This is a genomic window from Ruegeria sp. ABV3_008 (genome assembly GCF_056161185.1).
Genome location: NZ_JBSWYP010000006.1, coordinates 111,505 through 168,433, shown reverse-complemented (window position 1 = coordinate 168,433; position 56,929 = coordinate 111,505). Strand labels below are relative to the sequence as shown.

55 protein-coding genes (2 of these 55 running past the window's edge) are annotated in these 56,929 nt (G+C 60.0%); 29 read left to right on the top strand and 26 right to left on the bottom strand.

Translation table 11 applies throughout. The features are described 5' to 3' along the window. The 3 genes from ACXAH8_RS12410 to ACXAH8_RS12400 form a co-directional block, all read left to right on the top strand. Positions 1-561 carry the 3' portion of a hypothetical protein gene (locus ACXAH8_RS12410; RefSeq protein WP_170380416.1) on the top strand. It extends 30 nt beyond the left edge of the window, so only the last 561 of its 591 coding nucleotides appear in the window; its start codon lies beyond the left edge, outside the window; the stop codon is at positions 559-561. 115 nt (positions 562-676) lie between these two features. Beyond that, positions 677-1,852 carry an elongation factor Tu gene (gene tuf / locus ACXAH8_RS12405; protein ID WP_170381019.1) on the top strand — a complete coding sequence of 392 codons (1,176 nt, stop codon included), beginning with the start codon at positions 677-679 and terminating at the stop codon, positions 1,850-1,852. A 229-nt stretch (positions 1,853-2,081) separates the two neighbouring features. Beyond that, positions 2,082-3,023: a lipid A-modifier LpxR family protein gene (locus tag ACXAH8_RS12400; protein ID WP_170719620.1), complete on the top strand. Its 942-nt coding sequence runs from the start codon at positions 2,082-2,084 to the stop codon at positions 3,021-3,023. A gap of 36 nt (positions 3,024-3,059) precedes the next feature. Here ACXAH8_RS12400 and rpe read toward each other — a convergent pair whose 3' ends face one another. After that, positions 3,060-3,749, bottom strand: coding sequence for a ribulose-phosphate 3-epimerase (gene rpe / locus ACXAH8_RS12395; RefSeq protein ID WP_170665982.1), 690 nt, complete (start codon positions 3,747-3,749; stop codon positions 3,060-3,062). 168 nt (positions 3,750-3,917) lie between these two features. Between rpe and phnC the strand changes: the two genes are divergently transcribed. From phnC to ACXAH8_RS12370, 5 genes are all read left to right on the top strand, one after another. Continuing rightward, positions 3,918-4,739, top strand: coding sequence for a phosphonate ABC transporter ATP-binding protein (gene phnC, locus ACXAH8_RS12390; RefSeq protein ID WP_475218830.1), 822 nt, complete (start codon positions 3,918-3,920; stop codon positions 4,737-4,739). Positions 4,740-4,806: 67 nt separating this feature from the next. Continuing rightward, complete coding sequence (gene phnD, locus ACXAH8_RS12385; RefSeq protein ID WP_170527473.1) at positions 4,807-5,709, top strand: phosphonate ABC transporter substrate-binding protein; 903 nt, start codon at positions 4,807-4,809, stop codon at positions 5,707-5,709. A gap of 66 nt (positions 5,710-5,775) precedes the next feature. Further along, entirely contained in the window at positions 5,776-6,657 is an 882-nt protein-coding gene (gene phnE, locus ACXAH8_RS12380; protein ID WP_475218827.1) for a phosphonate ABC transporter, permease protein PhnE, read from the top strand. Then, a complete protein-coding gene (gene phnE / locus ACXAH8_RS12375) occupies positions 6,654-8,012 on the top strand; it encodes a phosphonate ABC transporter, permease protein PhnE (RefSeq protein WP_475218825.1) in 1,359 nt (452 codons plus the stop codon). Before phnE (ACXAH8_RS12380) ends, phnE (ACXAH8_RS12375) begins: the two co-directional genes overlap by 4 nt. 16 nt (positions 8,013-8,028) lie before the next feature. Further along, on the top strand, positions 8,029-8,643 hold the full coding sequence (locus ACXAH8_RS12370; RefSeq protein ID WP_475218824.1) for an LbetaH domain-containing protein: 615 nt from the start codon (positions 8,029-8,031) through the stop codon (positions 8,641-8,643). A gap of 307 nt (positions 8,644-8,950) precedes the next feature. Here ACXAH8_RS12370 and phnF read toward each other — a convergent pair whose 3' ends face one another. Continuing rightward, on the bottom strand, positions 8,951-9,661 hold the full coding sequence (gene phnF, locus ACXAH8_RS12365; protein WP_475218822.1) for a phosphonate metabolism transcriptional regulator PhnF: 711 nt from the start codon (positions 9,659-9,661) through the stop codon (positions 8,951-8,953). A gap of 103 nt (positions 9,662-9,764) precedes the next feature. Here phnF and phnG point away from each other — a divergent pair, with 103 nt between their 5' ends. From phnG to phnN, 8 genes are read left to right on the top strand one after another with little or no spacing between them, the layout of a single operon-like run. Then, the gene (phnG, locus tag ACXAH8_RS12360; RefSeq protein ID WP_475218820.1) at positions 9,765-10,223 is read left to right on the top strand and encodes a phosphonate C-P lyase system protein PhnG; all 459 of its coding nucleotides are present in this window, start codon (positions 9,765-9,767) and stop codon (positions 10,221-10,223) included. Beyond that, on the top strand, positions 10,223-10,798 hold the full coding sequence (gene phnH / locus ACXAH8_RS12355; RefSeq protein ID WP_475218818.1) for a phosphonate C-P lyase system protein PhnH: 576 nt from the start codon (positions 10,223-10,225) through the stop codon (positions 10,796-10,798). The genes phnG and phnH overlap by 1 nt, the downstream gene beginning before the upstream one ends. 3 nt (positions 10,799-10,801) lie before the next feature. Further along, complete coding sequence (locus ACXAH8_RS12350; protein ID WP_475218816.1) at positions 10,802-11,893, top strand: carbon-phosphorus lyase complex subunit; 1,092 nt, start codon at positions 10,802-10,804, stop codon at positions 11,891-11,893. Next, positions 11,890-12,486 carry an HAD family hydrolase gene (locus ACXAH8_RS12345; protein WP_475218814.1) on the top strand — a complete coding sequence of 199 codons (597 nt, stop codon included), beginning with the start codon at positions 11,890-11,892 and terminating at the stop codon, positions 12,484-12,486. The genes ACXAH8_RS12350 and ACXAH8_RS12345 overlap by 4 nt, the downstream gene beginning before the upstream one ends. Then, positions 12,483-13,343: an alpha-D-ribose 1-methylphosphonate 5-phosphate C-P-lyase PhnJ gene (locus tag ACXAH8_RS12340; RefSeq protein WP_475218811.1), complete on the top strand. Its 861-nt coding sequence runs from the start codon at positions 12,483-12,485 to the stop codon at positions 13,341-13,343. Before ACXAH8_RS12345 ends, ACXAH8_RS12340 begins: the two co-directional genes overlap by 4 nt. Further along, positions 13,340-14,110, top strand: a complete 771-nt coding sequence (gene phnK / locus ACXAH8_RS12335; protein ID WP_475218809.1) for a phosphonate C-P lyase system protein PhnK — start codon at positions 13,340-13,342, stop codon at positions 14,108-14,110. Before ACXAH8_RS12340 ends, phnK begins: the two co-directional genes overlap by 4 nt. Positions 14,111-14,132: 22 nt before the next feature. Further along, positions 14,133-14,816, top strand: coding sequence for a phosphonate C-P lyase system protein PhnL (gene phnL, locus ACXAH8_RS12330; protein WP_475218807.1), 684 nt, complete (start codon positions 14,133-14,135; stop codon positions 14,814-14,816). Continuing rightward, complete coding sequence (gene phnN / locus ACXAH8_RS12325; RefSeq protein ID WP_475218805.1) at positions 14,813-15,361, top strand: phosphonate metabolism protein/1,5-bisphosphokinase (PRPP-forming) PhnN; 549 nt, start codon at positions 14,813-14,815, stop codon at positions 15,359-15,361. Before phnL ends, phnN begins: the two co-directional genes overlap by 4 nt. Here the strand turns inward: phnN and ACXAH8_RS12320 are convergent. Next, positions 15,343-16,026: a DUF1045 domain-containing protein gene (locus ACXAH8_RS12320; RefSeq protein ID WP_475218803.1), complete on the bottom strand. Its 684-nt coding sequence runs from the start codon at positions 16,024-16,026 to the stop codon at positions 15,343-15,345. The two genes, phnN and ACXAH8_RS12320, sit on opposite strands and share 19 nt — an antisense overlap. A gap of 53 nt (positions 16,027-16,079) precedes the next feature. Between ACXAH8_RS12320 and ACXAH8_RS12315 the strand changes: the two genes are divergently transcribed. Further along, the gene (locus ACXAH8_RS12315) at positions 16,080-17,222 is read left to right on the top strand and encodes an alpha-D-ribose 1-methylphosphonate 5-triphosphate diphosphatase (protein WP_475218801.1); all 1,143 of its coding nucleotides are present in this window, start codon (positions 16,080-16,082) and stop codon (positions 17,220-17,222) included. Here ACXAH8_RS12315 and ACXAH8_RS12310 read toward each other — a convergent pair whose 3' ends face one another. The 7 genes from ACXAH8_RS12310 to ACXAH8_RS12280 are packed head-to-tail and all read right to left on the bottom strand — an operon-like array spanning position 17,223 to position 23,717. After that, positions 17,223-17,699, bottom strand: a complete 477-nt coding sequence (locus ACXAH8_RS12310) for a class I SAM-dependent methyltransferase (protein ID WP_475218799.1) — start codon at positions 17,697-17,699, stop codon at positions 17,223-17,225. Continuing rightward, a complete protein-coding gene (locus ACXAH8_RS12305; protein WP_475218797.1) occupies positions 17,696-18,466 on the bottom strand; it encodes a polysaccharide deacetylase family protein in 771 nt (256 codons plus the stop codon). Before ACXAH8_RS12305 ends, ACXAH8_RS12310 begins: the two co-directional genes overlap by 4 nt. Then, entirely contained in the window at positions 18,466-19,605 is a 1,140-nt protein-coding gene (locus tag ACXAH8_RS12300; protein WP_475218795.1) for a glycosyltransferase family protein, read from the bottom strand. Before ACXAH8_RS12300 ends, ACXAH8_RS12305 begins: the two co-directional genes overlap by 1 nt. Next, a complete protein-coding gene (locus ACXAH8_RS12295) occupies positions 19,602-20,186 on the bottom strand; it encodes a histidine phosphatase family protein (RefSeq protein ID WP_475218793.1) in 585 nt (194 codons plus the stop codon). The genes ACXAH8_RS12300 and ACXAH8_RS12295 overlap by 4 nt, the downstream gene beginning before the upstream one ends. Further along, a complete protein-coding gene (locus ACXAH8_RS12290) occupies positions 20,183-21,259 on the bottom strand; it encodes a glycosyltransferase family 4 protein (protein ID WP_475218791.1) in 1,077 nt (358 codons plus the stop codon). The genes ACXAH8_RS12295 and ACXAH8_RS12290 overlap by 4 nt, the downstream gene beginning before the upstream one ends. Next, positions 21,259-22,506: a glycosyltransferase gene (locus ACXAH8_RS12285; RefSeq protein WP_475218789.1), complete on the bottom strand. Its 1,248-nt coding sequence runs from the start codon at positions 22,504-22,506 to the stop codon at positions 21,259-21,261. The genes ACXAH8_RS12290 and ACXAH8_RS12285 overlap by 1 nt, the downstream gene beginning before the upstream one ends. Beyond that, the gene (locus ACXAH8_RS12280; RefSeq protein ID WP_475218787.1) at positions 22,503-23,717 is read right to left on the bottom strand and encodes a glycosyltransferase family protein; all 1,215 of its coding nucleotides are present in this window, start codon (positions 23,715-23,717) and stop codon (positions 22,503-22,505) included. The genes ACXAH8_RS12285 and ACXAH8_RS12280 overlap by 4 nt, the downstream gene beginning before the upstream one ends. Positions 23,718-23,990: 273 nt before the next feature. On the opposite strand from ACXAH8_RS12280, the gene ACXAH8_RS12275 reads away from it, so the two are divergent. After that, on the top strand, positions 23,991-26,348 hold the full coding sequence (locus ACXAH8_RS12275) for a mechanosensitive ion channel domain-containing protein (protein ID WP_475218785.1): 2,358 nt from the start codon (positions 23,991-23,993) through the stop codon (positions 26,346-26,348). 92 nt (positions 26,349-26,440) lie between these two features. On the opposite strand, the gene ACXAH8_RS12270 is transcribed toward ACXAH8_RS12275, so the two are convergent. Genes ACXAH8_RS12270 through ACXAH8_RS12250 form a run of 5 tightly spaced genes read right to left on the bottom strand, consistent with a single transcriptional unit; the run spans position 26,441 to position 33,650 of the window. Then, on the bottom strand, positions 26,441-27,784 hold the full coding sequence (locus ACXAH8_RS12270) for a CoA transferase (protein ID WP_475218783.1): 1,344 nt from the start codon (positions 27,782-27,784) through the stop codon (positions 26,441-26,443). Beyond that, positions 27,781-28,935, bottom strand: a complete 1,155-nt coding sequence (locus ACXAH8_RS12265) for an ABC transporter permease (RefSeq protein WP_170477874.1) — start codon at positions 28,933-28,935, stop codon at positions 27,781-27,783. Before ACXAH8_RS12265 ends, ACXAH8_RS12270 begins: the two co-directional genes overlap by 4 nt. Beyond that, positions 28,932-29,960 (bottom strand): ABC transporter permease, encoded by a 1,029-nt coding sequence (locus tag ACXAH8_RS12260; protein ID WP_170377562.1) that lies wholly within the window; start codon positions 29,958-29,960, stop codon positions 28,932-28,934. Before ACXAH8_RS12260 ends, ACXAH8_RS12265 begins: the two co-directional genes overlap by 4 nt. Positions 29,961-29,974: 14 nt before the next feature. Further along, a complete protein-coding gene (locus ACXAH8_RS12255) occupies positions 29,975-31,885 on the bottom strand; it encodes an ABC transporter substrate-binding protein (protein ID WP_475218780.1) in 1,911 nt (636 codons plus the stop codon). After that, positions 31,878-33,650: an ABC transporter ATP-binding protein gene (locus ACXAH8_RS12250; RefSeq protein ID WP_475218778.1), complete on the bottom strand. Its 1,773-nt coding sequence runs from the start codon at positions 33,648-33,650 to the stop codon at positions 31,878-31,880. Before ACXAH8_RS12250 ends, ACXAH8_RS12255 begins: the two co-directional genes overlap by 8 nt. 231 nt (positions 33,651-33,881) lie before the next feature. Between ACXAH8_RS12250 and ACXAH8_RS12245 the strand changes: the two genes are divergently transcribed. From ACXAH8_RS12245 to ACXAH8_RS12210, 8 genes are all read left to right on the top strand, one after another. Then, entirely contained in the window at positions 33,882-34,379 is a 498-nt protein-coding gene (locus ACXAH8_RS12245) for a class I SAM-dependent methyltransferase (RefSeq protein WP_475218776.1), read from the top strand. Between the two features lie 53 nt (positions 34,380-34,432). Continuing rightward, on the top strand, positions 34,433-35,581 hold the full coding sequence (locus ACXAH8_RS12240) for an acetate/propionate family kinase (RefSeq protein WP_475218774.1): 1,149 nt from the start codon (positions 34,433-34,435) through the stop codon (positions 35,579-35,581). A 20-nt stretch (positions 35,582-35,601) separates the two neighbouring features. Then, on the top strand, positions 35,602-36,231 hold the full coding sequence (locus ACXAH8_RS12235; protein WP_475218772.1) for a glutathione S-transferase family protein: 630 nt from the start codon (positions 35,602-35,604) through the stop codon (positions 36,229-36,231). Positions 36,232-36,343: 112 nt separating this feature from the next. Further along, positions 36,344-38,746 (top strand): GcvT family protein, encoded by a 2,403-nt coding sequence (locus tag ACXAH8_RS12230; RefSeq protein WP_475218770.1) that lies wholly within the window; start codon positions 36,344-36,346, stop codon positions 38,744-38,746. Next, positions 38,746-40,299 (top strand): trimethylamine methyltransferase family protein, encoded by a 1,554-nt coding sequence (locus ACXAH8_RS12225; protein WP_475218768.1) that lies wholly within the window; start codon positions 38,746-38,748, stop codon positions 40,297-40,299. Before ACXAH8_RS12230 ends, ACXAH8_RS12225 begins: the two co-directional genes overlap by 1 nt. Beyond that, on the top strand, positions 40,300-40,974 hold the full coding sequence (locus ACXAH8_RS12220) for a TetR/AcrR family transcriptional regulator (protein WP_170719571.1): 675 nt from the start codon (positions 40,300-40,302) through the stop codon (positions 40,972-40,974). After that, positions 40,971-42,275 (top strand): NAD(P)/FAD-dependent oxidoreductase, encoded by a 1,305-nt coding sequence (locus ACXAH8_RS12215; RefSeq protein ID WP_475218766.1) that lies wholly within the window; start codon positions 40,971-40,973, stop codon positions 42,273-42,275. The genes ACXAH8_RS12220 and ACXAH8_RS12215 overlap by 4 nt, the downstream gene beginning before the upstream one ends. Positions 42,276-42,330: 55 nt before the next feature. Next, positions 42,331-43,062 (top strand): hypothetical protein, encoded by a 732-nt coding sequence (locus ACXAH8_RS12210; RefSeq protein ID WP_475218764.1) that lies wholly within the window; start codon positions 42,331-42,333, stop codon positions 43,060-43,062. 4 nt (positions 43,063-43,066) lie between these two features. Here ACXAH8_RS12210 and ACXAH8_RS12205 read toward each other — a convergent pair whose 3' ends face one another. Continuing rightward, on the bottom strand, positions 43,067-43,456 hold the full coding sequence (locus ACXAH8_RS12205; protein WP_170472196.1) for a DUF3307 domain-containing protein: 390 nt from the start codon (positions 43,454-43,456) through the stop codon (positions 43,067-43,069). A gap of 216 nt (positions 43,457-43,672) precedes the next feature. Between ACXAH8_RS12205 and ACXAH8_RS12200 the strand changes: the two genes are divergently transcribed. Then, entirely contained in the window at positions 43,673-46,669 is a 2,997-nt protein-coding gene (locus tag ACXAH8_RS12200) for an ABC transporter transmembrane domain-containing protein (protein ID WP_475219035.1), read from the top strand. Between the two features lie 34 nt (positions 46,670-46,703). On the opposite strand, the gene ACXAH8_RS12195 is transcribed toward ACXAH8_RS12200, so the two are convergent. The 10 genes from ACXAH8_RS12195 to ACXAH8_RS12150 all read right to left on the bottom strand — a co-directional run bounded on the left by ACXAH8_RS12195 (position 46,704) and on the right by ACXAH8_RS12150 (position 55,234). Further along, on the bottom strand, positions 46,704-46,991 hold the full coding sequence (locus ACXAH8_RS12195) for an ArsR/SmtB family transcription factor (RefSeq protein WP_475219033.1): 288 nt from the start codon (positions 46,989-46,991) through the stop codon (positions 46,704-46,706). A gap of 112 nt (positions 46,992-47,103) precedes the next feature. After that, entirely contained in the window at positions 47,104-48,336 is a 1,233-nt protein-coding gene (locus ACXAH8_RS12190) for a mandelate racemase/muconate lactonizing enzyme family protein (protein ID WP_475218761.1), read from the bottom strand. A gap of 1 nt (position 48,337) precedes the next feature. Next, positions 48,338-48,706, bottom strand: coding sequence for a hypothetical protein (locus tag ACXAH8_RS12185; RefSeq protein WP_475218759.1), 369 nt, complete (start codon positions 48,704-48,706; stop codon positions 48,338-48,340). Between the two features lie 4 nt (positions 48,707-48,710). Further along, positions 48,711-49,802 carry a Zn-dependent alcohol dehydrogenase gene (locus ACXAH8_RS12180; protein ID WP_475218757.1) on the bottom strand — a complete coding sequence of 364 codons (1,092 nt, stop codon included), beginning with the start codon at positions 49,800-49,802 and terminating at the stop codon, positions 48,711-48,713. An 81-nt stretch (positions 49,803-49,883) separates the two neighbouring features. Continuing rightward, a complete protein-coding gene (locus ACXAH8_RS12175) occupies positions 49,884-51,083 on the bottom strand; it encodes a TCR/Tet family MFS transporter (protein ID WP_475218755.1) in 1,200 nt (399 codons plus the stop codon). Between the two features lie 97 nt (positions 51,084-51,180). Next, positions 51,181-51,894, bottom strand: coding sequence for an alpha/beta fold hydrolase (locus tag ACXAH8_RS12170; RefSeq protein ID WP_475218753.1), 714 nt, complete (start codon positions 51,892-51,894; stop codon positions 51,181-51,183). Positions 51,895-51,905: 11 nt separating this feature from the next. Then, positions 51,906-52,694: a 3-oxoadipate enol-lactonase gene (pcaD, locus tag ACXAH8_RS12165; RefSeq protein ID WP_475218751.1), complete on the bottom strand. Its 789-nt coding sequence runs from the start codon at positions 52,692-52,694 to the stop codon at positions 51,906-51,908. Between the two features lie 55 nt (positions 52,695-52,749). After that, positions 52,750-53,724 carry a threonine ammonia-lyase gene (locus tag ACXAH8_RS12160; protein ID WP_475218749.1) on the bottom strand — a complete coding sequence of 325 codons (975 nt, stop codon included), beginning with the start codon at positions 53,722-53,724 and terminating at the stop codon, positions 52,750-52,752. Continuing rightward, on the bottom strand, positions 53,721-54,548 hold the full coding sequence (locus ACXAH8_RS12155; RefSeq protein WP_475218746.1) for an alpha/beta fold hydrolase: 828 nt from the start codon (positions 54,546-54,548) through the stop codon (positions 53,721-53,723). The genes ACXAH8_RS12160 and ACXAH8_RS12155 overlap by 4 nt, the downstream gene beginning before the upstream one ends. Then, positions 54,548-55,234 carry a haloacid dehalogenase type II gene (locus ACXAH8_RS12150; protein ID WP_475218743.1) on the bottom strand — a complete coding sequence of 229 codons (687 nt, stop codon included), beginning with the start codon at positions 55,232-55,234 and terminating at the stop codon, positions 54,548-54,550. The genes ACXAH8_RS12155 and ACXAH8_RS12150 overlap by 1 nt, the downstream gene beginning before the upstream one ends. Positions 55,235-55,841: 607 nt before the next feature. Between ACXAH8_RS12150 and ACXAH8_RS12145 the strand changes: the two genes are divergently transcribed. Both ACXAH8_RS12145 and ACXAH8_RS12140 read left to right on the top strand, forming a co-directional pair. Continuing rightward, positions 55,842-56,180 carry a hypothetical protein gene (locus tag ACXAH8_RS12145; protein WP_475218741.1) on the top strand — a complete coding sequence of 113 codons (339 nt, stop codon included), beginning with the start codon at positions 55,842-55,844 and terminating at the stop codon, positions 56,178-56,180. Next, positions 56,173-56,929, top strand: the 5' portion of a protein-coding gene (locus ACXAH8_RS12140; protein WP_475218739.1) for an HlyD family secretion protein. The gene runs 470 nt beyond the window's last position; the window shows 757 of its 1,227 coding nt (coding positions 1-757); its start codon is at positions 56,173-56,175; its stop codon lies beyond the right edge, outside the window. Before ACXAH8_RS12145 ends, ACXAH8_RS12140 begins: the two co-directional genes overlap by 8 nt.

The window sequence follows — 56,929 nt, the reverse complement described above, 5'->3', positions numbered from 1 at the left end:
CTTGCACTGATGGGCGCCTGCACGCAGACGCAAGTGTATGAAGAACCCGAGTCGTTGGGGGAGTTCAAGCTGCGGGTAAACTACGCCTTCGCTGAGAAAGCCCGCCAAGGACCGGTCTCGCGCGATGCGACACCAAAAGAATGGGAAAACGCCATTCAGAACGCAGTTGATATCCGTCTCGGTCGTTATGAAGGCGCGCAGGAATACGACATCGGTATCAGCCTCGAAGGCTACATGCTGGCGCCTCCGGGCATTCCCGTCATCTACAATCCCAAAAGCACGGCGATTGTTCTGGTCAACGTCTATGACGTGAAGAAGAAAGAGTTTCTGGCCAAGGGCAAGCAGTTCCAAGTTTTGGAAGACACGACCGGAGAGAGCGCTCTGACAGGTTCGGGCAATACCCGCACCAAAGAAGAGCAGATGAGCGGCCTTGCCCTGAAAGTTGCCGACCGAGTCGAAGAGTGGTTGGCCGAGGAACACAAGGACAATGGTTGGTTTGACCGGCGTCCGGACCTGATCCAGCCGCTGGAAACGAGCGAGCTCACGCAAAATCCGGCGTGATCGGCGCATTTCCCTCAGGATGTGCTTGATTTTCCCCTTTGAACCAAATATCTCGCGCGCGCAGATGTAACCACGGGACCAAGGGTCCCCCAAATCGCAAAAGGGCGCCTGAGGAATGGCAAAGGAAAAGTTTGAGCGTACAAAACCGCACGTCAACATCGGCACGATTGGGCACGTTGACCATGGTAAGACGACGCTGACCGCAGCGATCACCAAGTATTTTGGTGACTTCAAAGCGTATGACCAGATTGACGGTGCGCCGGAAGAGAAAGCGCGCGGCATCACCATCTCGACCGCCCACGTGGAATACGAGACCGAGAACCGCCACTACGCGCACGTTGACTGCCCCGGCCACGCCGACTACGTCAAGAACATGATCACCGGTGCTGCTCAGATGGACGGCGCGATCCTGGTTGTGAACGCCGCTGACGGCCCGATGCCGCAGACCCGCGAGCACATCCTGCTGGGCCGCCAGGTTGGCATCCCGAAGATGGTCGTGTTCCTGAACAAAGTTGACCAGGTTGACGACGAAGAGCTGCTGGAACTGGTTGAGATGGAAGTTCGCGAACTGCTGTCCAGCTACGAATACCCCGGCGACGATATTCCGATCATCGCAGGTTCGGCTCTGGCCGCGATGGAAGGCAATAAGCCTGAGATCGGTGAAGAGAAAATCAAGGAACTGATGGCGGCTGTTGATGAGTACATCGACACCCCTGAGCGTGCTGTTGACCAGCCGTTCCTGATGCCGATCGAAGACGTGTTCTCGATCTCGGGTCGTGGTACCGTTGTGACCGGCCGTGTTGAGCGTGGCGTGATCAACGTTGGTGACGAGATTGAAATCGTCGGCATCCGCGACACTTCGAAAACCACCTGCACCGGCGTTGAAATGTTCCGCAAGCTGCTGGACCGCGGTGAAGCGGGCGACAACATCGGCGCGCTGCTGCGTGGTGTTGACCGTGACGGCGTTGAGCGTGGCCAGGTTCTGTGTAAGCCGGGTTCGGTTACACCGCACACCAAGTTCGAAGCCGAAGCCTACATCCTGACCAAGGAAGAAGGCGGTCGTCACACTCCGTTCTTCGCGAACTACCGTCCTCAGTTCTACTTCCGTACAACTGACGTGACCGGCACCGTGACCCTGGCGGAAGGCACCGAGATGGTCATGCCCGGCGACAACGTGTCGTTCGGCGTTGAGCTGATCGCGCCGATCGCGATGGAGCAGGGCCTGCGTTTCGCGATCCGCGAAGGCGGCCGCACCGTCGGCGCCGGCGTTGTGTCGAAAATCACTGAATAAGTCGCGCAAGCGAATGATCAGACGGAAAGGGCGTCCCTCGGGACGCCCTTTTTCGTTTGTTGCAGCTATGATCCCGATGTTTCTCAGGGCGTTGGAGATGTTGCCTTTTGGCCGCGACTTACTGCACTCGCGCACGAAAATATTGTTGAAATCAAAACCTTTTCTTACGGTCCTTGAAAACGTCTCGCGCCTGATGAACGGCTGAGCGTGAAGAGGGAAGGGGACGGCAATGAAGATATTCTGGGCACTTATCTTCATCTGTGTTCCGCAGTTTCTGCTCGCGCAATCCTTGTCTCCCACGCTCCAACCAACAGAGTCGCCAAAGCGAGATCTGATTGGGTTCGGTTGGATGTTCACGGATGATCTGATTGGTGATGATCACGACCGTTGGCAGACATCGTCTCTGAACCTGTCGTGGATTCTGGCGCGGGGCTGGAGCGGGGAACTGCCAGAAACCTTTGGGGACGTGATCGAGATTCGGGCGTACACGCAGATGATATCTCCCGAGGATCTGGTTACGCCAAACCCGCAGGACAGACAGTATGCTGGGATCCTGTCGCTTGGTGCGTATACGCATTTTCAAAGACGTAGTACGCAGTTCACTGTTGGCGCTGAATTGGTGGCCGTAGGGCCGCAAACGGGCGTGGACAGCCTGCAGACCGAATTTCACAAGCTGATCGGAAGCACGCCACCGTCGCGGGCGGTCCTGGATGAGCAGATTTCCAATGATTTTTATCCCACCGTAGTCGCGGAATTCGGGCGAGAGTGGGATTGGGGCCGAAACACGCGCGTCCGCCCGTTTGCCTCTGTGCGGGCCGGGGACGAAACTCTCGCCCGCGTCGGAATGGACGTGACTTTCGGACAGGTGGGGCGGTCAGAGCTACTGATCCGCGACAAGATCACTGGGCAGCGCTATCGCTCTATGCGGACGGGGCCAAAGGGTGTCAGCGGCGTGTTCGGGTTTGATGCAGCCTATGTAGCCGACAGCGCATATATCCCGAATTCCGGGGAGGTCAGCCTTAAGCACGAACGGTATCGTGCGCGCCTTGGTCTGAACTGGGAGGCCAAATACGGAACTCTGTTCTACGGCGCGACCTATCTAAGTGAAGAATTCAACCAACAACCTGAAGGGCAGGTTGTTGGATCATTGAGTTTCAAGATCTCGTTCTGACCTTTTGCGGCTGAGATACAGCGGTGGCCAGTAGCATTACTTCAATGCAGATTCCGCAGCGGACCGAACCGAAGCGATATTCGCACCATAGACCTCAGGCTTGTCGACAGACCCGCCCTTGAACACGGCCGATCCCGCGACCAGCACATCCGCGCCTGCTGCTGCGACCAGCGGGGCTGTGTTTGGGTCAACACCGCCGTCAATCTCGATATGCACCGGGCGGTCTCCGATCATCTCGCGGAGCTTGCGGACTTTGGTGGTCATGTCGATGAACTTTTGGCCTCCGAAGCCCGGGTTCACTGTCATGACGCAGACCAGATCGGTGAGGTCCAGCAGATGTTCGACCGCCTCGGCAGGGGTGCCAGGGTTCAAGGCAACACCGGCCTTCATGCCCGCGGCGCGGATGGCTTGCAGGGTGCGATGTGTATGCGGGCCTGCCTCGACATGGGCGGTCAGAATGTCGGCACCCGCATCGGCATAGGCTTGGATATAAGGATCGACCGGCGTGATCATCAGATGCACATCCATCACCGTTTTCACATGCGGGCGGAACGCTTTGACCGCCGGAGGGCCGAAGGTCAGGTTTGGCACGAAATGGCCATCCATGACATCGACATGGACCCAATCGGCACCCTGCGCCTCGATGGCCTGAATTTCGGCTCCGAAATTGGCGAAATCGGCGGACAGGATCGACGGAGCGATCTTGATGGAACGGTCAAAGCTCATAGCGGGCCTCATGCAGGAAACTGGGTTGCGGGCGCGTATAGCGGGGAATGAGCCTGAAGGGTAGGCCCTATGGTAACGGCTGCGGTGTTTACAAAACTTTCACTGAACCGACACATATCCGTTGAGTGCAATCCGTAGCTACCCGCCAACATGAATTGGGGGTGGCACGTGCTGCACATCAAAAAACTGACCAAACGCTTCGGTGAGAATGTGGCGGTGGATACCGCAACGCTGGACGTGGACAAGCCCTGCATGATCGGCATCATCGGTCGCTCGGGCGCGGGTAAATCGACGCTGTTGCGCATGATCAACCGGCTGACGGATGCCAGCGATGGCGAGATCCTGTTCCAAGGCCGTGACGTGACTCAGTTGAAGGGTCGTGAAAAGCGCGCCTGGCAGGCCGATTGTGCGATGATCTTCCAGCAGTTCAACCTCGTGCCGCGTCTGGATGTGGTGTCGAATGTGCTCCACGGAACGTTGAACCGCCACTCGACCCTGGCCACGATGTTCAACCTGTTTCCGATGGAAGAGGTCCACCGTGCCATCGACATTCTGGATCGTCTGGGCATCGCGGAACATGCGCCCAAGCGGGCCGAGGCGCTTTCGGGTGGTCAGCAGCAGCGTGTGGCTATTGCCCGCGCCCTGATGCAGGACCCCAAGATCATTCTGGCGGATGAACCGATTGCCTCGCTGGACCCGATGAACGCTCAGGTGGTGATGCAGACCCTGCGCCGCATCCACGAAGAAGACGGCCGCACTGTCATCGCCAACCTGCACACGCTGGATACTGCGCGGCGCTATTGCGACCGCGTGGTGGGCATGCGCGACGGACGTATCGTCTTTGACGGTCTGCCCGAGCAGCTGACCACTGGTGTCGCCCGCGAGATCTACGGCGCCGATGCCAGCTTCTCGGAGGAGGCGACCTCGACCGAGATCGAAACGCTCGACGCCACACAAAAGGCCCTGATGGAAGCTGAAGCGACCGTCTGAGCCACCCCAACCCCTTTCATCGCCCGGCCCGATGAGAGGCCGGGAACATCAAACTGGAGAGAGACAGATGAAAAAACTAGTTGCTGCCCTTGTTGCGACCACTGCCATGGCCGCGCCTGCAATGGCTCAGGAGATTTCCGAGCTGCGTATCGGCATTCTGGGCGGTGAGAACGCTCAGGACCGTCTGAACAACAACGAATGCCTGCGCGTCTACACCGAAGAGGCTCTGGGCGTTCCGGCCAAGCTGTTTGCCCCCGCCGACTATAACGGTGTGATCCAGGGTCTGCTGGGCGGCACCATCGACGTAGCCTGGCTGGGCGCGTCGGGTTACGCGAAAACCTACCTGTCCGATCCGGAAGCGGTTGAGCCGGTTCTGGTCAAGGTCAACACCGATGGTGGCTACGGCTATCACTCGATCGGGTTTGCGCGCAAAGACAGCGGCATCACCTCGCTTGAAGACATGAAGGGCAAGACCTTTGGCTTCGGCGATCCGAACTCGACCTCGGGCTACCTGATCCCGTCGATTGAAATCCCTGCCGCAACGGGCGCGACCATGGATTCGGGCGACTATTTCGGTGAAGTGAAGTTCACCGGCGGTCATGAGCAGACCATCGTTGCCGTGAACAACGGCGACGTTGATGGCGGTGTGACCTGGGCCGACGGTCTGGGTGAGTGGGAAGACGGCTATCAGTCGGGTGCCCTGCGCCGTGCCGTTGATGCCGGTCTGATCGACATGAACGATCTGGTACAGATCTGGAAATCCGAGCCGATCCCGGAAGGTCCGGTTGTTGTCCGCAAGGCCCTGCCTGCCGACGTCAAAGCCAAAGTGACCGAGCTGTGGGACACCCTGTCGGAAAAGGACCGCGATTGCTTCTACGGTGTGGCTGCGGGCGAAGCCAAGAGCTTTGATCCGATCACCCATGACGCCTACGAAATCATCATCGAAGCGCGCAAGCTGAAGTCCAACTAAGCCTGTCTCTTCTATTCGCGGGGTCCGGTTAAATGCCGGACCCCGTTTTCCACTCAGGAGCATTCCATGACAGACCTTTCGGCAGGGTCCTATAGCGTCGATCAGATCCGCGACGACTATACCGCGATGACGCGGCGCAAACGGGTCTATGGTGGTATCCTCCTGATCCTGTTCGTTGCCTTGATGGCAGCAGGCTTCCGCACAGCTGATGAGCGGAATGCGGGCAGTTTCTCAGATGGCTGGCATCGGATTCTGGACTACCCGTCCGAGGTTCTGTCCGAGGCGTGGGAAAAGATCGCTGAGATGCCAGCCAATCTGGTCGAATTCTTCCCGGCCCTGATCGAGACGATCAACATTGCCGCCGCCTCGACCTTGATTGGGACGATCGCGGGTACGTTTCTGGCCCTGATGGCGACGCGGGGCATGGCGCTTTGGCCCTCATTGATCCCGCTGTTCCGCCGGATCTCGGATATCTGCCGCGCGATACCGGAAATCGTGATTGCTCTGGTTTTGATCTTCATTCTGGGTGGCGGACCGGTTCCGGCTATGATCGCCATTGCCATCCACACTGCAGGCGCTTTGGGCAAGCTGTTTTCTGAGGTGAATGAAAACGCCTCTCTCAAACCTGTTGAAGGTTTGCAGTCCGTCGGGGCCAACTGGTCACAGCGCATGTATCTGGGCGTGATTCCTCAGGTTGGCCCGAACTATGTCAGCTACGCTCTGCTGCGGTTCGAAATCAACATCCGCGCCTCGGCCATCCTTGGCTTTGTCGGTGCCGGTGGTCTGGGATATGAATTGCGCAACGCCATGTCCTGGGGGCAGGGCCGCTACGATGAGGCCGCGGCCATCTTCATCCTTCTCTTCGTTACTATTGTGGTCGTTGATCAGATCTCTGGCTATCTGCGCGACCGTCTGACCCACGGGTCGGAAAAAGGAGCCTCGGCATGAGTACCTTCGCCACCGATCTGTCGATTGACGACCTGAAGGCCGAAGCGAACCGCCTGTTCAGCCGCAAACGCATCGTGAATTTCGGGCTGCCGGGGCTGGTTGCCCTCTACCTGATCTATGTGTTCTTCGCATTTGACGTGCCGGGTCTGACCGAGCGGGCCAATTGGGAAAACGGCAAAACGCTGGTGGCGGACAGCTACAGCTACAAGACCCATATCGAACGCGCTAACCGCACTGGCGAGGTCTCCGCCGCGATCGAGGGTGAGCGGAAGGGGAGCTATCCTGACGGCACCGCGCCCGATTGGGTCGCGCTGGGTGAGACCACGGTGATTGATCTGGAAGACGGCCATGTGGTGCGTTTCGGCCCCGAGACCGTCGAATATGACATCCCCGGCTATGGCACCGTGCGCGCAACCCCCAGCCGGTCGGCCGGTGTGCAGGCCGAACTGCCTGCCGGAGAAGTTCCGGACTGGATCAATGTTTCCAAGAACCGTCTGGCCATCAAAACCGATGCAGGCCGCCTGACCGTCACCCGCAACCGGTCCGAGGTGTTTCGCTACTTCACCGGGTGGGAGTTGTTCTGGTTCACTCTCGACAGCCCCTATTACGGCAAGTCCTTACCCGAACTTGTGAGCCTCGCTGCATCTGGTGAGGCAGGCGCGATCCTGAATGACTTCTGGACCAACAAGATGTGGCGGCACCAGGACGTGGCTTGGGCGATCTTCGAGACGATCCTGATGGCGTTCCTCGGCACGCTGGGCGCGGGTATGATTGCACTGCCGCTGGCCTTCCTCGCGACGCGGAACTTCAACCCTCTGCGCTCGGTCCGCTTTGCAACGCGGCGCGTGTTTGATTTTGTTCGTGGTGTGGATGCGTTGATCTGGACCGTGGTTCTGGCGCGTGCTTTTGGCCCGGGACCGCTGACAGGGGCGCTGGCCATTCTGGTGACCGACACCGGAACCTTCGGCAAGATCTTCTCCGAGGCGCTGGAGAATGTCGACAACAAGCAGATCGAAGGGGTTCAGTCGACCGGGGCCAATGCGCCGCAGCGCTACCGCTTTGGGGTGATCCCGCAGATCACTCCGGTTCTGCTCAGCCAGCTTCTTTATTTCCTCGAATCCAACACCCGCAGCGCGACAGTGATTGGCGCGATCACCGGCGGCGGGATTGGTCTGTTGCTGACGCAGGCGATCATCACGCAGAAAGACTGGGAAGAGGTCGCCTATTACATCGTTCTCATTATTCTGATGGTGATGCTGATGGATTGGTTCTCGGGCTGGTTGCGCAAGCGTCTGATTCAAGGCGAGACCAGTAAAAAGCGCAAGCCGCGCGGCGCGGCCAAGCTGCAGTCCTGAGCGTATGGGGAATACGATGACGCGCCTGCGCTCTGACCAGCCTTTCATTCACCCGGACTGCCAGATCTCGGGCAGCAGTTTTGGAGCCTATGTCGAGATCGGTGCCGGGACGCGGGTCGCCAATTCGCGGTTCGGGGACTTCTCCTATTGCGACCGAATCTGTGATATTGCCAATGCTGAGATCGGCAAATTTGCCAATATCGCCAGCTTTACCCGGATCGGCGCGACGGACCACCCGATGGAGAGAGCTTCCTTGCATCATTTTCTATATCGCTCAGCGGACTATTGGGAGGATGCCGAGGACGATGCAGAGTGGTTTGCGCATCGCGCTGGGCGACAGGCGTCAATTGGCCATGACACGTGGATCGGTCACGCGGCGATCATCAAGCCCGAGGTGACGATTGGGCACGGGGCGGTTGTGGCGTCCGGTGCGATCGTCACCAAGGATGTTGCCCCCTACACGATCGTTGCCGGGGTGACCGCGCAACCGATCCGACGGCGCTTTTCCGAGCAGGTGTCAGAGAGGCTACTGGCCCTAGCCTGGTGGGATTGGAGCCACGACAGATTGCGCGACGTGCTGCCGGATTTCCGCGCGTTGCACATTGAGGCGTTTCTGGAGAAATACGCCTAACCCTCCCGCGCCCGCACGTGCATCGGCTACGCCGATACCCATTGGCGGCCTTGGGCCCAGGGGGGGGGGGGGGGGGGGGGGGGGGAGAAAAAAAAAAAAAAAACAAAAAAAAAAAAAAAAAAAAAAGGAGAAAAACCAAAACCAAACCCCCGTCCTCCCCCCCCCCCCCCCCCCCCCCCCCCCCCCCCCCCCCCCCCCCCCCCCCCCCCCCCCCCCCCCCCCCCCCCCCCCCCCCCCCCCCCCCCCCGACCCCCAACAGGATGAGGCCTCCGACAGGAGGCTGAAGACGGGCGGGAGCACCCCCGGATCAGGTCTCGTGCAGCGTCAGGGTTACGCGCTCACCGGCGAAAACGGTTTTTCCATACTCGACCGGTTGCCCATCTGCGGCCGCATTGATCCCAAGCGAATGCAGGATCGGCGCGCCTTCAATAAGGTTCAGGTGCAGCGCCTGTGTCGCCGTTGCCGCGCGGGCCGTCAGCCGTGTGGACGTTCGTACAAAATCCTCAATTCCGCAAAGCTGAAGCGCCTTGGTGACGGATTGGGTTTCGGTCAGGTGGGTGAGAATGTCGGGTAGTCTGAGCGCCGGAAAGACGCTTTGAAACAGCGCAATGGGCTGACCATCCGCCAAAGACAAGCCGTCATAGACGTGAACCGGATCGCCGGGCTGCAAAGCAAGTGCTTCGGCTTCGGTCTCATCCGCGGCGCGCGTGGTCAGAGACAGGATGCGCTTGCCCGGTATCTTGCCGCTGGCGGAAATGCTCTTGTGATATCGGACTCGTTTGCCAATCGGGTAATCCGTTGGTCGTGCGGTGACAAAGACGCCAGCCCCGCGCCGAGGCTGAACCAGCCCTTGCTCTGCCAGCTCGGCCAGTGCGCGCCTGACGGTGTGCCGATTGACGCCGTGGGTGGCCGCGAGTTGCGCCTCGGTCGGCAGCCGGTCGCCGGTGCCAAAGCGCCCCTCGGCGATATCCGAGGTCAGGCTGAGTGCGATGCTTTTCCAGATCGGTGTTTTGCTCATGTCATCAAAACTTCACGGACTCATGGATTGCCTGGCAGGCAGATGCAGGTTAATATTTGTCTAGTTGTATAGTTCGAATAGACAACCGCGACAAGGGCTTTCGATGACAGAACAGATGAAAAGCAACGGGATCACGCGTCAGGAGTGGATGGGCCTGCTGGCCCGCGCGCCCGAGGATGCGATGATGCTGCTTTGGGACAGGGTGGCGGATCGTCCATCGTTCAAATGGCTGCGCAGCCCCGAGATTGGCGGTGTGATGGTGCGCGGTCGTGCAGGCGCCATTGGCGCGCCGTTCAATCTGGGTGAAATGACGGTCACGCGCTGTTCACTGGCTTTGGAGGATGGCATCGTGGGCCATGGTTATGTCCAGGGCCGCTCCAAGCCCAAGGCCGAGGCCGCCGCGCTGATCGATGCGCTGATGCAGACCGAGGCCGCGGATCGTCTGACCGAACTGGTGATCACGCCGCTCAAGACCCAGATGCAGGACAACCGCAAGGCGCGGGCGGCAAAAGCGGCGGCCACCAAGGTCGAGTTCTTTACGCTGGTCCGGGGAGAGGACTGATGAACGCACAAACGCACTTCTCAGGTGGATTTCAGGACGCCCCGCGCGATGCCGCGCACGCGTTTCGCGCCGCGATGACCGTGATGGCGCGCCCGGGTGAGATCAGAACGCTGGTCGGGGCGGAACCTCCGGCACCGCTATCGGTCGCGGCAGGTGCTCTGCTGCTGACACTTTGTGACGCGGATACGGGCGTTTATCTGGCGGGCGCGGCAGATACGCGGGACATGCGTCAATGGCTCAGGTTTCATACAGGTGCGCCAATCGTCGAGGCGCCGAAAGCGGATTTCGCTGTAGGCCGCTGGTCTGACCTGATGCCTCTGAGCGACTACAGGATCGGCACGTCCGAATATCCCGACCGCTCGGCCACTTTGATTGTTGAGAGCGAAGCGCTTGCGCCGAACGGCGCGGTTCTAAGCGGACCAGGGATCAAGACCACGGCACGTCTGTCGCTACCGGATATCGCAGCGCTGCAGGGCAACGCGATGCTCTATCCGTTGGGCTGTGACTTCTTCTTCACCTGCGCGGATCAGGTCGCAGCCTTGCCGCGCAGCACGCAGATCAAGGCCGAGGGATAACCGATGTATGTAGCCGTCAAAGGTGGTGAAAAGGCCATCGAAAACGCCCATGCCTGGCTAGCTGAGGAGCGTCGGGGCGATACCGACATCGCCGATCTGAGCATCGCGCAAATCCGCGAACAGCTAAGTCTTGCCGTCAATCGGGTCATGGCCGAGGGGTCTCTGTACGACCCGGACCTCGCCGCGCTGGCGATCAAGCAGGCACGCGGGGATCTGATTGAGGCGATCTTTCTGATCCGCGCCTATCGCACTACGCTGCCCCGTTATGGCTATTCTAACCCGGTCAAGACGGGGGATATGGCCTGTGACCGTCGCGTCTCAGCCACGTTTAAGGACGCGCCGGGAGGGCAGGTGCTGGGGCCGACCTTCGACTACACCCACCGCCTGCTGGATTTCAAACTGGCCGCGGATGGTGAAATTGCCCCCGCGCCCGAAGGCGACGGCCGGCAAGAACCGACACCGCATATCACCAGCTTTCTCAAAGGTGAGGGTGTTATTCAAGACGAGCCGCTCAGCGAAGATGCACCGGGCGACCTTACACGGGAGCCGATGGAGTTTCCGTCGAACCGGCCTCTGCGTTTGCAGGCGCTGACCCGCGGGGATGAGGGGTTCGTTCTGGGCATGGCATACTCAACCCAGCGCGGCTACGCCCGTAACCACGCTTTTGTGGGTGAATTGCGGATCGGTAAAGTGGCGGTCGAGATGGACATCCCCGAGCTAGGTTTCGCCATTGAGATCGGTGAGGTCGAGCTGACCGAATGTGAAACTGTCAACCAGTTCCAAGGCTCCAAGACCGAACCGCCTCAGTTCACCCGTGGCTATGGTCTGGTCTTTGGGCAGTCCGAGCGCAAAGCGATCTCGATGGCTCTGGTCGACCGGGCATTGCGTTGGAAAGAACTGGGTGAAGACAACCTGGGGGCCCCCGCGCAGGATGAGGAATTCGTCCTCAGCCATGCGGACAACATTCAGGCCACCGGGTTCCTCGAACACATCAAGCTGCCGCATTACGTGGATTTCCAATCGGAACTGGAACTCGTGCGCAAGCTGCGCCGCGAGGCGGAAGAACGCATAGCACCCAAGGAGGCTGCAGAATGAAAGCGGTGGTTTTTGATATCGGTGGCGTCCTTGTCGATTGGCAGCCGCATCTGGCCTGGGTCGAGGCGCTGGGGTCGGAAGACGCCGCCCATGCCTTCATCAAAAGGACAGATTTTCTGGTGCGCAACGCAAGGGGCGACAATGGAGAGCGCTTCGCCGATATGGCGCAGGAGCTTTCGGACCCGCGCGATCAGGAGCTGTTTGCGGCTTATGTGGACCTCTACGCCCGCACGGTCGAGACACCGATCCACGGCACATGGGACGTTCTGGATCGTCTGAAGACGCAAGGCACGCCGGTCCACGCCATCACCAACTGGTCGGCGGAAACCTGGCCCGAGGGGCTGAAGGTGCAACCACGGTTGGGTGAGGTCTTTGGCACGCTGGTCGTGTCGGGGCAGGAGGGTGTGATGAAGCCTGATGCCCGGATTTTCGAGATCCTGTGCGAACGTTCCGGCCACGCGCCCGAAGACTGCGTGTTCATCGACGACGGCCTGCACAATGTCAAAGGTGCACAGGCAGTGGGAATGGACGCCATTCACTTCACTTCGCCACAGGCTTTGGATGCCGCGTTGACTGAAAGAGGTTTGCTATGACGGAGTACAACTTCGCCTATCTGGATGAGCAGACCAAGCGGATGATCCGCCGGGCGATCCTCAAAGGGTTGGCGGTTCCGGGGTATCAGGTGCCCTTTGCCAGCCGCGAGATGCCGATGCCCTATGGCTGGGGCACCGGCGGTGTTCAGGTCTCAGCGGCGACGCTGACGCCTGACGATACGTTCAAGGTGATTGATCAGGGCGCGGATGACACGACCAACGCTGTGTCGATCCGCAAGTTCTTTGAAAACACGGCCGGTGTTGCGACCACGGAAGAGACCCAGAAGGCCACCGTCATCCAGACCCGCCACCGCATCCCCGAGGCAAAGCTGACCGAGGATCAGATCCTCGTCTACCAGGTCCCGATCCCTGAGCCTCTGCGTTTTCTCGAACCACGCGAGACAGAAACGCGAAAGATGCACAGCCTTGAGGAATACGGGCTGATGCATGTGAAGCTTTACGAAGATATCAGCCAACACGGTGCGATTTCGACCTCATATGCGTACCCGGTCAAAGTGTCGGATCGCTATGTGATGGACCCGTCGCCGATTCCGAAATTCGACAACCCGAAGCTGGAGATGGACGCGATCCAACTATTCGGCGCGGGGCGCGAACAGCGGATCTACGCGGTGCCACCCCATACCAAGGTCGTCAGCCTCGATTTTGAGGACTACCCGTTTGAGGCCTCCAAAGCTGATCACCCCTGCGACCTGTGCGGGGCCGAGGACAGCTATCTGGACGAAGTCATCATGGATGACGCGGGCAATCGGATGTTCGCCTGCTCGGACACGGATTATTGCCGGTCGCGCCGTGAGGCGGGCCACCAAGGCCCTATGACCAGAGAGGACGCGGCATGACTCCGCTGTTGCAAGTAAAGGACATCGAAAAAAGCTACGGTGCCCGGATCGGATGTACGGATGTCAGTTTTGATCTCTATCCCGGTGAGGTGATGGGGATCGTCGGTGAAAGCGGGTCGGGCAAGTCGACGTTGCTGAATTGCCTGGCGGGTCATCTTGAACCCGATGCAGGGCAGGTGATCTTTGACACCCGTGCAGACGGTCCTGTCGATACGGTCACCATGTCCGAGCCCGAGCGGCGGATGCTCAGCCGCACGGACTGGGCCTTTGTCCATCAACACGCCCGTGATGGGCTGCGCATGTCGGTCAGTGCGGGCGGCAATATTGGCGAGCGTCTGATGGCCGTCGGCGATCGTCACTATGGCGACATCCGTGACAAGGCGATCGACTGGCTGGGCCGGGTCGAGATCAGCGAGGCTCGGGTCGATGATCGCCCCACTGCGTTCTCGGGCGGGATGCAGCAGCGCCTGCAGATCGCGCGCAATCTGGTGACTGGGCCTCGGCTGGTGTTCATGGATGAACCGACCGGAGGGCTGGACGTCTCCGTTCAGGCACGTTTGCTGGACCTGTTGCGCAGTTTGGTGCGTGAAATGGGGCTGAGCGCGATCATCGTCACCCACGATCTGGCCGTTGTGCGCCTGTTGGCCGACCGGCTGATGGTGATGAAAGACGGTCATGTCGTCGAAACCGGCCTGACCGATCAGGTGCTGGACGATCCGCAACATGCATATACGCAGCTGCTTGTGTCCAGCGTTCTGCAGGTTTGAGTATTTGAGAAAAGATGAAGCGATGATTGAGCTAACAGACGTCAGCAAGAGCTTTACCCTGCACAATCAGGGCAGCGCGGTCATTCCGGTGATGGAGGGTGCCTCGCTGAAGGTTGGCCCCGGTGAATGCGTTGCCCTGACCGGTGCCTCGGGCGCGGGCAAATCCACCTTGATGCGGGTGATTTATGGGAACTACCTCGCGGCCTCTGGAACGGTGCTGGTCGGCGGGTTGGACGTGGCCAAGGCGCAACCGCGCGAGATTCTGGCGCTGCGGCGTGAGACGCTGGGCTACGTCAGCCAGTTCCTGCGGGTTGTCCCTCGGGTCCCTACGCTTGAGGTCGTGGCCGAGCCGCTTTTGGCGCTGGGCTCTGACCGGCACGCCGCTTTGGACAAGGCGGCGGGGTTGCTGGCGCGGTTGAACATTCCCGAACGGCTCTGGGCGCTCAGCCCGACCACGTTTTCTGGCGGTGAGCAGCAGCGCGTGAACATCGCGCGCGGTTTTGCGCATGACTACCCGGCGATGCTACTGGACGAGCCGACGGCCAGCCTGGACGCGCAGAACCGGGAAACGGTTTTGTCGCTGATCGAAGAGGCCAAGGCCCGCGGTGCCGCAATTGTCGGGATTTTCCACGACGTCGAGGCGCGTGAGCGTGTGTGCGACCGCTCAGTGAATGTCTCGGAATTCACGCCCGGACAGGCGGCATGAGCCTTGCGCCCGTCATAGCGGTTGTTGGCCCGTCAGGTGTGGGCAAGGACAGCGTCATGGCTGCACTGGAGGCCCGCGCGTCGGGAGTTCAGCGCCTGCGTCGCGTGATCACGCGGCCCGAGGGGGAAGAGGGCGAGGATTTCGACCGGGTCTCGGTCGAAATGTTTGAGCAGATGGTGCTGGATGGTGCCTTCTCGATGCACTGGCAGGCACATGGGCTGCATTACGGTGTGCCGGTGCAGATCGCGGAACAGCGCACTAAGTGTCAGGCTGTTCTGGTCAATTTCTCCCGTGCGGTTCTGTTGCAAGCGCAGGTGGTGTTCGGGGACCTTATCGTGATTTCCTTGACCGCCGATGCGCAGGTTCTGGAACAACGCCTTGCAGCGCGCGGCCGCGAGACCACCGAAGAACAAGCCAAGCGCCTTGGTCGTGCCAAAGCGCCGCTGCCCGAAGGGTTGCGCCGGGTGATCGAGATCGACAACTCGGGCGTGCTTGACGATACGGTCAGCGCGATCCTTGCGCTGCTTCAGCCGGAAAGGGCGTAGCGATGGATCAGGTGAAAACGTCCATCCTCGGCCTCACCCATCAGGGCCAGATCGTCGATCCGGAAGGGTGTGGGCAGTTTTGGGGCCAGATGCGCGTCCAAAGCCGCTTCAACCTCTGCCAGTACGGGTTTCGCCAGTTTGCCGCTCAGCGTGATGTGGAAGCGGAAGGCCTCCAACACGTAAGGATAGCCCCATTGCACCAGATTGACGTCCTGCGCCGGGGTCAGGTTTGCCGCGCGGCGGCGGGCCAGTTCGGCCTCGGACGCAGGCGCGCGGAACGCGTCAAGCTCTTGCACACAGGCCGCGGCGAGGGCGTTCAGGGCATGGGTCTCTCCGACCGGGCGCAGGGCCAGAAACCGGCCCAGCCGCGCGATCTCAAGCCCGTCCAGCGAGACCGGCGCATGGCGCGCGGCCAGCGTGGCGCAGGCCTCGTAGAGCGCCTCTACCGTCTGCCCATCGCGCAGCCGGAACGGAGGTTTCATCGTCGCGTGCAACCCGTATTTGCGCGGTACTTCGGTGACCGAGGCAACGTCGATCCCATCCACGGCGGGATGCGCCACCGGGCCCCCGGTCTCCATGTCCCAGCCCAACCAGCTGGTTGCAAATTGCGTCCACTCTGCATCGGCAGGGGGGGCATAGTAGATCGCGTATCGCGTGAATGTCACATTGGCCTCCTATTGCGTGGCCCGTTCAATAGCTCAAACTGTGTGAAGTTCAGATGACAGAAGAAATGATCCTTGCCAATGCCACGCTCGTTCTTCCGGACGAAACCGTAACGGGGAGTGTTCGGCTCGTAGGAGAGAGCATTGCGGACATCGACACAGGCGCTTCGGTTCCTGCGGGTGCGGTTGATTGTGAAGGCGACTATATCAGCCCGGGTCTGGTCGAGCTGCACACGGACAACCTTGAGCGTCACATTCAGCCACGCCCCAAGGTCGACTGGCCCCACTCCGCCGCGATCCTCGCACATGATGCCGAGCTGGCAAGCACCGGGATCACAACCGTGTTTGACGCAATGCGGATCGGGTCCATCCCCTCAGGCTCGGCCCGGTATCTGAAGTACGCGCGCGGGTTGTCGCAGGAACTCTGGGACCTGCGCGAACAAGATGCGCTGAAGATCAGCCACTTTCTGCATCTCAGAGCCGAGGTGTGTTCCGAAACTCTGGTCGAGGAGTTGGACGAGTTCGGCCCCGAGGACCGTGTTGGTCTTGTCTCGATCATGGATCACACACCGGGTCAGAGGCAGTTTCGCGATCTCTCGAAGCTTGAGGCCTATATGAAGGGCAAATACGCCATGGACGATGATACGTTCATGCAACACGTGGCCCATCTGAAAGGGCTGCGTGACCGGAATGGCGAAAAGCATGAGGTTGAGACCGTTAAGGCTGCCAACCGCTTTGGCGCAGTTTTGGCCAGCCACGATGATACGACGGAAGAGCAGGTCCAGGTGTCCGCAGGTCACGGCATTCGTCTGGCTGAGTTCCCGACAACGGTCGAAGCTGCCCAAGCCTGCCACACGCACGAGATCAAGGTGATGATGGGCGCGCCGAACATCATCCGGGGCGGGTCGCATTCGGGCAATGTCGCGGCGCAGGAGTTGGCCGAGCTGGGCCATCTGGACATCATCTCGTCCGACTACGTGCCCTCGGCGCTGTTGCTGTCGTCCGTGCGGCTGGGGCAGATGTGGGGCGACATGGCGCGTGGGCTGCGGACCGTGACCCAAACCCCGGCACAGGCCGTGGGGCTCGAGGACAGGGGCGTGTTGCGCACCGGCGCCCGCGCGGATCTGATCCGGTTTCGCATGCGGGCAGGTGTTCCCGCCCTGAATGCGGTCTGGTCGCGTGGGCGGCGCGTCGCCTGATCAGGCCACGTAGAACAGGTAGCGGTCCGGAGCGATGGTTTCAGGCCCCTCGATCTGATCGAACCCGACCAACGGCTGGCCAGAGATCAGCAACCCACCGGGCTGCATCACCTGCGCGATCAGTGGGCTGAGGCGCGCCGCCTCGGCCACGTCATCCGCCTTGATCCCTCGGCCGAAATCGTAGTGCGCCATCGCCATCTTGTGCCCTGCGCTGGCAAGCTTTTGCAGCATAGGTTCGGCCTCGCCCTGCAGGAAATCCTGTTCTGGAGGAGTGCTGTCGGGGTGGCATTGCAGAACGCGATCCATCACCCAGATGCGGCGCTCGGGCAGGATTTCACGCAGGTGGTCATAGGTGCGCCCATTGCCGAGCCCCATATCCAGCACATCGCCTTTCTGATCAGCGATCTTCGCAGCGGCCCAGTTCAGCCCGTCGCGTTGCGCGGTCAGGCGCCGCAGCATGGAATCCAGTCGGCTCATTCGGGGTCTCCGTTTCCGTGTCTGGGGGCGGTCCAGAGGGTCGCCGGCCCGTCTAGTAGGTGTTTCAGCAAGGCTTCGGTGAAGGCCCAGATGTCTTGATCATGGACCAGATGATGGGTCAATACGCCGAGCGGTTCGCTGTTGTCAGAGCACCCCTCCCGCCGATCCCGCAGCAGCGCAGTGGCTTTCTGTATCAGCGCGACAGGATCCACCAAGCTCCGGCTGCCGCGCCAGTCGATCGGGTCGATATGGGTGTTCACCTGCTCCAACCCCGGCGCGGCCTGCGCCGATGTCCGAGGGGTCGCAGTCGAGAGGATTTCATACCCGAGATTGGGCAGACGCGCGGCAATCTCGGGCGCGATACGGTTCCACGGGGGAACGAACATGGGACGCAAACTATCCGGAAACAGAGACCGCAGGCGCGTCATACCGGCCTCGGCGTCCTGCAAGATCGTCTCAATGGGACGGTGCAGCCGGAATTCGGATTTCTTTTCTTCTGGCGGAGCGTGGTTTTCATGCGCCCAGCCGTGGACAATCGGTATCAGGTTCGGCCGTTGCGCCATGTAAGTCGCCAGTTCGTTCTTAGTATGACGCGGGATAATCGCCAGGTGAACCGAAATCCCAAGCCGTTCGGACAAAGCGGAGAGTTGGTCCAGCTGAGGGGTCGGAGCAATCGCATCGTCGTCCCGCCACCACAGCAGAAAAGACAGCCCTTGGTCGCGCCAAATGGCCAGTTCTTCGTCCAATATGCGCCAATCTGCCATCATCAGCGCGCGTCCCAGAGCCTCTGAGCGATCTCAACGCTGCGCTGCGCTCCGTCGAAACCAAAGCCCTGTGTCGAACGGGGCGCGTCAGAAATGACCCGCTCTAGGGCTTCGGAGAGGCGGGTCGCGTCAAGGTCTTTGCTGGGAAGAACCTCCATCGCAGAAAGCGCAGACAGGCTTTGCCCGCGCAGGCTTTGTTCCACTTCATTGCCATCATCAAAGGGCACCATCACCGCTGGAGTACCTGATTGCAGCAGGTCCATCGCGGTGTTGTAGCCGCACATGCTCACCGATGCCGCAGCATGAGGGAGCATTTGCCGAAAATCCGGGCGCACGGGTTCGATGACAACGGGTGCGTCTTCGGCCAACTGGGACAGTTCAGAAATGCGCGCCTTGGCATCACGCCCGCCCACCAACAGGCGCCAGCGCCTGTTAGGCATCCTTCGGGCGGCCACGATGGCCGCGCGAAAGATCGGCTGCCCCACCGATCCGCCACCCGCGCTGACCAGAATCTCTCCCTCACCGACACCGTCCGGATGGGGCTGCGGTGCAACCGGCGCGACAAAGCCGGTATAGTGCAAATACCCGGCCAGCCGGTCTGAGACGGGCCAGCTGACAGTCAGCGGTGTGATACGCTCATCCGCGTGAACCAAAACACCGTCATAAAACGCGTCAATAATCTCATCGGCCCGTTCGGCTTTGGAGGGTTTGGACGGCGGTGCCAGAATATCGCGGATTGAGCTGAGGATGACGGGGCTGTGCGGCAGTGCCCGCGTGGCGGTCAGTGCAGCCTCGAACTCACCGGTCAATACGCGGCGGCCAAAGGGGAAAAGCTCGGTGATCAGCACGTCCGGCTGGAACGCGCGGACGGCCTCAACCAACGCCACGGTCCGCGCGTTGCGATAGGTTTCATCAGCCTCTTCGCCGTCCTCCCCCAACAGCCGCGTAAAGTTGGTCCCATCCGAGCGCAGCGGCGGCAGGCCAAACAGCGTCAGGCCCGTGCTGTCGAGTTGCGGCGCAGGCATGCCACCAGACACCACCATCACCTTATGGCCGGCACCCACAAAAGCACGCCCCAGCGTCAAGGCTCGGCTTAGGTGCCCGGTTCCCAACAGGTGGGTGACGACAAGCATCACTTTCATGTCGTGGCCTCGCGCTTGATCAGGCGGACCGGCTCCGCTTCGGGCGTCATCGTTTTCATGTCGATGACGTAGAGCCTGTTGCGCTTGATTTTGAAAGGGGCGGGGCCTTCAAAATCCCATCCCCAGGCGCGCGCCAGAATGACCCGCATGATGCCGATGTGACATACGGCCAGGGCGTCTTGCCGGAGTTCCGCCAGCCAAGGCGCGAGACGATCTGCAACCTCAGCCGGGCTTTCGCCATTTGGCGGGCGATAGTCCCAACCCCAATCCTCGATATGCCGGTAGCCGCTGGATGGGTCTGCAATCAGGTCTACACCGCGCAGCCCCTCCCAATCGCCCCAATTCATCTCGGTCAGCGCATCGCTGGTCATCGGCGCACGGCCCGAGACGATCTGCGCCGTCTCACGCGCGCGCTGCAACGGGCTGGCCCAGATCTGTGCCTGCTCCCAAGGGGCGGGCAGGGCGTAACCGGACAGTTCAACCCGCGCTTCGGGGTCCAGCGCGATGTCGCTACTCCCCTGAATGCGTCCGGTACGGTTCCAAGGTGTATGACCGTGTCGCAGCAAAGCCAGTCTGGTCATACGGAAACCTCCAGCATTGGGCGGACGGTCTGCCAGAACCGTCGCGTCGCGCTCGGCATCAGGTGGCGGTTGGCGACGTATTGGCGAGCCTCACGCCCCAAGCGTCGCCGCTCTTCGCAGTTCTGCAAGAGGAACTGCATGCGTCGGGCCAAGCCTTGCGCCCCTTGATCGACCCTCGGGTAGTCCGAGGACGAAAGCACGTCGCGTACGCCGGGGCGGTCTTGCGCGACGACCGGCAGGCCTACGGCCTGAGCCTCAAGATAGATCATGCCGTAGGCCTCGTTGACGCCGGGCCAGACCAGAAACCCCGAACTCTGATAGAGGTGGCTCAGGCTCTCTTGGTCCAGTTGGCCAAGGAACGTGACCTTTTCGCCGAACGGGGCCATGAGTGCTTCAACTTCGCCTCGCGCAGGGCCATCGCCTGCAATCTGCAACTGCCAATCGCCAGTGAGATATGTCAGAGCTTTGGCCAGCAGCTGGTATGAGGCCAGCTTGTCCCCGTGCCGCATCATACCGACGGCCAGCATCGGACCTTCGGCAGCGGCCTGAGGCGGCAAATCCGTGATCGGCAGAAACGGTGGCAACTCGACCAGAGCTTGGGTGCCAAAGCGGTCGCGCTCCAACGTGATCAGGTCATTTGCGGTGTGGTAGAAAATCACCTTGGCCGCGTCGCAGGCCTCATGAGCGGATTGCGCGAATCCGGCCCAAGGGCCTTTCAGGCGGCTGCTGGCCCGTGTGCTTTCCATTTGAACGTAAGGAATCCGCCGCGCCGCGCAGACCTGCGGGCCAATCAAATCCGGGGCTTTGTAATAGTTGTGGTAGGTCACCCAAAGCGACGTGTCTTGCGGCAATTCGGCGATCAGGCGTTGAGCCTCGACCTCGGCCGCTGCGCGCAAGGCGTGCTGTTTGGCGGTATCTCCGTTCTTTTCGTAGATCCGCAGCTCTGAGATAAGGTCGACGTGATCCCCTTCGGCGGCAATGGCGGTGATCAGGTTGCGCGCCATCTCGCGGTCGCCCGAAGGGGTCGGGCTGTGTGGGGATTTCATGGGGGCGTAGAACGCCACGCGTGTCATCAGACCGTTTCCAAGCACAAAGCGTTCAGCCGATCCGAAAGCCGCGCGATGCCGGGGTCCATCCGGAATTCAGCCAGCAAACGGTCATAGGCGGCCCGCGCCATTTTGGCAGTGGCTTCGGGATCGCTCGCCAGCGCCAGCATCGCGTCGGCCAGCGCCCTTGGATCGTCATCCGACAGGATGCCTTGAGTGCCCGAGGTGATGAACTCTGGAATCGCGGACACTGGCGTCGATAGGATCGGCAGGAGTTGCGATGCAGCCTCCATCAACACATTGGGCAACCCATCGCGATCACCATCCTCGGCAATGCGGCTGGGGAGGACGAAGAGGTCGGCAGCGCGCATGGCCTCAATCACTTCGGGCTGATCGCAAGCGCCTTTCCAACTGATCCGGTCTGCGATGCCGGCTGCCGTGGCGCGGTCGCGTAGCACGTCCCCCAAAGCGCCGCCGCCGATATGGGTCCAGTGCCAGTCCAGCGTCTCTGGCAGCAAGGCCAAGGCATCAATCAGACGGTCAAAGCCCTTTTTCTCGACCAGCCGTCCAACTGAGATCATGTGAAATGGCCCGTCCGCTGCTCGTAGTTTCCGGTCCGGCGGGCTTGGGAAACGTGCAAGGTCCAACCCGTGGTAAATCAAGTCAACGCGTGCGGGGTCATCGGCCAGATCCCGCAGATGGGCGGCCCCTATAGCGGTGCAGGTGGCCCCAAAGGCGGCCCCATGGGTCGCCGCTTGCAGCTTTTCGCGCTTTTCCCATTCGGGAGAGGTCCAGATATCCTTTGCGTGGGCCGAAAAGCTCCACGGTACACCACGCATGATGGCGGCATAGCGCGCCACGGATGAGGGCGTGTGCATGAAATGGGCATAGAGCGCCTGCGTCGCGTCTGGCAGCTCAGCCGCCAAAACGCAGGCCTGCCCGAAGCGGCGAATGCGGTTGTGGGTCGGGTCGCGGCGCAGGTCCTGCCGCCAAACGCGGTAGGCCTCGGCATAGCCCGGCAGACGTTGGGCGATGGCCCGTGCGGCCCAGACGCGCTGTGGTTCCTGATAGAGGTATTCAGGCAGATAGTGCACCTGCCCCTTGAACCGGTCATGCAGGGGGTGGCGTTTGGTGTCGGTCGGGTGGCGCAAGGACCAGATGTCGAACTGATGCCCGGCCTCCTGCAAGGCGACCAGTTCCTGTGCAATAAACGTCTCGGACAGGCGCGGCCATCCTTTGACCAGCACCGCGAGTTTCGGGTTTTGGGATGTCATCCGGTCGCTCGTTCCTGTTCCCGGTGCAGCAGCGCATCGACGCGGCCCGTTACATAGTCCAGCCCGTCCAGCAAGCCGTCGCTGATCGCCTGCGAGGGCAGGGGCTGTCGCGGCAATTCGCGGATGGCGCGGATCATCGCGTCGGTCGTCAAGCCGTCGCGCTGTTCGTCCAGCATCCGGACAAGGCCAAGGTTTTCAGCGCGCGAGGCGCGTATCCATTGTTCCAACCGAGGCGTTGTGCGCGGCACGATGACGGCGCGTTTGTCGAAGGACAGCACCTCGCAGAATGTGTTATAGCCGCCCATGCAGACAACGCCCGCAGCCCCGGCAAAAAGCGTTTCGATCTGGGATTCGAACCCGACCGCCGTCACGCGCCCGTTCAGCGCGGCCACGCGGGTTTCAAAATCATCACGCGACTCACCAGACAGGAAGGGCCCGTAGACCAGCACCGCGCGGGGCGACAGGGTCGGGTCCTGTTCGTAGGCCGAGAGGACCAGGTTGACCATCGCCTTACCATCGCCGCCGCCACCGGGCGTGATCAGGATATAGGGTTGTTCCGGGGGCTCTCCGACCGGGCCGAGGTCGCGGCGCAGATAGCCGGTCCAGTGTAGGCGTGACCGGGCCGCGGCGCTGAGCGGCAGACCCTCGGTCGGGTCGTAGATCGAATGCAACCCATAGACCCAGATTTCATGATAGAACCGCTCGGTAGCAGCGATCGCGTCCTTGCGATCCCATTCGGCGGCCAGAACCTCGGGCTCGTCCAGAACATCGCGCAGGCCCAAAACCAGCTTGGTGTCGCAGGACTGTTCGAGGAATTCCAGCGTTGGCAGCAGCTCGCCGCGAAAGCCCGTGGGTTCCTTGTCGACGATCAGGACGTCGGGGTCGAATTGCTGAACGGCTGTCTTGATCAGGCTCGAGCGCAGCTCGGTCACCTCATCAATGCCCATGCCAATCGTGCGGGCCGCGTAAGATCCGTCCGAACGTTTGGTTACCCCCGGCAAGCGCACATGGTCGACGCGGCGGGGAAAGGTGAAACGCCCGGCCACAGGCGATCCGGTCAGGATCAGCGCGGATGCGCTTGAGTCGGCTTCGGTCATCGCCGCAGCCAGCGCGCGCGAACGGCGCAAGTGGCCCAACCCAAAGGTATCGTGGCTGTAGAATAGCAGGCGCGGCGCGCGGTCCGGATTGTCTTGTTTTTTGCCTAGGCTCATAGGGTCGCCCGTCTTATTGGTCTGGGTATTACACCCGCGCGTATGCAAGCGATACCGTATATCCTTATGCTGCGCTTGCCAAAGGGGAAATCGCCCGCCTGCAAATGTGCCAAACATGGCGATTTGGCAACAGGATATTGAGGATATGGGTTCAATTTGCACCAGTCTTTGCCGTTTCGGTCAAAGCGCGAAAACAGGCGGGCGGGAGGATTTGAACAGGTCCAACAGGTTCTGTACGGTGTGCGCCAGTGAAGAAATTGGATACAAGACCCTATGAAACCGAACTTTCTGGCCGCGACGCTTTTGGCATTTTGGGCTCTGTTGTTAGCGTTTCCAGCAAGTGTGGCGGCGCAGACCTCGCTGATACCGGGCTATAGTTCGGGCTCCGCAACAGAAGAGACTACAACCAACGACAGTGATCTCGCCGACGCGATCCGCACCGCCACCGAGGCTGGTGCCAGTGTGATCGTAATAGACAGTTCTGGCAATCTGGTCTCAGCCTCAGGCGAGCAGCCCGAAGCGGAATCGGCTGAGGCTGACCCCATGGCTGAGGCCTCGCAACTGATGCGCACGCAGGCGCGGTTCACCAAGTTCCGTGAATCAGTTCAGTCACGCCTTGAGGCACTGCCCTATTCGGTGTTCGAAGTGGAGTATATCCTGCGTCAGACCAGCCCGGATGGTCGTATCCAGACTTATGTCGAGGTTCTGGGCTGGAACATCCTTTTCCTGCTGCTAGGGCGGTGGCTCTCAACCGAGATCTACGGCAAACGGATCGCCAAGCGCTGGGTCGTGGCGCGGATCAAGGAGAACCCGCAGGGCTATCGCGAGAAGATGCCGTTTCTCGTGTACCGCTTCGTGATGGGGATCGGCGGCACGATCTTTGCCATGTTGATGGCATTGATCGTGGGCTATCTGTTCTTTGGCGAGGCCGAAGATATCTCGATCCAGTTTACCGTGACCGCGATCTTCACGGCCTTTTTCCTGTCCCGCACGATCTCGGACCTGTGGCGAATGGTGCTGTCACCTTACCTGAGCCAGTATCGCCTGCCGCCCTTCTCGGACCGCCACGCCAAGCGGCTGTATATCTGGGCATCGGCGGTGGCGACCTATGACGTTTCGGTCGTTCTGTTTTCGACCTGGGTGGCGGATTTCGGTCTGAACTACAACGTCTACGCCTTGGTCTACGGGTGCTTGACCCTGTTCGGGGCCTTCTTGAATATTCTGATGATCCTGTTCAATGCCGGGGCCATTTCAAATGCGATCCGGGGCGGGCGGGCACCGTCTCAAGTCTCGTGGATTCTGCGCTTCATCTCATTTGCTTGGGCTCCGGTGCTGATCCTGTACATCGTGTTCAGCTGGTCGAAGCTGGCCGTGGATCTGGTGCTTGAGAATGAAAACTCGGTCCCGATTGTTGCCAGCAGCTATGCGATCTTCATGTCGGTTGTCGTGGCATATGGCGCGATGAACTATCTGCTGGAGCGCTATTTCGATCGCAACCGCAAGATTGAACAGATCAACGCCGAGGCAGAGATCGAGGCAGAGGCACCCTCGCCCGAGGCGGTACAACGCAAACACGCCATTCTGACCTATGAGGATCTGGCCCGCCGGGTTGCTGGCATACTGGCCTTTGTCGTGGGCAGCTACGCGCTGGTGGTGATCTGGAACCCTGACGCCAGCTGGAGCGAGGATCTGCCGATCGGGCGCGCGCTGGACGTGATGGTTATCCTGTTCATCGGTTACATCCTGTTCAATTTTTTCCGCATCTGGATCGACAGCAAAATCGCCGAAGAGTCTGATGATGGCTCCGAGGCCGAGTTGGGCGATGAAGGCGGCGAAGGCGGTCAGAGCCGCTTGGCCACCTTGCTGCCTTTGTTCCGCGGGGCGATCCTGGCGGTCGTTGTCGTGACGATTGTGCTGATCGTACTGATGGAGCTGGGCATCAACGTCAGCCCTCTGTTCGCAGGTGCCGGTGTGGTAGGTCTGGCTGTCGGGTTCGGGTCGCAGACCTTGGTGCGCGACATCTTCTCGGGCGCCTTCTTCCTGTTGGATGATGCGTTCCGCAAAGGGGAATACATCGACATTGGGGATGTGAAGGGAACGGTCGAGAAAATCTCGGTCCGCTCGTTCCAACTGCGCCACCATCTGGGGGCGCTGAACACTATCCCCTTTGGGGAGATCAAGGTTCTGACCAACTATTCGCGTGACTGGGTGATCATGAAGCTGCCTCTGCGTGTGACTTATGACACGGATGTCGAGAAGGTACGGAAACTGATCAAGAAACTAGGTCAGGAGTTGCTGAGCGATCCGGTAATCGGCGACAACTTCATCCAGCCCTTGAAGTCGCAGGGCGTGATCGAGATGCAGGATTCGGCGATGATCATCCGGGTCAAATTCATGACCAAGCCGGGCGATCAGTGGTTGGTGCGCAAGAAGGTGTATCAAGATATTCGAGAGCTGTTCGCCCGCGAAGGCATCAAGTTTGCCCATCGTGAAGTAACCGTTCGTCTTGCCGATGGCAAAGAGGCCGAAGATCTGACCCCGAAACAGCGCGAGGCAGTGACTGGCGCGGTACAAGCGGCGATTGATGAGGACTATCTGGACGATATCGGACCGGGCGGTGACGACCGCTAAGACGGTTCGCCCGCCCCTTTGGGCTGCGTCTCTGACGAGACGCCTTCCATAGCGTTGGGCCGGGCCGCGCGTGCCGCGCGGCGGTTGGAGCGTCAGGACCAGGTTGGCTCGGATGTGCCCAGTTGTGGGGCGGGCAGGTCCCACCTCATCACCGTCTGACCAATGGTCAGTGCGGGTTTTAGCCGGTGGCCAGGGCCCCATCCGGACTGTTCGGTTTCTTCGCCATAGTCGGATTGGTTGGCCGTGATCGCGTCTTGCCCTGTATCGGTTTTGCCAAGAATGGCTAGCAACTCGGCGGTGCGCGCCAAAGACAGATGGGCGTGCATGATTGAATTTCCCGAGGCTGCCTCGGCCAGTGCAGAAAGAACTGCGGCTGCCATCAGGTATCCGGTCGCATGGTCCAGAGCCTGAACTGGCAGCGGGGTGGGTTTGTCGGCGTTGGCCCATTCCATCCCCGCATGGGCAATGCCTGCGCTCATCTGAACGAGACTGTCGAACCCTCTGCGTGTGGCCCAAGGGCCCTGCCAGCCATAGGCGTCCAGAGTGACCTCGACCCGGTTGGGGTCCAGTTCGTCACGCTTTGCTTTACTAAGCCCCAGAGCCTCAAGCGCGCCGGGGCGGTACCCGTGGATGAATACATCAGCTTGTGACAGCAGGTCTTGCAGGTGGGTCAGGCCCTCGGTCGACTTCAGGTCCAGATAGGCGCAGCGTTTGCCCAGCGAGATGTCGGGAATAACGCCCGGCTCATCCCAGCCCGGAGGGTCGATGCGCAGCACAACCGCGCCTAATCCGGCCAATGTGCGGGTTGAGATGGGGCCCGCCAGAACGCGGGTCAGGTCTAGGACGCGCAAGCCGGCAAGCGGGCGTCCGGCTGTTGCAGCCGGACGATCTCGCAGAGTGATCCGACGTGGATTCTGCCAACTGATCAATGGATCACGGCTGACGGCGCGGCCTTGGGGGTGTTCCAACCATTCGGCGCGGCTGCGCATGGCGGCTGCGACGCCGCCCTCGGCCACAACAGCGCTTTCGAGATCAGCGATAGCCCAGCTGCGCAGGGCCTGAGAAACCGCTTCTCGGTCTGCTTGCGTGCCCAGAACATTCAGGGCGGCAGTGCGGTGGTGGGGCAGGTTTGTGTGCAACCTAATCCAGCCGTCAGACGCGCGGTAGTCGCCTGCGATGGCGTCCCACAGGCTGGGCATCTCCCAGCCATCGGGCTTGAAGGAATAGCGATACCAGAGCGAAGCGAGGCGGTGATCCACCGTGATCTCTGGCGCGGTTGGTGACAGGTTTGCGGCGGCCATATATCGGGCTAGCTCCTGACCTACCGCTGCGAAGCTGGCGGTCGCGAGCTCGGAGACGGCAAAGGCGCTGGGCAGGGTTCCCTCGCCGCTAGTGCGATAGCTGTCGGCCGCCGGAAGAGAGGACAGCAGGCTCATTGCTGATAGGGGTCCAGACTGTCGCGCAACCCGTCGCCGAGGAAGTTGAAGGCCAGAACGACGACGATGATGGGAAGCATCGGAATGGCCGTCCACGGGTAAATCTCGATCGAGGCGAGGTTCTGCGCGTCGTTCAGCATCACGCCCCAACTGACCGCAGGCGCACGCAGGCCGAGGCCGAGGAAGGACAGCGCGGTTTCACCCAGGATCATTGCGGGAATCGAAAGTGTGGCCGACGCGATCAGGTGAGACATGAAGTTTGGCAACAGGTGCTTGCGGATCACCCGGCCAGAACTTGCGCCCATCATCTCAGCCGCGCGGACGTATTCTTCCTCTCGCAGGGACAGGAATTTGGCGCGGACGGATCGGGCGAGGCCGGGCCAGTCGAGGATACCGAGGATGATCGAGATGATGAAGAAGACCGCGACGGGGCTCCAGTTCGAGGGTACGGCGGCGGACAAGGCAAGCCAGAGCGGCAGTTCGGGTAGGGATCGCAGGACTTCGATCACGCGGTTTATGGTCCAGTCGATGCGCCCTCCGAAATACCCGGCCATCGAGCCGAAGAGGATACCAAGGAAGAACGACACCGAGATGCCGATCAGGCCGACGGTCAGCGACAGCTGCGCGCCATAGAGGATGCGGCTGAAGATATCGCGGCCCAGCCGGTCCGAGCCCCATAAGAACAGTGTCGCGCCATCAGGGGCACAGAACAGATGCGTGTCCGAGGGGATGAACCCGGCCAAGCGATACTCAGACCCTTCACAGAAGAACTTGATCGGACGAGGATCCTCGGTGTCTGGAACGAACTTCCACTGGAAGGTCTCAAGATCCGCCTCGGCCGTGATGGGGTAGACATAGGGCCCGATGAATTCGCCCTCGTGGAACCAGTTAATTGACTGGGGCGGGGCGTAGAGGTGCTCTCCGTTCCGGTCATTGGGGCCGTAGGGGGCGATGAAGCCTGCAAAGGGCAGCATCAGGTAGCACAGCAGCAGAAAGACGCCCGAAATCAAACCCAGCTTGTGCGTGCGGAACTTGCGCCAGACCAAAACCCAGTTCGGAGCGTCCAGATCGGCACGCTCGAGTTGCTGGACAGAGGCCTGCGGGTCGAACGGTGCGTCATCGACATAGCGATCATCGGGTCGTTGGGTCATGCGTCTCGCCCCTCATACCGAATGCGCGGATCGAGCATGACCAGCAGGATGTCCGAGATCATGGTGCCGATCAGGGTCAGCAGGGCCACGAACATCAGGATGAATGCCGATAGGAACTGGTCCTGCGTTTTCAGTGCCGTCAGCAGGGTTGGCCCGATCGTCTGCAGGCCCAACACGACCGACACCAGAACCGAACCAGACACCATCGAGGGCAGCAGGTTCCCGATGTCGGCGACGAACGGGTTGAAGGCTACTCGCAACGGATACTTGGTCAGCATCCGCGATGGGGCCATGCCCTTGGCAACGGCTGTCTCAACATAGGGCTTGCCCAGCTCGTCCAGCATGTTCGCGCGCAGGCGCTGCATCATGGCCGACGCGCCTGAGGTGCCGATGACAAAGGTCGGCACGATCAGGTGGACAAGGATGGATTTCAGCTTGTCCCAACTCATCGGTTCGCCTTCGAATTTTGGGTCCATCAGGCCGCCGATGGGCAGGTTGAAATACTGATGACCGTAGTAGAACAGGATCAGCGCCAGCAAAAAGTTCGGCGTGGCCAGACCCAGATAGCCGACAAAGGCGGAGGTATAGTCGATCCACGTTCGCGACCGCGCAGCGGCGATCACGCCCAATGGTAGGGCGACGGCGTAAACGAACAGGATCGCGGCCAGATTGACCACAACCGTCAGCCAAAGCGTATCACCCACGATATCCGAGACGGGACGGTCGAACTCAAACGACCAGCCGTAATTGCCTTGCAGGAGACCTTCGAAGCCGTGGGGGCCGGGCCAGAAGCCCATCCAGATCAGGTATTGCTCCCACATGGGACGATCCAAGGCGTATTCTGCCCGCAGAAACTCGGCCTTGGCGACACCGGCGGACTGGCCTGAGGCCTGAAGCTCGGCGATCTGATTGCTCAGATAGTCGCCGGGCGGCAGGTTGATGATGACAAATATCAGAACCGAGACCACCAACAGTGTCAGCAGCATCGTGAAGAAGCGATAGACCGCATAGCGCAGCATGATCATTTAGCTGCTCCTGCTCAGTCGACCAAAAAGAACTCATCCGGGCGATGGACGCCGAAATGCGCGCCGGGTTCCCACGCCCACATGGCCTGCTCGGGGACATTGCGTAAACGGTTCGATACGACAATGGGCTGCGGTGCGCCGTTCAGAATGCCGATCGCGTATAGCTGGTCGGCGTGGATTTCCAACATCTCGGTCCAGACGGCAGCGCGCTGTTCATCCGTTGTCGCGGTCTCCCAGTCATGGACCAAAGTCATCAGGCGCTCAGCCTCGGGCATGTCGGGTGCCTCACCTACTTCGCCGCCGGTCTGATAATACTGTCCCCATTTTGGCCAGGCGAGAAACACCTGATCCGTCGGAGCCAGATAGGCAGGGGAGGTGTGGATTTGGGGCAGCCCGTCATCCCAGCCGAACCAGACCGAAGCCATCGTGTTGCCCGCGAACACCCGGTTACGCAGGATATCGCGATCCAGCGGGCGCATCACAAGATCGACGCCAATCTCGCGCCATGTGTCGGTGACGATCTGCAGGGCGTTTTCGACCTCCTGCCGCTCACCAGCGGTTTCGATGATCAACTCCATCGGGCGGCCGTCGGGCAGCAGCCGAATGCCGTTCTTGTCGCGCTCGTTCAGCCCAGCCTCGTCCAGCAGGGCGTTCGCCAGATCGGGATCATACTGGGCCCAGGCCTGGGCGTTTTCCTCGCTGTAGAAGGGGGAGGCGGGCAGAACCGCCATTGCGCCCGGTTTTGCCAGTTTGAAATAGAGCGCCTGGTTGATCGTCTTGCGATCAATCCCCAAAGACAGGGCGCGGCGCACGCGCACGTCTCGCATTACGTCCCGCCAAACCTCATCCGCGTAGTTCAGGTTCGGATAGATTGCGATCTGTGAGGCCACGCCGGTTTTCCAGAGCAATGTCTTATAGTTGCCAACCGCCTCACCCTTTTTCAGGATCGATGCATCGCGGAAGGCCAGACCACGCCCCTGCAGGTCGGTCTCGCCCGCATTGGTCTTTGCGGCCACCAGTCCGGGGGCCACGATCTCCATCTCGACGACGTCGATATAGGGCAGTTGCACCCCTTTGGAGTCGATACGGTGGTAGTACGGATTGCGGACGAAATTGTGGCGGATTTTCTTGCCCGAGCTTGCGTTCAGCCAGGGTTGAAGCGTGGGCAGCTTGTGGTTGTCGAACTTGTAGAGGTTGTCGAGTTTGTTGTGCAGGGCCGCCCAGCTTTTGACGCGGGCATCATCGACCTGCGCGGCCAGATCCTCAGGATCAACATAGTTTTCGTGATACTGTTTCAGAAAGGCCGATGGGCGGTAGATGAAGGGCGGGCGGGCCTGTGCCAGCGTTTGCAGGAAATCCGGGTTCGGATCATCCCATTCGTAGATCACGGTTGTCTCATCCGGAAAAGAGACAGTCGGGGCCTTGCCCTCGACGATCAGAAAATCGGGTGGACCAGAGGGGCTGAGCAATTCGTTGTTGGCGACATCTTCCCACCAGTACCGGAAATCTTCGGACGTAAACGGTGAGCCATCCGACCATTTGTGCCCTTCGCGCAAGTGCAGAGTGAACTTGCGGTTCCCTTCATTGTCGAACGAGGCCAAAATGTCGGGTACGATATTGTAATCACCGTCAAAACCAACCAACCGGGCGTAACCGTAGACGACCATCTGGCGGATATCCTTGGACCGGGTCACCATGGTCCGCATTGTGCCGCCGGGGGTGCCGAATTCACGGCCCTTCGCGGCCAGATCCACTACCAGAGGGTCTTTGGGTAAGCGTTCCGAAACCGGCGGCAAATCGCCCGCATTCACCTCAGCCGACCAAAAGCTGCTCTCTTGCGGTACTGGCACATCGCCCAGTGCAGGCAGCGTCCAGCCAAAGGCCAGAGTGGCGGCCAGGATCAGAGGGCGAGTGGTCTTAAACATGGCAACGTACCTTATGGCCCGGTTCCAATTCCACCAGCGAAGGTATCACGGTGTCCGAGAAACGAAAGGCCTCATCCCAACTGTCCGGCGCGCCGGCACCCAGAGAGACCATTTGCAAGTCAATCGGGCGGTTAATGTCGGGTTCTGGTTGAGCGGCAATCAACGCCTTGGTGTATGGATGGCGCGGATTGTAGAAGAGTGTTTCGGGCGGGGCTTGTTCGACAATCAGCCCCCGACGCATCACGGCAACTTCGTCAGCGATACGGGCCACGACCGCAAGGTCGTGAGAGATGAAGAAATAGGACAGGTTCAGGCTGTCCTGCAGGTTTTCCAAAAGTGTCAGGATTTGTTCCTGAACCGACACATCCAGCGCCGAGGTTGGCTCGTCACAGACAATCAACTGCGGGTCCAGCATCATGGCGCGGGCGATGGACAGGCGCTGTCTCTGCCCGCCGGAAAACGCATGCGGATAGCGTTTCAGCATGTCCGCGTTCAGCCCCACACGCTGCAACATCTCGGCGGCCTTATCGCGTTGTTCCGAGACCGAACCGATGCGGTGGATTTCCAGCGGCTCAGTCATCGCATCCTGTATGCGCATCCGTGGACTGAGTGAGCTGTAGGGATCCTGAAACACCATCTGCGCTTTGCGTTGAAACGCAGTGCGCTGGGCGCGGGTCATCTGGTGGACTGGGATGGGGTCTTCGTCTTGGGCGGTAGAGAACAGAACCGCTCCGCCTGGGTCGGGCAGTTCGGCGCCAAGGGCAATCCGGGCGGCGGTGGTCTTGCCCGAGCCGCTTTCTCCGACAATCGCCAGTGTCTTTCCACGTGCAAGCTTCAGGTCGACGCTGCGACAGGCATGGATCTGTTTGTCCGCCTGCCAACCCTTGCTGGAGCGCATCGTGTAGGTCTTGGAGACGCCTTTCATATGCAGGATCAGGTCTTCGTCCGGCATCGGAATGCCGACGGCGTCCTGATCTGGAATGGCCGGGGCCGCATCGAACAGTTGTTTGGTATAGGGATGGGCCGGCGCGGTCAGGATGGGGGCGGCGGGGCCTGCCTCCATCACGCGACCTTTGTGCATGACGACGACCTGCTCGGCCATATTCGCAACTACGCCCAGATCGTGCGTGACAAGGATCAGCGCCATCCCGGTTTCGCGCTGAAGTTCCTTGATCAGGCCCAAAACCTGAGCCTGCGTTGTCACATCCAGCGCAGTAGTAGGCTCGTCTGCGATTAGCAGCTCTGGCTTGGAGACCATCGCCATGGCGATCATAGCGCGCTGGCGCATACCACCCGACAGCTCGAACGGATAAGAGTCATAAGCCCGCTGAGGGTCTGGAAAGCCCACGCGTTCAAACTGGGTCAGGACTTCCTTACGGGCCTGCGCCTCGGACGCGCCGCGATGCAGCCAGAGGACCTCGCTGACCTGATTGCCGATCTTGTGCAGTGGCGACAAAGAGCGCATCGGCTCCTGAAAGATCATCGAGACGCGGTTGCCGCGAATGCTGCGCATCTCCCGCTCGTTGATTTGCGTCAGGTCGGCCTGGCCCTTGGAATCATTCAGAATAATCGAGCCGCTGCGAATCTGCGCTACGCGGGGCAGGATACGCAACACGGCTCGGCAGGAGATTGTTTTGCCCGAACCCGACTCACCCACCAATGCTAGTGTCTGTCCGGCCTCCACGTCGAAATTCACGTCTCGCACGACTGAATCCGCCGTGCCGAAACCGATGCTGAGATCTCTGACAGACAACAACGCAGTCATTCGGGTTTTCCACCCGTTTGGCCGTAGATGAGCATCGGCTTTTTATTCTCCCCGTTTTTTGACTTACTGTCGCGCGGTTTCACCCGACTCGTCAAACCCGTTCTTAGGCTGAAATGTCGCGGGAATGTGAAACTTTTGCCTCTACAACTACACAAACAGTTGAGTTTTTGCCATCACGTTTGTGACCAGCACCATTTAAGCTGGCGATGAGTATCAAAGAGAGAATCCCCTGTGTCCGAAAACCAAAGCCGACTTGATCTGTTTATTGACCGCATGGTGTCGCAACGCGCCTGCCTGGATTTTGCAATCGAGCAGACAAGAGGCATGTCCGGGCCGGTGTTCGAGCTGGGCCTGGGTAACGGTCGAACCTACCACCACATGATCCAGTACATTCAGAATCGCCCAGTTTTCGTGTTCGAACGCGCGGTGGCTTCACATCCCGACTCAACCCCGCCCGAGGGTCGGGTGATTTTGGGCGATGTGCGGGACACTCTGCCAGCCTCTGTGGATCGGTTTGGTGCGACGGCCAGCCTGATCCATGCAGATCTGGGTGGGCACAATCGCGAAAAGAACGACGCCTTCGCGCGGTTTGTTTCGCCTTTGATTGAACCGCTTCTGGCGCCGGGTGGCCTGATGGTTTCCAGTGATCGAATGTATTTCAATGCGCTGACTGAATTGCCCTTGCCCGAGGGTGCGGTCGAGGGGCGCTGTTTTATCTACCGGCGGTGACGCCTTAGGCGCGTCCGGGTCCACCAAAAGGCTAAGCAAACCGGAGGAACGCAATGCAGGCCATCCTGACGCTGAACGCGGGAAGTTCGACCATCAAATTCGGAGTTTACCGCGCCGAAGCTGAACCCGAGTTGCTTTGGCACGGGCAGGTGGACAATCTGGGACCGGTCGCCCAATTGCAAATCAACGGCGACGGGTTTCATGAGACACGTGAGATCGGGCCTGCCGACCATGCGGCCGGGGTCACGGCGATCTTGCTGGCCCTTGAGCCTCTGCTTGAGTCGGATCTAATCGTCGGTGTAGGCCACCGCATTGTCCACGGCGGACAAACTTTTGAAGGGCCCACGGTTCTTGATAATCACGTGCTGGCCCAACTTGAAACGCTCTCGTCACTGGCCCCGTTGCATCAGCCTCACAATCTGGCGGCCGTCCGCGCTGCGCGAACGGCTTTCCCGGGTGCGCAACAGATTGGGTGTTTTGACACCTCTTTTCATGTCGGCCATCCGTTTGTAAACGATGCCTTTGCCATTCCGCGCCGCTTCTACGAGAAAGGCGTTCGGCGCTATGGGTTCCACGGACTGTCCTACGACTACATTACCGGCAAGATGGCTGAGGATTTCCCGGATCTGGCCGCAGGCCGGGTGGTTATCGCTCATCTGGGCAACGGGGCGTCGATGTGCGCTGTGGCCAACGGAAAGAGTATCGGCTCAACCATGGGTTTTTCCGCGCTTGATGGGCTCCCGATGGGGACCCGTTGTGGTCAGCTTGATCCCGGCGTGTTGCTTTATCTGATGGAGCAAGGTCACTCTGTCGAGGCGATCACGCATATCCTCTACAAGAAAAGTGGCCTGCTAGGCCTCAGCGGGATCAGCCACGATATGCGCACATTGCTTGAAAGCGATGATCCCCACGCGCGTGAGGCGATAGACTATTATGTCTTCCGGATCAGGCGGGAACTGGGCGCGATGGCGGCCGTCCTGGGTGGGGTGGATGCGGTTGTGTTCTGCGGCGGCATTGGTGAGAACGCCGCGCCTATTCGCCAGAGTGTGCTGGATGGGATGGGATTTCTCAACATCCATCTGGACGCCGAGGCGAACGCCCAAAACGCGACGGTGATTTCAGACGGCGGTATACCCGTGCTTGTGATCCCGACCGACGAAGAACGGGTGATCGCGCGGGCCGTCGCCAAGGCTTTGAGCTAAACACGACAGAGGGAAAACGGATGATCTTTTACGACTGCGCCACCGCTCCGAACCCGCGCCGCGCGCGTATGTTCATTGCCGAAAAAGGTTTGGAGATCGAAACTCGTCAAATCTCGATCGCGGAAGGAGAACAGCTGAGCGATGCTTTTCGCGCCGTTAACCCTCGGGCCACGATCCCTGTGCTGGTGACCGATGAAGGCACGATTCTGACCGAGAACCTTGGGATTGCTGCGTATCTTGAGGCGCAGAGCCCGGAACCCCCATTGATGGGCAAGACGCCGGATGAAAAAGGCAGTGTTCTGATGTGGAACGCAATCGCCGAGCAGCAAGGCGGTCTGCCCATCGCCGAGGCCCTGCGCAACGGCCACCCAGCCTTCAAGGACCGTCCCATTCCTGGACCTGAGAATTATCCGCAAATCCACGAACTTGCGCAACGGGGACGCGACAGGGTGGGGGCGTTCTTCGATTTGCTCGAGGACCATTTGCAGGACAGCCCGTTTTTGGCGGGCGAGCATTTTAGCCTCGCTGATATCACCGGGTTTGTCTTCGTCGATTTCGCCCGTGTGATCAAAATGCGTATCCCGGAAGCTAATACCGCGACTCACGCCTGGTTCGACAGGATCAAATCCCGGCCCAGCGCCAGCCTTTAATAGGCACCTGAATTGGCTGACACAAGCTTGTGTTCGACACTGTACAGAAATGTCTAGACAGAAGTGAACAGTGCCTCTAGCGTTTCACCCGAGTCGTGCAGCGGAGGGCAGGATGAAATCTCAGTATCGCGTTGTGGTCATCGGGGGCGGTGTCGTTGGGGCCTCGGTCCTGTATCATCTGGCCAAGTTCGGCTGGTCGGACGTCGTCATGTTGGAGCGGCGGAGGCTGGCCTCGGGGTCATCCTGGCACGCGGCGGGTGGTATTCACGCGCTGAACGCAGACCCGAACATGGCGTCCTTGCAGGCCTATACTATTGACTTGCTCAGTGAGATCGAAAAGGAATCGGGCCAGAATATCGGCTTGCACATGACTGGCGGTTTGACGCTGGCTGGCACCCCGGAACGCTGGGAGTGGCTGCAGGCAAACTACCGCATCTTCCAATCCATTGGCATTGACGATTGCGAACTTCTGACCCCGGAAGAGGCGCAGAGGCGTTGCCCGATCATGTCCACCGATGGCGTGTTGGGCGCGATGTGGGCGGATCGCGAGGGCTATATCGACACGACCGGCACGGTGCAGGCCTACGCGACGGCGGCAAAGAAGCGTGGCGCAGAATATTATGAGGAAACCAAGGTCGAAAGCCTGACGCAGACCGCCGATGGCTGGCAAGTCGTAACCGACAAGGGCACAATCACCTGCGAGCATGTGGTGAACGCGGCAGGCCTTTGGGCCAAGCAGGTGGGCCGGATGGCCGGAGTGGAGCTGCCGGTCTCTCCGCTCAAACACCACTACCTGATTACTGATACGGTCCCCGAAGTTGCCGAGGCCGAGTTCGAGATGCCCATGACTGTCGACCTCGAAGGCTTCACCTATATGCGGCAGGATCAGAAGGGCGTTCTGGTCGGGATCTACGAGGTCGACCATGAACACTGGGCCATGGACGGCGCGCCCTGGAACTACGGCGAGGAGCTGTTTCAAGAACAGCTCGACCGCATCGAGAACGAGCTGACGCTGGGCTTTGAGCGCTATCCCTCGATCCAGAATGTCGGCATCAAAACATGGGTCAATGGCGCGTTTACATTCTCTCCTGACGGGAACCCTCTGGTCGGGCCGGTTCCGGGCAAGCGTGGTTACTGGTCGGCTTGCGCCGTGATGGCCGGGTTCCTGCAGGGCGGCGGCGTTGGCAAAACTCTGGCCGAGTGGATGATCCATGGCGAGCCCGAGGCCGACGCGTGGCCAATGGACGTCGCCCGCTATGGCGATTTCGCGCAGAACAAACGTTACATCCGCGAAACTACCGGTCAGTTCTACTCGCGCCGTTTCGTGATGACCTATCCGAATGAGCAATTGCCCGCCGGACGTCCGCTGAAAATGGCCCCGGCCCATGATGCGATGACCGAGGCCGGGTGCAAATGGGGCGTCAGCTGGGATTTGGAGGTGCCGCTCTATTTCGCGCCCAAAGGGTTCGAGGAAACGCCGACCCTCAAGCGGTCGAACGCCCATGACATAGTGGCAGAGGAATGCAAGACGCTCCGCGAAGAAGTTGGCCTGTTGGACATCTCGGGCTTCTCGCGGTTCGAAGTGACGGGTCCGAATGCGCAGGCCTGGCTGGACAAGGTCATGGCCTCGAAACTGCCGGGACCGGGGCGCGCCAAGCTGGCTCCGATGCTAGGTGAGACCGGGCGGCTCAAAGGGGACCTGACCGTGCTGAACTGGGGTGACGGAACATGGTGGATCATGGGCAGTTACTACCTTCGTGCGTGGCACATGCGCTGGTTCGACGACCACATGATGGAAGGCGTGACTGTCCGTGATCTGGGCGAGGAATACTGCGGCTTTGCCGTGGTCGGTCCGAAATCACAGACCGTGATCGAGAAGTTAGCGGAACAGGATATCTCGGACCTGAAATTCATGAGCTGCGGAGATTTCGATATCGGTCTGGTCCGCGCCCGCGTCGCCCGCATGTCTGTAACCGGCGAAAAGGGCTATGAGATCAACTGTCGCTATGGCGATCACATCAAGCTGCGCCGGATGCTGTTGGAGGCTGGGGCTGACGAAGGTATCCGCGAGTGCGGGTTTAATGCCATGCTCTCAACCCGGTTGGAGAAGAGTTTCGGAATCTGGTCAGCTGAATTCACCCAAGCCTATACGCCGGGCATGACCGGAATGGATCGCTGGATCGACTGGGACAAGGATTTCGTTGGGAAAGCGGCCGCCTTGGCCGAGCGTGACGGCAATGGCCCGGCTCAGATACAGGTGACGCTTGAGGTCGATGCCGTGGATGCCGACGCCAGCGGGTATGAGCCGATCTGGTCCAATGGCGAGCGCGTGGGTTTTGTCACCTCGGGCGGCTACGGGCACTACACGGGCAAGTCTCTGGCGATGGCACTGATCAATCGCGACAAGGCCGAACTGGGGACGGAGCTGACCGTGCATGTGGTTGGTGTGGAAAGGCCTGCGCGCGTAGTTCCGCCATCTCCTTACGATCCGCAGGGCAAGGCGATGAGGGGCTGATGGTGATCTCGCAGACATCCGAGCGTGGTCGGCGACGGCGCGGGCGGGGTGCAGATGCCCCCCCACCGCCCTCGCGTGATGTGAACTACCGCCAGCTGCGCAACCCTTTCCCGCAGATGGAGGTGTTCCCCGAAGATCAGATCGCGGACATGCACGAGACGGCGCTGCGCGTGTTGCAGGAACTTGGGGTGAAAGTCCTGCTGCCCGAAGCCCGCCGCATCTTTGCCAAGGCAGGTGCGCGTGTGGACGAAGATACTCAGATGGTCTTTGTCGGGCGCGATCTGGTTGAGGCCGCCGTGGCCTCGGCCCCAAAATCCATCGCGTGTCGTGCCGGCGCGCGGGACCGTGACTTTTCGCTAGAACTGGGTTCGCTCGTGTTTCAACCGGGTGCAGGCGCCCCGAACGCAACCGATCTGGAACGGGGCAGGCGACCTGCGTCGGGTGAGGACTACATCGAGTTCCTGAAGCTGACGCATCACTTCGATGTCTTCCAGATGATTTCGCCTCAGGTCGAGCCGCAGGATGTGCCGACCCATCTTCGCCACTATTTCACAACGCAGGCGCAGATGGAGTTGACGGATAAGTTCCCCTTCTTCTTCTCGCGCGGCACCCCACAGGTGTTGGACAGTTTTGAGATGCTGTCTATCGCACGAGGGCTCTCGGATGATGAATTCCGGGGCAACGCGCATTGTTATACGATCATCAACACCAATAGCCCGCGCACGCTGGATATCCCGATGGCGCAGGGGCTGATCGATTTTGCGCGCCATGGTCAGATGTCGATCGTCACACCGTTCACCCTGATGGGGGCGATGGCCCCGATCACGGTCGCGGGGGCCATCACGCTTTCCCATGCCGAGGCTTTGGCGGCCGTGACCCTGACGCAATTGACGAACCCAGGCGCGCCGGTCTGCTACGGAACCTTCACCAGCAACGTCGACATGAAATCCGGCGCTCCGGCCTTTGGGACGCCATCACATTTTCAAGCGTCTTTGGCTGCGGGCCAACTGGCACGGTTCCTGGGCCTGCCATGGCGGTCAGCGGCCGGGTCGGCCTCAAACATCAACGACGTTCAGGCGGCGAATGAAAACCAGTTCGGCCTCTGGGGCTGTTTGATGGCCGGGGCGACGGTGATTATCCACTCGGCGGGCTGGCTTGAAGGCGGGTTGAGCGTATCGTTTGAGAAGATGATCTGCGATGCCGAAGTGCTGAACATGGTAGCTGAACTGTGTGCCGGTGCGCAGGCCGGACAGGCCGAAATCGGCTTTGACACCGCGCTGAGTGAGGTTGACCCCAGCGGGCATTTCTTTGCCTCGTCCCAGACGATGGAGCGCTACAATACCGAATTCTACCAGCCGCATGTCCATGACTACGCCAATTTCGGCACCTGGGCCGAGCGTGGATCTGTCGACGCCAATCAACGTGCAACGGGTGTTTGGAAAGGCATCCTGAATGATTTCAAACCGCCCGTAGGTGATAGTGATCGTCTGGGCGCCTTGCACGATTTCATCGCTAAGCGAACTGCCGAAGGCGGCGCGCCGCCGGAGAGTTGAATGAGCACCAAACCGATCCTGCACCGCGATGACCCCAAGGCCGAGCCTCTGGTCGGCAATATCAAAGTCACGCGAGATGACTGGCTGAATGTGGCGATGGACGTGCTGATCTCGGACGGGGTGGATCAGATTAAGGTCATGAACCTGGCCGAGCGCATGGCCGTTTCCCGCTCGTCTTTCTATTGGTACTTCAAATCGCGGCAGGAACTTCTTGATGCTTTGCTGGCGCGGTGGCAAGCGACCAATACGGCGGCGTTGATCGCGCAGTCCGAGGCCCCAGCCGAAACAATTACCAGTGCGGTCTGCAACGTGCAGCGATGCGTGGTGAATACGGATTTGTTCGACACGGCGCTTGATTTTGCCATCCGGGACTGGGCCCGCAAATCGGGCAAGGTGCGCAATGCGCTGGATCAGTCCGACGCTCGGCGCCTCAAGGCGCTGCACGCGATGTTTGCGCGTTTTGGCTATTCGGACATTGAAGCCGAAACCCGGGCGCGCGTCCTTTACTACATGCAGATCGGGTATGATCTGGCGCAGCTGAACGAGCCGATGGAAACGCGGCTTTCGTTGGTGCCCCACTATCTGCATGCTTTCACAGGGGTTCAGCCTCGGGCCGAGGAAATTGAAGAATTTCGCGCTTATTCCAAGCGCTTTTGGGAAGGAAAGACAGAATGAGCCAACCAGATGCAATCATAATCGGGACAGGCGTCATTGGCGCGGCCATCGCGTTCGAGATGGCCAAGGCCGGATGGAAAACCCTTTCGCTGGACCGCAATACGCAGGTCGGCCATGGCTCGACCGCAGGGTCCTGCGCGATCATCCGTATGCACTACTCGACGTTCGATGGCACGGCTTTCGCGTGGGAGGGGTATCACTATTGGCGCGATTGGGCCGCGTATCTGGGCTTGCCTGCAGATGCCAATCTGGCGCAGTTCCGCGAGACTGGGTGTCTGGTGATGAAAACAGACGCCAACGGGATGCTGGAAAAGCATATGCAAAACAGTGCGGATCTGGACTGCCCGTTCGAGGAATGGTCGCCCGAGACGGTCACGGAACGCCTGCCGGTCTATTCTATGGAAAGCTTCGCCCCCGCCCGCCGGATGGACGACCCGGAGTTCGGACAACCGAATGGGCGCAAAATGCGGGGCGGTGTGTTCTGGCCTCAGGCAGGCTATGTCACCGACCCGGCACTTTCGGCGCAGAACCTGATGGATGCGGCAATCCAGAACGGGGCTGAGCTGCGCACCGGGGCCGAGGTTGTTGAAATCCTGATTGAGGACGGGCGCGTGGCTGGTGTCAAACTGGCTACGGGCGAAGAAATTCGTGCCAAGGTCGTGGTAAACGTGGCGGGGCCGGGATCGGCCATTGTCAACGGCATGGCGGGCGTTCTGGACGACATGACCATCGAAACCCGCCCGCTGCGGCAGGAAGTGGTCCATGTTCCCGCGCCTGAGGGGTTCGATTTCGAAAACAACGGGACCATCGTCTCGGATAGTGACATCGCCTGCTATTGCCGCCCCGAGCATGGCAACCATATCCTCGTGGGGTCCGAGGATCCTGAATGCGATCCGCATCAATGGTGCGAGGATGACAAGACATATAACCGCGATTTCACAGACCAGTGGACGACGCAGGCGATGCGCTATGCGCAGCGGGTGCCGAGCTTAGGTATTCCGTCCAAAACGCGGGGCGTGGTGGACCTCTATGATGCGTCGACCGATTGGATTCCGATCTACGATAAATCCAGCCTGCCGGGGTTTTACATGGCCTGCGGCACCAGCGGGAACCAATACAAGAACGCGCCGATTGCGGGCAAGATGATGACGGCTCTGATCGACTATTGTGAGGGCGGCGCAGATCACGATGCCGAACCGCTGCAGTTCGAACTGCCTTACATCAAGCGCGTGATTGATGTCGGATTCTATTCGCGCAACCGCCCGATCAACGAAGAAAGCAGTTTTTCGGTCTTGGGGTAGTCAGCCTGACAATTGGCCCTAACATCACATAGACGCGAAAAGGAGCGGATACGTGATGCCTCAGACGCCAAACAAAGTCCTGATCCTTGGCAGTGCGCCGTCAGCGGTGGCCGCCCGGGATTGGGATCGGACGCCGTTCACGCATATCGTGGCCATCAACAACGCATGGCGTATTCGTCCGGATTGGGACATCCTAATCCACCCTGAGGATTTTCCGCCGGAAAACCGACCCGCAACCCTGTCGAAAGACCAAAGGATCGTGACAGCCGAAGACTACGTGCCTCGGCAAAACGCCTATGGCGGTTTTGTCTATGCGGGCGGCACCATGGCGTTTACCGCAGGCTATTGGGCGCTGTCCGCCCTTACGCCGTCGGTGATTGCCTATTTCGGCTGCGATATGGTCTATCCCGGGTCGGGGAAGACGCATTTCTACGGCAACGGAACCGCTGATCCGCTGCGTGCCGACATCTCATTGCGGTCGCTTGAGGCGAAGTCGGCCAGATTGGGCGTTTTTGCCGCCGCGCAGGGCTGTCGCATGGTGCGCTTGTCGGAGGGTGAAAGCAGGCTGCTCTATCCATCGCTTCGCGCGTCACGGATGGAAGACGCACCGATGCCGTCGATCGTTGGCGTGCAGGACGCGTTAGAGGCCGAAGCACGCCTCGGCTACTACGTGCCATCCGGGCGGTATTGGGAATCCGAGCAGCAGTTTGATCCTGACGAGTTGGATGCAGTCGACCGCCTTTGGATGTCCGCCTACCAGATCGCTCGAATGGACCGCGTCGCCTAAGACCTCAGACGGCGAAAGTGATCCAGGCCCAAACCATCGCAATATAGGTCAGGCTGTGCATCAGCTGGTCCAGCCCAGTTGCCCGCCAGAACGCGGCCTGATTGGGCTGTAGCTTCTTCTTGTCGGAATAGCTGGCCTTGGCGAAATCAATGTTGAAATGGATGATCCATTCTAGGGCCGAGATGATCAGGATAAAGCTGATCGGTGCTCCAAACAGTAAAAAAATAAGGGCCGAGCCCACAACATGCACCCCCGCATGTTGCGCGCGTCCCAAATGAAAATACTCGCCACGCCCGGTCAGCATCTTGGGCGTCTGTAGATAGAAGTCCGCGAACATATGTTTGATCTGCAACAAGCAGAGCAACAGCAACACGGCACCATAGCTTTCGGGCAAACGTATCCTCCCGATATCGTCCTAAAGGGAACTCTAGGCGCTAAAATGCGTGTAGGCAAATGAACTAGTTCACACATGCGCAAAGATTGGCACTTTGTCGGAAACTATTTGCCTAGCAAAGCAAGATTACTGTAAATTCAGACTGTTAATTTTCCGTGCATCGTTTCGAAACCGGATCATTGATCAAAAGCAGGGACAGGTTCCATAGAACGCACGATTTTCCGCTTCATCTGGAAATATTCCAAGCGCGACCAGTTGATCCTGCTGGCCGTGACCTCGACGTTGTTTCCGCTGCTTTACCTGACGTTGGAGTTGCCCAAACGTATTATCAATGACGCGATCGGTGCCTCGAGCAGCGTGGTTCAGGTTTGGGGCTACAGCCTGCCGCAGACGAATTTCCTGATCATTCTGTGCTTTGCTTTTCTGGCGGCGGTGCTGGCCCACGGCCTGATGAAAATGCGCATCAACACCATGAAAGGTGTCCTGAGCGAGCGGATGCTTCGCCGCTTTCGCTATCAGTTGATCAGCCGCGCCCTGCGCTTTCCCCAGCCCTATTTCGAGCGTGTCAGCCAAGGCGAGATGGTCTCGATGATCACCGCTGAAAGCGAGCCGATGGGCGGGTTGATGGGGGATGCGATCAGCCAGCCGGTTCTGCAAGCGGGGCAGATGATCACCATCCTGTCGTTTCTGTTTCTACAAAGCGTTTGGTTCGGCCTTGCGGCAGTGGCGCTGATCCCCGTGCAGGCCTGGCTGATTCCCAAGCTGCAGCGCCAGATCAACCTTCTCAACAAAAAGCGCATTCAGGAGGTACGCATCCTTGCCGCCCAGATCGGCGAGAACGCGGCGGGGGCCTCGACCCTGCGCGCAAATGGGGGCTGGCGGTATCGCAGGGCCATGATCTCGGATCAGCTGGGGCGGCTCTTCGGGATCCGGTTCGAGATCTACCAGAAGAAGTTTTTTATGAAGTTCATAAACAACTTCATATCACAGCTGACACCGTTCATGTTTTATCTGGTGGGCGGTCTGCTGGTCCTGCAGGGCTCGGTCTCGTTGGGCGCGCTGGTGGCGGCGCTGGCGGCTTATAAGGATCTCAGCTCTCCGTGGAAGGAACTGCTGACCTACTACAACCAGACTCAGGACATGTCGTTGCGCTGGGATGTTGTGATCGAACGGTTTGCGCCGGCCGGAATGCAGGATGAGGCACTGTTTGAGGGTGAGCCAAAGACCCGACCGCATCTTGATGGCGACATCGCACTGGATCGGGTGTCGGTGCGCGACATGGACGGCAACCAGATATTGGACGATCTGAACCTGACCTTCCCGCATGGCAAAACAATCGGCATCGCCGCGCCCAGCGAAGAAGACCGCCGCGCCATTGCCGAGTTGCTGACCCGTGAGATTCTGCCAAGCGCTGGGCGTGTCCGTATTGGCGAGCAGAATCTGGCCGAACTGCATCAGGGCGTCGTCGCCGCGCGGATCGGGTATGCGTCATCGCGACCAGTGATGTTTCAGGGATCGCTGGGCGACAACGTGATGATGCCGATGCGCTACAAGCCCCTGTCGGAGGGCGGCGACGATCCCGGATTTACTGAGACCTTGCGCGCGGGCAACAGCACTGATCCTTTCAAGGCCGAGTGGCTGGACCCGTCTCTGGCGGGGCTGGATTCGGCTGAAGACCTGCGGGATTGGTGGCTGCAACTGATTGACGGGATGGGGTCAGGCGCGGCCTTGTTCCAGCGCGGAGCCGAGCAGGTTTTCGACGCGGAACTTCATCCGGAACTGGCGCAGAAATTGGTCAAGCTGCGCCCGTTGGTGCAGCAGGCGGTGAAGCAGGCAGGGCTGGAACAGCAGGCACTGATCTTCGATAAGTCCACCTATAACCCGGCCTTGCCCGTGGCCGAGAATCTTTTGTTTGCCACGCCTCGCGTGCCGGTCACGCAAGCGCTGTTAGCACAGCAGAGGGTCTTTCTAGGTCAGTTGCGCGAGCTGGGGTTGGACGAGACTCTGATCGCGCTGACCCGTGATGTGATCGACATGCTGCGCCAGATCTTCGGTCTGGATGGAACGGATCACCCGCTGTTCCGCAAGCTAGGCCTTGAGGCGCAGACCTACGAGACAGCAGTCGAACTTGTCGAGCGCACCCGCAAGGAAGGCGCTGAGGGGCTGGACGACGAGCAGCTGGCCACCTTGTTGGCAGTGCCTCTGGTCGTCTCGGCTGAACAGATTGGCCCGGCCTTTTCGGATGAGTTGAAGGATCGCATTCTGGAGCTGCGCCACAGCCACTCGGATAAGCTCATGCGGCCGTTGATGGACGTGTTCGTGCCGCTGGACCCCGAAGCCGTCGCGCCCGGCCTGACCGTGATGGAGAACGCGCTGTTCGGCAAGGTCAGCGAGATCGGCGGTGCGCGTTCAGATGAGGTGCGCAAGCTGATTGTTGATGTTCTGGCCGAACACGGCGCGCGTCCGTTGGTGGTTGAGCTGATCTATGATGTGCCGGTCGCGCTGGGTGGTCAGAACCTGCCCGCAGTCTTTGCCGAACCCCTGGCGTTCACCCGTGCGACGATCAAGAAACCCGACATCCTGATCCTGGAAAACGCGCTGGCCAGCTATGACATGCAGACGCAGGTCGCGGTCTACAAAAACCTGCGCGCGCTGCTGCCCGAGACCACGGTCATCTATCTGAACGATCAATTCCAAAACCCCGATGTCTTCGACATGTATGTAGAGATCCGGCAAGGTCGGGTTGTCACGGATGAAGGACCGGGGGATGTGGAAGAGGATAGTGCCGCCTCGGCCGACTTGGCCCGCAAGCTGCGCGCCCTAGAGCAGACGCCGCTGTTTTCTGGCCTTGATCGGCGACAGTTGCGCCTGCTGGCCTTTGGTGCGCGGTGGTTTGACGCCTCTGCCGGGCAGGTGATCTTCCTCAAAGATGACCAACCCACGGATGGTGCATACGTCGTCCTCGAAGGCGAAGCGGGGTTGTATCTGCCTAAAACGGGCACGCCGGATGAGCTGATCCTGCGCGTCGGGCCGGGGGCGTTGGTGGGCGAGTTGGGCTTGATACGTAAGGAACCCCGCGCGTTGAGCATGGTGGCTGAAACCGATCTGTCCTGCCTGCGTATCGGGGAAGAGGAATTCCTGGCCGTGGTCGAAAATGACGCGGCGACGGCGTTCAAGCTGCTTCAGGTGGTTGCGGGATATGTCTCGAACTAGCGCTGTTTCAGGTTAACCCCAGAACACTCAACCGTCAGTCTTTCGGCTTGCAGAACAGTTGATAGAGTAACTCGATAACTTGTTTCGTGTTGCCATCCTCAAGCGAATAGAACACCGTTTTTCCGGCGCGCCGGGTCGAGACCAAACCGTCCTCGCGTAGGCGTGCCAGCATCTGACTGACGGCGGCTTGCCGGATCTGCAAAAGCGCCTCAAGTTCTCCTACCGATTTCTCGCCGTCTTCGAGGTGGCACAGGATCATCAGGCGGCCCTCATGCGCCAGCGTTTTCAGAAACGCGGCGGCACGGGCTGCGTTGCCTTTCATTTCCGCCAATCCGTCCGATGCCGGGGCTTGAGTGGTGCTGTCTTTCAGTGTCACCGGTCAACCGTTCTTCAACTAAGTTTTCTGACATTATGCCCTAAGAAACGTTATAATGTCACCCCTCGGTTGCGGGAGCCCCGCCCTGAAAGGCGTTACCATTGGCGTAATCGCAAGGTTCTTCCTGCATCTGAAGGTGAAGCCCGTCGCCTTTGTAGGGATGCGCGCGAGCCAGATCTTCGTCCACCTCGATCCCAAGCCCTGCAGCGGTCGGAGGGGTCACGAACCCATCCTCAACCCGGATCGAGCCCTTGATCAACTGGTCATGGAATGGCGTTTCAATGGTTTCCAGCAGCAACAGGTTCGGGATGGAGGCCGCCAGATGGATATTCGCAGCCCACTCCACCGGCCCGGCATAAAGATGCGGGGCCATCTGCGCGTTGAACACTTCGGCCATCGCAGCGACTTTCTTCATTTCCCAGATGCCGCCTGCACGCCCCAAAGCCGGTTGCAAAATCTCCGCCGCGCCTGCGCGCAGAACCGCGCCAAATTCGGCTTTGGTGGTCATGCGCTCTCCGGTCGCGACAGGTATGCGGACGTTGCGGGCGACGCGGGCCATGTCCTCGATATTGTCGGGCGGGGTCGGTTCTTCGAACCAAAGCGGAGAGTATGGTTCCAGCGCTTGGCCCAAGCGGATCGCGCCTGCGGTGTTGAACTGGCCATGGGTGCCGAAAAGCAAATCAGCCTTGTCGCCCACCGCCTCGCGGATCGCTTTGCAAAACGCAACGGACATAGAGATATCGGACATCGCAGGCATGTGCCCGCCCATGATCGTGTAGGGACCGGCGGGGTCGAACTTGACGGCGGTATAACCGCGACGGATCGCTTCTGCCGCAGCCTCAGCCGCCTGTTCGGGCGAGGTCCAAAAGTCGGTCAGGTTATGCTGGGGCAGGGGGTAGAGGTAGGTATAGGCGCGAATACGGTCGTTCATCTTGCCGCCCAGCAGCGCATAGACCGGGCGGTCGCGGTCTTTGCCCAGAATGTCCCAGCACGCGATCTCAAGCCCCGAGAACGCTCCCATGACAGTCAGGTCCGGGCGCTGCGTAAAGCCCGAGGAATAGGCGCGGCGGAACATCAACTCGATATTTTCCGGATTCTCGCCCTGCATGTGGCGTTCAAATACATCCCGGATCACGTGGCGCATAGCATCGGGTCCGATGGACGAGGCGTAGCACTCGCCCCAGCCGGCGATGCCGGTATCCGTGGTCAGCTTGACCAAAATCCAATAGCGCCCGCCCCAACCGGGGGCTGGCGGGGCCGTGACGATAATATCGAGGTCTTGCAGTTTCATCCTAGCCCTCTCGTGCTTGGTCAAAGGCAATGAGTTCGCGGTCAATCTCGGCCACCACCTCAGCGCTGCCAAAGAACGCCATGTCCGGGGCGTCGACGTCATCCATGAAGGCCTGAATTTCGATCAGCGCTGGTTTGCCGTCGAAACTGCCCTCGATCTGCCAACGGCTGCTTTGGTCCACGGGCAAATCCGACAGGTTGGCTGTGATCTGGGTGACCAGTGCTTCGGGCAGCCCAAACCGGGGGTTGTTGGCGAGGCCTGTCAGGAAAGGCGGTACCTCTGCCAGATCGAAATTCATCGACGTCTCCGAGGTGGACGGCGCAGGCTTCGCAGCCTCAGGTTTGAAGAGATCGGTCAGGAAACGCAGCATCGGCCTACCTGTCGAACAGGATCACGTTGCGTTTGGCAGACCCGGTTTTGGTATCGGCAATCGCCTCATTGATCTGATCCAGAGACCAGCGGCCCGAGACCAGCTCGTCCAGCTTCAGCCGCCCTTGCTCATAGAGATCGATCATCCAGGGGATGTCTCGCTGGATAACCACGTCGCCCATCTTTGACCCCACGAGACCCTGTCCCAACGCGGCGAGGATGACCGGTTCATAGCTAGCTTCGTCCCCGGAATGTGGCATACCGATCATCACGGCTTTGCCGCCCAGACCCAGATAACGTGGGGCCTGATCATAGGCGGGGATCGCGCCGACGGTGATCAAAACCGCATCTGCACCGCGCCCGCCCAGTGCTTTGTAGGCTGCTTTCCATGGTTCTTTCAGACTGGCGAGAACCCCGTGGGTGGCACCGAACTCTTTGGCGATTTCAAGCTTCTCTTCGGTCATATCGACCGCAACGATACGGCGCGCGCCAGCGATCCGAGCGCCTTGGATGGCGTTGAGGCCCACTCCACCCGCGCCGATCACCACCACGTCTTGCCCGGGGCGCAAACCTGCGGCGTTCACCGCTGCGCCGACCCCGGTGATCACACCACAGGACAACAGGCTGGCGAGGTCTTTGGGCAGGCTTTCCGGAATCCGAACGATCTGCCGGTGGCTGACGACGACTTTCTCGGCGAAGGCGCCGCAGGCCATCGCCTGCTCCAAAGGTCCCCCGTCGCTCGTGCGCAACGGACCTTTGACCGTGTCATAGGGGGTTTCGCAGATCGTAGGTTTGCCACCTGCACAGGACGGGCAAGAGCCGCAGGCCCGGATCAGTGTCACGACCACCGGGTCGCCCAGTTTGAAATCTCCTGCGGCCTCGCCCACTGCGGTGACCACCCCGGCAGCCTCGTGCCCATAGACAGCGGGCAGGAACCCGCCCCATGCACCATCGGCATATGAGATGTCCGAATGGCAAATGGCCACCGCGTCCAGTGTAACCTCGACTTCCCCGGTGCCGGGTGCGGCCAGTTGGACCTCTTCTATGGTCAGAGGCTCCCCGAACGCCCGGCATACGGCGGCTTTGATGGTTTGCATGTCGTCCCTCGCTTCGTTTGGAATACGGTGGCGCGGGAATTGGCATCTCGCAAGACGGAAACCGTCACGGGTATGTCGGTATTACGCCACGGCAGGTCGGGCGCGCAGAAACAGGACAAACCCTGCGGCCATGAGGACCAGTGCCAAGAGGAACGGCGCTCCGGGCAGGTAGAGCGCGGTGTCGGGCCGGATGAACCACGCAAACACGCTGGTCATCAACAGAGGCGAGATCACCATGGACAAGGCATGCAGAGAAGTCAGGACGCCTTGAAGCTCACCCTGTTGCGAATCCGGCGTCGCGCGCGAGGTCAGTGCCTGCAGGGCGGGCGTGATCACGGCGCCCAAGGCGGTGATCGGGATAAGCATCAGGGCGATGGTGCCATTGGTCAGAAAGGCCAGTAAAGCGAAGCTGATGACCTCAAAACCCATGCCGCAGATGATGGTCATGCGTTCCCCAAGATGACGAGTCGCGGGTCTGATCAAACCGCCCTGAACGGCGGCCATGCCGATGCCATAGACGCCGAGAGACAGCCCGATCATCTGAGGCGACCACCCGAAACGCTCGGTCGTGAAATAGGACCAGATCGCGGGGTAGACGTAGATTGACACCGAATAGAGGAAATAGACCCACAACAGCGGGCGAACGCCGGGCAGGGCGGCGATGGCCTTCAGCGCATTAACGGGGTTGGCGCGTCGCAGACTGAAGGCGCGGCGAGTTTTGTCTGTGACCGTTTCGGGCATGACCATCAGCCCGAGGCCGAATGAGAGGGCTGAAAGTGCCGCAGCCGCCCAAAAAGGCGCGCGCGTTCCGTATTCTGCAAGTAGCCCTCCCATCACGGGGCCCAGAACAAATCCCATGCCGAAGGCCGCGCCGAGCAGGCCAAAATTGGCGGCTTTGTCTTCGGGTTTCGAGACATCGGCCATGAAGGCAGCCGCGGTCGCATGGGTTGCGGCTGTGATGCCGCCGACAAGACGGCCGATCAAAAGCAACCAGATGCTGCCCGCGATGGCCATAACCACATAGTCCAAAGCCATCACAAACAACGAGACCAGCAAAACACGCCGTCGGCCATAGGCGTCTGACAGGTTGCCCAGAATAGGCCCGAACACGAACTGCATGGCGGCAAAGGCGGTGCTTAGGACGCCTCCCCAAAGGGCGGCGTCGGCGAGCGTTCCGCCCTGCACCTCGACGATCAGTTGCGGCATGATCGGCATCACAAGGCCGATACCCATCGCGTCAATCATGACGGTCAGAAGAACAAAGACAAATGGCAGACGCATGGAACCCGGCTATATGACCCGGCGCTTACCCTAGAGGGGCCAGCAGGATGTGGGAAGGGCGCAAAGACACCAACCCGGATGACGTCTCGTCAGGCGGCTAAAGTTTATCCGATAGCTCATCCAGTATTTGGGCAAGTTGCCGCGGGTGCGAGAAGAACGGAGAGTGGGAGCTGTCGATGTCTCGCCGCAAATGGGCCGGAATTCGCTCGCTCATGTCCTTCTGATAGGCCGGAGGAATAGTGTGGTCTTCGGTAGTGCGGATATAGGCCTTTGGGACCTGGTCAAAGTGATCCCCTATTGAAAGCGGTGTGTCCTGCGGCTTGATAGCCTGCGGGCAGAGCCGGGCAAAGGCATAGGGCAGGATCTCGGGCGTGCAATCATGATAGAACAGGTCCTGAACGCGGTCGGGATGCACAGTGTAGGACAGCCCATCGGTGGATTTTTCGACTGCATCGCCAATGGTTTGCGCTGGCCCGCGTTTGCGCATGTCGACCAGAGACAACCCATCCTGCGGGACATAAGCGCAAAGATAGATCAGCGCGCGCATGGCGTGCGGGTCGGCCTCGGCCGCGGCGCTGATCGGATAGCCGCCCCAGGAATGTCCGACAAGGATCGCGTCTGGTGTTGAGGCCGCCAGCACGGCGTCTCGGCAGCTTTCCAGCGTGACCTCGCAGATCGGCGTCGGGTCCGAGCCGTGGCTGGGCATGTCGATGGCACGAGCGGAGTGGCCGAACGCTTCAAGCTCGGGTATCAGGTCGCGCCAGCACCAGGCGCCGTGACAGGATCCATGGACCAACAGAAATTCGGCCAAGGGACGCTCCTTCAGATGTGACCGATCTCGGTCAGGAATTGCTGCAACAGGGCAGCGTATTCAGCGGGTTTTTCGACGCAGGGCAGGTGGCCCACCCGGCGCATCAATTCGAACCGCGAGCCGGGGATCAGGTCTACTGTTTCGCGTACCAGATCAGGCGGGGTCGAGCCGTCTTCATTGCCCGCGATCCCAAGGGTGGGCAGGCGCAGGCCGCTGGTCGGCGTATAAAAATCGGTGCCTGCAATGGCGGCACAACAGCCCAGATACCCTTCGGCCGGTTGGCTGACCATCATCTCGCGGCATGCGAGGTGCTGGTTGGCGCTGCGGAAATCGCGTGAGAACCACCGCTCCATCGTCGCATCGGCCAGCGCCTCGATCCCGCCGCTGCGGACGGCCTCCATCCGGTCCTGCCAGATTTTCGGCATCCCGATCTTGGCAGCAGTGTTCGACAGCACCAGCGCGCGGACCTGATCCATCCGTTTCACCGCCAGCCCTTGGCCAATCATACCACCAATCGACAAGCCGACGAAGACGCAATCCCGGATTTCGAGGTGATCCAGCAGCGCCTCGGTATCGCGGATCAGCGCGCCCATGGCGTAAGGCGCAGGCGGGACCGAGGATTGTCCGTGGCCCCGCTTGTCATAGCGAATGATCCGCAGCCCGTCGGGCAGGTATGGCAGCACATCGTCCCACAGATGCAGATTGGTGCCCAGAGAATTGGCAAATACGATGGGCGCACCGTCTGGCGCGCCATCAATCCGGTAGTTTAGCTGAACGCCACCCAGATCAGCGATCGTCATGCTTTGGTTCCTTGCTCGGCCTGTGCGTGCAGATTGCACAAACCCGATATGGGTGTCAGGTCAGGAATTCCAACGCACGCGCAAAGACGCCGGGATCAACATTTCCGCCCGAGGCGACAACGATCACGTCATCCCCTTCGATCTGGTCATTGCGGAAGAGGGCCGAGGCGAGCGACACCGCGCCGCCCGGCTCCAACACGATCTTGAGGCGCAAAAAGGCCAGCGCCATGGCGTGCAGCGCCTCGTCCTCGGTCACGGATAGGCCGGGGCCGCAGAGGCGGTTGAGGATCGGAAAGGTGATGTCACCCGGTTGCGGTGTCAGGATTGCGTCGCAGATATTGCCAGCAGTTGCAGGGTTGCTTTTGATCTGCCCCGCCTCCAGCGAGCGTTTGACATCGTCGAACCCGTCTGGCTCGCACGGACGTGCGCGCAGGCCAGGGGCGTGCGCCTCAAGCGCGAGCGCGATGCCCGACGTTAGACCGCCGCCACCGCAACAGACCAGAACGTCGGCATCGGTCACGCCCGCGGCTTTGGCTTGGCGCGCAATCTCGAGGCCGGCAGTGCCTTGCCCTGCGATGACTTGGGGTTCGTCGTAGGGGCGGATCAAGGTCAGGCCGCGTTCTGAGGCCAGTGCATTGCCAATTTCTTCGCGGCTTTCTGTAGCCCGGTCGTACAGAACAACTTCACCGCCCAAGGCGCGCGTGTTGTCGATCTTCAGCTGCGGCGCGTCCGAAGGCATGATGATCACCGAAGAGATTCCGTGCTTCGCCGCCGCCAAAGCCACCCCCTGCGCATGATTGCCCGAGGAATAGGCGATCACACCGCGCTGCCTTTCCGCCTCGCTCAACGCCGAGATGGCGGACCATGCGCCGCGGAATTTGAAACTGCCGGTGTGTTGCAGGCATTCGGGTTTGACCCACACCCGGCGCCCGGCGATCTCGTCCAGAAAGGGTGAGGTCAGAAGGGGCGTCTCGCGAACATGCCCCTGCAGCCGATCGGCGGCGGCTTCGATCAGGTCTATTGTACTCATACTTGGTCCAGAATCTTGCGAATAACGGTGAGGGATTGCGGCTCGTCCAGAAAAGGCACATGGCCGCGATCCGGGACTTCAGACGTGATCGGGCGCGGATGGCGGGACTGCATCTGCTTCAGTGTCTCTTGGCTGAGGATATCCGAGTTTGCGCCGCGCAGAACGCCCGTCGGAATGCCCTGTAGCGCCTCGAAGAAGGGCCATAAGTCCGGCACGTTGCCAGCTGCGGCCTGCTCCAATAAGGCCGTGCGCAGGGCCGGGTCATAGCGCAAGGCCAGCCCCTCGGATGTTTCCTGATACTGGTTCTCGGCCTGCATGCGCCAAACTTCCAAAGGGATGCCGGGGAAATGCGGCTCCATCACTGCTTTCAGGACGGCGGCGGCCTCGTCAAAAGTCTTGGAGTTGGGTGCTACGCCCACGTAGTCCATAATCCGAGAGATACCTGAGGGTTCAATCACCGGACCCACGTCATTGAGGATCACGCCTGCCAGCCGGTCCGGCTGCAGTGTCGCGAGCGTCATCGCATTCATCCCGCCGCGCGACGTGCCCAAAACCACCACTCGGTCGAGGGCCAGATGGTCCAGCAGCTCGACAACATCCTGAGCTTCGCGCAGGACGTTGTAATTGGCGTGGTTCGGATCATGATCCGACTGCCCGCGCCCCCGCGCATCCAATGTGATCAGGCGGGCATCGGCCATATGCGGCGCAAGCAGCGAGAAATCACGCCCGTTGCGTGTTAGCCCGGCCAGACACAGAAGAGGAGTGCCTGTGCCACTCTCCTCAAAATACAGCCGAAGCCCGTCAGACGTCTTGAATTCACCCATTACAGCCCGGCCAGTTCGGGGATCGAGGTCAGGTCGGACAAAACATGCGCCGGTTTCCACGGCAGACGATCCATCGGTTCGCCCGCGCGATTGACCCATGCGGTGACAAAGCCGTAACCGCTGGCCCCGGCAGCGTCCCAGCCGTTGGAACTGACGAACAGGACCTCATTTCGGGCACAGCCGAACCTGTCTTGCACCAGATCATAGACCTTGGCGTGGGGTTTGAAGATGCCGACGCTTTCGACCGACAGCACATCGTCCAAAACATCGCCAATTCCGGCCGATTGCACCGCGCCATCCAACATAGGCGGCGACCCGTTCGACAGGATCGCCGTTTGCAACCCACCCTGTTTCAGGGCCTGCAGCATCTGGGGCACCTCGGGATAGGCGCGCAACTCCCAGTAGAGATCCAGCAGCCGTTGGCGAAGCTTGGCGTCCCCTTGTAGCCCCGTCGCCTCGAGCGCCCAGTCTAGCCCGTCCTGAGTGACATCCCAGAAATCACAATGCGCGTCCGCGACGGCGCGCAGCCATGTGTATTGCAATTGCTTCAGCCGCCAGTGATTTGCCAAATCCAGCCAAGTATCGCGGAGCGCCTCAAAGCCCGGCTCGACAGCGGCCTGACGTGCCGCAGCGGCTACATCGAACAATGTCCCATAAGCGTCAAATACGCAGGTCGTGATTGCCATCTGCTCTCTCCCCTTTTTCTGGCGCAAGGTGGCACAAGAGGGCGGTGCAGGAAAGAGCCAAGGTCCGACAACATTTTGTAAGGCTTGGGATAGTATGGCGCGGTGCTTGGAATAGCTTGCGTTTTCGCAGAGACGAGAAATCAGGCATTTTTCCTGGCGGGTTAAATGCAAAAGAGACATTCCACCCCTGTTGCCTAGAAGAGTAAAACCAATTCGACAATGATCTGAGATATGGTGGAGCCTAGGGGAAACGCCGCCGAGCGCCTAATGCACTGATAGTAAACACTATTGTAGTGTGTTCGTTTGCCGTGTGAATCGCGTTAGTGTAACACTCCAATATGCACAACCTCTTCCACCAACCTTCGCACATGAAAGCCTTGGAACCTCTTAGCTGCCCTGCTTGGTCTACTGTTCCGACGAACTGCTTTTTCCGTTTCGAAGTGTTGCGAACGATTCAAAACGATCGTGTTCGGTTCTGTTCGGTAACTAATTTACCCGCGCTTTACTCAGCTGATCTAAAGCCACTTCGCTATCTGCAGCGAGATTGGTCTTTTTGATTTCAATCAATTATATTTGAATGTGATCGCTTGAAGGCGGGGTGGGGCAGGTGAACAGTTCTATTTCTGATGAGGCAATGGCAAGGCTCCCATTTTGGGTAACACCTCCGGGGGAGACAGACGGTTTTCTGATCGTTGTTGGATTGGTTCTAGTCATAGTGCTGTTGGGTTTTGGCGCGCTCTACTTCACTGTACAGGCCATTCCAGACCGCATGGCAGCAGGTGCTCACAAAGTGCAAATGCAGTTAGTCAGTGTGCTTGGATTGATCTCCCTCTTCACCCTCAACAACGCTTTCTGGATCGCAGCAATTCTGATCGCCGCCGTGCCCTTGCATGAAATCTTTCCGCTCAAGACCGACGTATACATCTCGGAGAGCGACGATGCTTGAGTTGGTCTTCTCTGCACTGATCACAATCGTTCCGGACTACCTCTATCGCCGCTACAAGCAGGGCAAGCGGTGGGGCCAGGAAATTACCCTGTTCAATGTCTGGTACGAGTTGCGGTGGGGTCTGACTGCATGTGCAATATTGGCTGTGACGCTGATCACGGTGATCTTCTTTTTCCACCCTTCAACGCGGAATGTCTCAGCTGCATTTCGCACAGTTACCATTCTCTCGGATCGTGTGGGGCGCGTCGCGGAAGTCTACGTTGCCAATAATGAGGACGTTATGGCTGGCGATGCGATTTTCCGACTGGACACCACACGCCAGGAGGCGGCAGCGGAAACGGCTCAGCGACGTATCGAAGAGATTGAGGCGGCTTTGGGCTTGACCGCAACGGAAGTCGCGAGCGCCACCGCTCGGGTTGAGGCGGCAGAAGCTGACCTTGCTCAGGCGACGAGCGATTTGGAGCGACGCCTGGAGCTTGCGGAACGAAACAACACCGTTGTTAGTGAGCAGGAACTGGAACGTTTGCAAACCGCAGTGAGTGGCACGGAAAGTCAGCGCGCAGCCGCAATTGCCTCGTTAGACGGTGCCAAATTGCGCCAAACCACCCTTCTCCCTGCACAGCTTGAAACTGCGCGTGCGGTTTTGAGAGAGGCTGAGAACGAGATATCAAAATCCACCGTATTTGCCGAGGTGGATGGGACGGTAACGCAATTTCTCCTCAAGCCGGGTGATATCGTAAATCCAATAC

Coding starts and splice junctions, on each gene's coding strand:
- tuf (WP_170381019.1), top strand. CDS start 677: ATGGCAAAGGAAAAGTTTGAGCGTACAAAACCGCACGTCAACATCGGC.
- ACXAH8_RS12400 (WP_170719620.1), top strand. CDS start 2,082: ATGAAGATATTCTGGGCACTTATCTTCATCTGTGTTCCGCAGTTTCTG.
- rpe (WP_170665982.1), bottom strand. CDS start 3,749: ATGAGCTTTGACCGTTCCATCAAGATCGCTCCGTCGATCCTGTCCGCC.
- phnD (WP_170527473.1), top strand. CDS start 4,807: ATGAAAAAACTAGTTGCTGCCCTTGTTGCGACCACTGCCATGGCCGCG.
- phnE (WP_475218827.1), top strand. CDS start 5,776: ATGACAGACCTTTCGGCAGGGTCCTATAGCGTCGATCAGATCCGCGAC.
- phnE (WP_475218825.1), top strand. CDS start 6,654: ATGAGTACCTTCGCCACCGATCTGTCGATTGACGACCTGAAGGCCGAA.
- ACXAH8_RS12370 (WP_475218824.1), top strand. CDS start 8,029: ATGACGCGCCTGCGCTCTGACCAGCCTTTCATTCACCCGGACTGCCAG.
- phnF (WP_475218822.1), bottom strand. CDS start 9,661: ATGAGCAAAACACCGATCTGGAAAAGCATCGCACTCAGCCTGACCTCG.
- phnG (WP_475218820.1), top strand. CDS start 9,765: ATGACAGAACAGATGAAAAGCAACGGGATCACGCGTCAGGAGTGGATG.
- phnH (WP_475218818.1), top strand. CDS start 10,223: ATGAACGCACAAACGCACTTCTCAGGTGGATTTCAGGACGCCCCGCGC.
- ACXAH8_RS12350 (WP_475218816.1), top strand. CDS start 10,802: ATGTATGTAGCCGTCAAAGGTGGTGAAAAGGCCATCGAAAACGCCCAT.
- ACXAH8_RS12345 (WP_475218814.1), top strand. CDS start 11,890: ATGAAAGCGGTGGTTTTTGATATCGGTGGCGTCCTTGTCGATTGGCAG.
- ACXAH8_RS12340 (WP_475218811.1), top strand. CDS start 12,483: ATGACGGAGTACAACTTCGCCTATCTGGATGAGCAGACCAAGCGGATG.
- phnK (WP_475218809.1), top strand. CDS start 13,340: ATGACTCCGCTGTTGCAAGTAAAGGACATCGAAAAAAGCTACGGTGCC.
- phnL (WP_475218807.1), top strand. CDS start 14,133: ATGATTGAGCTAACAGACGTCAGCAAGAGCTTTACCCTGCACAATCAG.
- phnN (WP_475218805.1), top strand. CDS start 14,813: ATGAGCCTTGCGCCCGTCATAGCGGTTGTTGGCCCGTCAGGTGTGGGC.
- ACXAH8_RS12315 (WP_475218801.1), top strand. CDS start 16,080: ATGACAGAAGAAATGATCCTTGCCAATGCCACGCTCGTTCTTCCGGAC.
- ACXAH8_RS12310 (WP_475218799.1), bottom strand. CDS start 17,699: ATGAGCCGACTGGATTCCATGCTGCGGCGCCTGACCGCGCAACGCGAC.
- ACXAH8_RS12305 (WP_475218797.1), bottom strand. CDS start 18,466: ATGATGGCAGATTGGCGCATATTGGACGAAGAACTGGCCATTTGGCGC.
- ACXAH8_RS12300 (WP_475218795.1), bottom strand. CDS start 19,605: ATGAAAGTGATGCTTGTCGTCACCCACCTGTTGGGAACCGGGCACCTA.
- ACXAH8_RS12295 (WP_475218793.1), bottom strand. CDS start 20,186: ATGACCAGACTGGCTTTGCTGCGACACGGTCATACACCTTGGAACCGT.
- ACXAH8_RS12290 (WP_475218791.1), bottom strand. CDS start 21,259: ATGACACGCGTGGCGTTCTACGCCCCCATGAAATCCCCACACAGCCCG.
- ACXAH8_RS12285 (WP_475218789.1), bottom strand. CDS start 22,506: ATGACATCCCAAAACCCGAAACTCGCGGTGCTGGTCAAAGGATGGCCG.
- ACXAH8_RS12280 (WP_475218787.1), bottom strand. CDS start 23,717: ATGAGCCTAGGCAAAAAACAAGACAATCCGGACCGCGCGCCGCGCCTG.
- ACXAH8_RS12275 (WP_475218785.1), top strand. CDS start 23,991: ATGAAACCGAACTTTCTGGCCGCGACGCTTTTGGCATTTTGGGCTCTG.
- ACXAH8_RS12270 (WP_475218783.1), bottom strand. CDS start 27,784: ATGAGCCTGCTGTCCTCTCTTCCGGCGGCCGACAGCTATCGCACTAGC.
- ACXAH8_RS12265 (WP_170477874.1), bottom strand. CDS start 28,935: ATGACCCAACGACCCGATGATCGCTATGTCGATGACGCACCGTTCGAC.
- ACXAH8_RS12260 (WP_170377562.1), bottom strand. CDS start 29,960: ATGATCATGCTGCGCTATGCGGTCTATCGCTTCTTCACGATGCTGCTG.
- ACXAH8_RS12255 (WP_475218780.1), bottom strand. CDS start 31,885: ATGTTTAAGACCACTCGCCCTCTGATCCTGGCCGCCACTCTGGCCTTT.
- ACXAH8_RS12250 (WP_475218778.1), bottom strand. CDS start 33,650: ATGACTGCGTTGTTGTCTGTCAGAGATCTCAGCATCGGTTTCGGCACG.
- ACXAH8_RS12240 (WP_475218774.1), top strand. CDS start 34,433: ATGCAGGCCATCCTGACGCTGAACGCGGGAAGTTCGACCATCAAATTC.
- ACXAH8_RS12235 (WP_475218772.1), top strand. CDS start 35,602: ATGATCTTTTACGACTGCGCCACCGCTCCGAACCCGCGCCGCGCGCGT.
- ACXAH8_RS12230 (WP_475218770.1), top strand. CDS start 36,344: ATGAAATCTCAGTATCGCGTTGTGGTCATCGGGGGCGGTGTCGTTGGG.
- ACXAH8_RS12225 (WP_475218768.1), top strand. CDS start 38,746: ATGGTGATCTCGCAGACATCCGAGCGTGGTCGGCGACGGCGCGGGCGG.
- ACXAH8_RS12220 (WP_170719571.1), top strand. CDS start 40,300: ATGAGCACCAAACCGATCCTGCACCGCGATGACCCCAAGGCCGAGCCT.
- ACXAH8_RS12215 (WP_475218766.1), top strand. CDS start 40,971: ATGAGCCAACCAGATGCAATCATAATCGGGACAGGCGTCATTGGCGCG.
- ACXAH8_RS12210 (WP_475218764.1), top strand. CDS start 42,331: ATGCCTCAGACGCCAAACAAAGTCCTGATCCTTGGCAGTGCGCCGTCA.
- ACXAH8_RS12195 (WP_475219033.1), bottom strand. CDS start 46,991: ATGAAAGGCAACGCAGCCCGTGCCGCCGCGTTTCTGAAAACGCTGGCG.
- ACXAH8_RS12190 (WP_475218761.1), bottom strand. CDS start 48,336: ATGAAACTGCAAGACCTCGATATTATCGTCACGGCCCCGCCAGCCCCC.
- ACXAH8_RS12185 (WP_475218759.1), bottom strand. CDS start 48,706: ATGCTGCGTTTCCTGACCGATCTCTTCAAACCTGAGGCTGCGAAGCCT.
- ACXAH8_RS12180 (WP_475218757.1), bottom strand. CDS start 49,802: ATGCAAACCATCAAAGCCGCCGTATGCCGGGCGTTCGGGGAGCCTCTG.
- ACXAH8_RS12175 (WP_475218755.1), bottom strand. CDS start 51,083: ATGCGTCTGCCATTTGTCTTTGTTCTTCTGACCGTCATGATTGACGCG.
- pcaD (WP_475218751.1), bottom strand. CDS start 52,694: ATGACGATCGCTGATCTGGGTGGCGTTCAGCTAAACTACCGGATTGAT.
- ACXAH8_RS12160 (WP_475218749.1), bottom strand. CDS start 53,724: ATGAGTACAATAGACCTGATCGAAGCCGCCGCCGATCGGCTGCAGGGG.
- ACXAH8_RS12155 (WP_475218746.1), bottom strand. CDS start 54,548: ATGGGTGAATTCAAGACGTCTGACGGGCTTCGGCTGTATTTTGAGGAG.
- ACXAH8_RS12150 (WP_475218743.1), bottom strand. CDS start 55,234: ATGGCAATCACGACCTGCGTATTTGACGCTTATGGGACATTGTTCGAT.